Source organism: Sunxiuqinia indica (assembly GCF_009847015.1).
Classification (GTDB): domain Bacteria; phylum Bacteroidota; class Bacteroidia; order Bacteroidales; family Prolixibacteraceae; genus Sunxiuqinia; species Sunxiuqinia indica.
On the sequence record NZ_WVEM01000002.1, the window covers coordinates 230,686 to 288,356 of the forward strand.

Below are 57,671 nucleotides of genomic sequence, written 5' to 3' on the forward strand. Positions count from 1 at the left end.
CATTTCACCTTTAGCAAGGTGTTATGCTGGACTGCTCTCGATCGTGCTGTTAAGATTGCCTCGCTCTTGCAACGCGGATTGTATGCCAAGAAGTGGTCGGTGTTGAGGGATAAAATTCACAAAGACATTATGAAAAAGGCCTGGAACGAAGAACGGCAGGCCTTTACTCAAGCTTACGGATCCAAAGACTTGGATGCTTCTGTTTTGCTGATGGAATCGTATGGTTTTATTAATGCAACCGATCAGAAGTATGTGACCACTGTACTGGCTATTCAAGAGGATCTGGAACAGGATGGCCTGATGTACCGCTACCGCAATCAGGATGATTTTGGAACACCAAAATCGGCTTTTACTATTTGTTCTTTTTGGCTAACCAATGCTCTTTTTAAAATAGGAAGAAAGGAAGAAGCCATCAAGAAATTCCATCAACTGCTGGGGTATTCAAACCATTTGGGCTTGTTTAGTGAGGATCTGGATTTTAAAACCAAGCGGATGCTTGGAAATTTCCCACAGGCATATTCTCACTTAGCAATAATTGAAACAGCAATGACGGTTTCGGGGTCGCAGCTGACCGATGAAGAAATCATTAAAGAATATATTCATTAATTGCTATAAACCAAGTACGGATTTGTTTTCGATGACTTAGCGAAACCAATCAATCTCGTTAAAAATTATATCCAAAATGCAGTCCTGGTTCTCCAATAAAGAACTTTGACCACCTATCGTCAACTTGCTTAAATGAATCAGGCATTTTTGTGTGGTATGGTCGTTGAGTTATGGCAATTGATGGTTCTATGAAAAATCTGTCATTAAAAAGTTTGAAGTGGTAACCAACTCTGTACGTGTTGAAAATCTGAAAACCATTATCAACCTTGTTACCGTTGTCATCCACAAATGTTTGCCAAGCGTTCATTACGTGAACACCAGCGTAAAGTCCTTTCCATACAAATTTCTGATACGCAAGTGCAAAGCCATATTCACGAATATAACCCGGAAATTTTTCATCAGGTGATTCATATGATTTTCCGTAAGGAATGCCAAGAGGCCAACCATATTTCCAGGTTTTTAGTTCTATTGAAATTACATCACTTCCTGTAATTCGATAGCCTATGTTCAGTTGAATAAAATCAGGTCTGTTTTTAGGAGCTAAATTGCCCAACATAAATAGCGTACTACCAATAAAATATTTTTTATAGGTGCTATCTTGTTTTGTGCACTGAGCATTCACCTGAAAACTGCTCGTCAGAAATAGGACAAGTCCAATCGTTAAAATTTTCTTTTGCATATCTCTATTTGATTATTACACGATACTGCAAAATTAAATTCGTGGGGTGTTTGAATTCGTTCACTTAAGTTAAGAAATGAACTTAGCCCTTATTTTTCTTTAAAATCCTTGCTCTTAGCCTGCTTAATGACTGTGGTTTGATACCTAAATAACTTGCCAACTGATGTTGCGGAACACGTTGAATTAGGTCTGGTCTTTTTTGTAAGAGATTTAAATATCGCTGTTCAGGGGAAGATGTTTTATACTCATCAAAATTGATTTGTTGCTTTGCTAAAAGTTCTTCTGATAAAACTCTGCAAAGCGTTTCAAATTTTGGGAATTTCTTAAAAATATCTACTTCCATTTCAGGATCTGCAATGGTTAGTATCGAGTCTTCAACACAAGAGATGAAATATTCGGAAGGGGTTTTGTTGATGACGCAATGTGGTGTCAAGCCTTCCATTTCGGTATAGAAAGCGGTTGTTTTTTCTTCTCCGTCAATAACGTAGTAGGTGCGGATGCACCCTTTTAAAACAAAATAGCCATCATTTGACTTTTGTCCTTCTTTTAAAAGAGTCGTTCCTTTTTTTGCTGAGCGAAATATGTTTAGAGAAACGATTGCATTCTTTTCATCTTCTGTAAGAGTAACGTATTTTGATATAAAGCCAAATAGTAAGTCTTGCATTGTTTTGTTGTTGTTACTGTCGTTTTTTTAAACTTGCCACCAACGTTTTTGTGTGGGAAATTACGTGTTTGTTAGCTTTGATTTAGCGAAGCAATTTTTTATCTCGGTGTATGTCCCGTATGGGCATGTACACACTTTACTGAAAGCTCCGAAAAAATGTTTAAAATACAAATTTTTAGTGTTAAACAATAAAGTGATGCATGAAATTATTCCAGAGGCATCGCCGTCGGCAAGCCTTTGGCGGCCGATGGGTGTAAGTCCCTTATGCGCAGGAGTAACGTCTTGAAGCATTAGCAAGTGGCAAGCTGGTTTACCGTGAGGTATGCAGTGAGGGTTATTTGTGATTGATTAATGAGCAAATAAATTCAACCGGCCAACTCCGGTACTGACGAATAGTGAACGAATGTTGTTTTCGAAGAAAACCAATGATCCGGTGGATCATTGATGAGAGAAGAGCGAAGCGGTTGATATGAGGCTATGAGGTGGGATGAGCAAGCACATCATTGTGACGTCCGAAACATTCAGCAATGAATGAGTGCCAAAATAGTAGATCAGGCAGCGATTGGAGGAAGGAAGATGCTCTTACCTGGGGAGGTCTCATCGGTTTTAGGACTGATGAGAAGTCAGCAGAGGCCATAGTAGGCTTTGGAAACGAGCCGTCACAGAAAAGGCGGAGGACTCACAGAAAAGCTGAAGGGCTGAACGTTGGGCTGTCCAAAATTCGATATGGAAGCTTGAGTTTTCTCATCTAGTCATATCCTAAATTCGGGCATAGCTATCATGGTGAAAAGAGCTTGATATTGATGCTTAACGAACCGCCGTATATGTTCCCGAGCTATTGAGAAGGGAAGGAGCGGAGCTCGCGTACGCTGTGGTGGTGTCGTTAGTTTGTACTCAATGGAATTCAAAGGAAAAGTTAATTGATCTATACCTTTGAAAAAAAGCTCCATCTGCTGCGGTAACTTTGCGGTGGTGTTAGATAAAATCTAACTCTCATATTAAGGACTGCAGATATATTGAGTATAAGCCAGAGAGTATTTAGGGCAGAACCCATTATCACGATGTTCGCGAGTCAATGCGGAGCATAAATCAAAATGTTTATGCAAGTATATGGAATTGGATTATCGATGGAAAAGTTTGATGTAAACTTTATCGGACTCAATGGAAAGGCAAAGAACAAACAAGTGAATAACAGTTTGGGTGCAATTTCCAAATTCTTAATGGCTCTACCCGACGACTGTATTCTGTGTGAGCATACAGGCGTTGCAACTTCACTTAGGTCGAACTGACGTTAAAGATAAAAATGAGTGCAAGCGCAACTTTTATTGAATCAACCTGTCTTTAACTATAGAATACAATAATTAAAAAACGGAAAACATGAAAGTAGGATTTATAAGTCTAATGGCCGTGATGGCCTTAATCATTTCGATGGGCGCCAATGCCGAAACAGAATTTAGAAAGGTGGACTCATTCTCCGAAATAGCCATTCGGATTCCGGCAAAAGTGTATGTTGAGCAAGGGAGCGAGCAATCTATCGAAGTCGTTGCCAAATCGTCGACACTGGAGGAAATTATCACCGAAGTAAAAGGTCGTGAGTTGATCGTTCGGTTTGCAGCAAAAAACTATTTGTGGAAAAGTTTTACTCCCGGTAAAATTGAAATCTATATCACGGTTCCCGAAATTGATGCACTGTCGCTTTCCGGATCGGGTGATATTATAAATGACGGACCAATTGAAAGCCGTATTTTGGATTTGTCAGTTAGCGGGAGTGGTGATATTCTACTTGAAGACTTAAAAGCAGAACGTGTAAAAGCCACCATTTCAGGGAGTGGCGACATTACCCTTGAAGGTACTGAAATGGCTGATGACTTATCAGTTAATATTTCCGGGTCGGGTGATTTTAAAGGAATTGATTTTGAGGTGAAAGATGCTATTGTCAAGATCATTGGGTCGGGCGGTGCTTTTGTTAATGCCGAGAAACATTTAGAAGTACGTATTGCCGGTTCAGGAGATGTTACTTATAAAGGTAGTCCGCTGATTGATCAAGGAGTAGTTGGCTCGGGCAAGGTGAAAGAATACTAAACAGGCATCTGACAAAAAAAGTCACTCCAGCCGATGAGCTGGAGTGACTTTTTACATTTAAGGAATTAGACGTTCGCTATTTGATTGAGATCTTTTTAACCGATTTTGAGGTCATTTCCATCGATTTCATCACGGCGTTCATATCTTTGATGTCGATCGATTTTGTGGAGGCCCAGGCAGCTGGGAGCACTGCAATCCGGAAAGTCTGGTTTTGGGTCTCTTCAGGAAGCAAGTTACCAACAGTTTCTTCAATAAATACTCGAACGTCGTAAACGGTATGGTCAAAATTGTACTGAATGACACCGTCGTTTAAAACAACTGTTTGAGGTAATGCCCGCCAAACATCAACTGTTTCTCCTCCGTAGTCCACTTGTTCCCATAGGATGTAGACCATGACAATGTCGGTTGAATAAATCTCGAAGTTGCTGGGGAACGAGTATGATAAGCTAAATTCATTAGCGTTCGTGAAGTCGTCTGTAAATTCAAAAATATTTCCTTGAATATTTACACCGTCTTCTCCATCGATTCCATCATATCCGGGAGGCCCCATTGGTCCTTCACAGGATGTCATGACCGCTAAGGCAATTAATAAAATAATACTTGTAACTGTTTTCATGATTTTATCTTTTTATGTGAATTTTTAATTGTCAAAACAAGATTGATGCCAGAAGGTTAAGGACTCGTTGAAACACTCGTTTTTTGTGAGCTTAAGTCAAAATATCAACTAAGCGAATGTCGAAGGCCAATACGGCAAAAGGAGGTATTTTATTGTTTGTTCCTTTTCGTCCCCAGCCCAGATCCGAAGGAACCCAGAATTTGTAGCGACTGCCTTTGTTCATCATCAGAAGTCCTTCTTGCAATCCCTCAATCAGTTCCTCAATTTTTACATCGTCGGGTTTGTTTTGGCGGTAGGTATCTTCTAGTATTGTCCCGTTTAACAAGAGTGCCCGCTGGTGAATCAGCACGGTATCAAATTCCGATGGCTTTTGTCCGTCCACCTCTTCAATGATTTTATACTGAAGCCCACTGGCTGTTTTCAGCACGCCTTCTTTTTGTGCATTCTGAAGCAGAAAATCTTCACCTATTTTCTGGTTGTAACCCGCCGAACTTTTGCTTTTCCCTTTTTTCTCTCGTTTTGCCACTGCTTTTTTTCTTCAAAAATAGAAAAGAAAACCTCCTCCTGCGAAAGGAAAAGGTTTTTCTATGATTGTCTGTCTATTTCTTTTGGACTTAACTACCGCTAAAATCAACTCCTTTAAATAACATGGACGGTGTTTGCCAGGATGAAATCGGGTTCGGATCTGTTCCAACTTCTGCCAGGTTCATCCACAGCTCTTTCATATTTCCACTGATGTTCATTTCGGAAACCGGCTTGATGATTTCTCCATCTTCAACCAGAAAACCATCTATCCCATAGGAGAAATCTCCGGTTGATCCATTCGTGTTTCCACCGTTAAAACCAGTAACCAGAATCCCCTTTTTCATGCTTTTCACAAGTGCTTGAAGATCCTTGTCGCCGCTCTCAAAAATTAAATTCGAAGAGTCTCCGGTTGTCGGTTCCATCTCCAGTTTTTTCGCGTAGTAGGTGTCAATGTAGTATGTGCCGAGTACGCCATGTTCAAATACCTCGCGTTTTTTTAAAGCCAGCCCTTCGCTATCGAATAGTTGCGAGCCCAGCCCGCCCTGGATAAACGGATCGTCGGTTAATGTAAGTTTTTCAGACGCTACTTTTTCTCCGACTTTATCAATCAAAAAAGAGTTTTTCTGCTGAATATTGTAACCGTCCAACGCGCTTAGTAAGGGATGAAACAACCGGCCAACAGCCCTGTTTTCAACAAGCATGTCGTATTTCCCAGAGCTGATTTTCTGCTGTCCAATCTTTTTTAGCACGCGATCGAGGGCAACTGATCCAATATTTGATTTTTGCAGTTGATCGAACAAAATAGCCCGTTCGCGCCAGGCGTCACTTGGACGCGCATCTCCACCATCAACCGATACGGAGGCTCCCAGGCTAAATGAGCTGTTTTTTGTTTCGCCTTCAAAACCATTGCTGGTGACCATCAGTCGGCTGCTTGTTTTATCGGAGTAACTTGCCGATACCGAGATGATGCGTTCATCTTTGTTTAAAGCTTCTTTTTCAATTTGAAAAGCCAGGTCAACTTTGTTTTTTGGATCAATATTGTCGTAGGAAGCATCCTCAGTTCCAAGATCTTCTCCATCGCCTTGATAATATAAATTTGGATCGGGCAATGAGCGATATGGGTCGGGAGACAAATAGTTGGTGGCGGCAATTGCTTGTTCAATGAAGCGGGAAAGTTCTGTCTTCTCCAGCCGATTGGTTCGGTGCGACGAATATTTATTGTCAACGTACAACCGGATACTCAAATTGCTTTCAATCGCTTCTTTCAGCGTGTCTATTTTTTGTTCGCGAACATCAACATTGCTGCTTTTGCTTTGCGAAATAATAATGCTGACTTGGTCGGCTCCACTGTCCAATGCATGTTGCATGGCCCATTTTGCCAGGCTGTATTTTTCTTCTTGTGTCATTTTAATTCCTTTTTTCTGAATGATTGAACTTGATTTAGCTAACACCTCCCACGGTGAGTTTTTTCACCAAAACGGTAGGCAATCCGCAGGTTACCGGAACCGATTGGCCGGATTTTCCACAGGTCCAGGTGCCGTTGTCGATTTTGTAGTCGGTGGCACACATCGTAATATCGGCTAATGCTTGCGGTCCGTTACCAATAATGTTGATATCTTTAATCGGACGCGTTAGTTTCCCATTTTCGATCAGGTAGCCTGCTTTAACAAAGAAGGTGAAATCGCCGGCTCCGATCTTAACTTCGCCATTGCTGAAATTATCCACATAAATGCCTTGTTTCACATTGGTGATGATGTCATCTTTTGAGTGAGGTCCAACTTCCATATAAGTTGCTCGCATGCGCGGTAGGGGCATATGACGGAAAGATTCTCTCCTTCCATTTCCGGTTGGGTTTACCTGGTAATGTTTCGAGCTAATTCGGTCGTGCAGGTAGCTGTTAAGAACTCCGTCTTTAACCAGATAGGTTTTTTCGGTTGCATTTCCTTCGTCATCGGTATTCAACGATCCCCGGTTTTCAGGTAGTGTTCCATCATCTACAATGTTGACAAAATTTTCGGCTACCTTTTTGCCCATTTTGTCTGCAAAAATAGATGTTCCTTTTCTGTTGAAATCGGCTTCAAAAGTATGGCCAATGGCTTCGTGCAGCAAGATCCCAGAACCTCCCGCTCCCATGACAACAGGCATTTCGCCGGCTTTTGGTTTGGTGGCTTCAAATAGGAGCGATGTCCGGTCGACAACCTCGGTGGCCAGCAAGCTCACAAGTTCATCATTTAAAAACTCAAAGCCTTTTCGGAACGAACGAGATGAATAAGCATTCTCAATTTTACCATCTTTTTCCATTACGCAAAATGCTCCTAAACTTACCATCGGGCGGTAATCGTAGGTGAGAATCCCTTCGGAGCTATAAAAAAGGACGTAGGCGGATTGGTCGCTCAGGTAGGCATTCACTTTTGATACGCGTGTGTCTTTAGCAAATACCTGATCGTTCAAATTTTGGATGAACGGGATTTTCTCCTCTACCGTTGTCTCTTCCCACGATCGATCAATTTTATAGTAGTTTGAAGGAATAGCTTCTTTTATTTCTTGCGGCGATACCTTTACATTGCCCGTTGCAATATTGGCTGCCGTGTTCGCTGCTTTTATCAATGCTTCGGGCGTCACGGTTTCCGAATAGGCAAAGCCGGTTTGGTCTCCTTTTAAAACACGGATACCAACTCCAAAATCTACATTCGAATGCGCCCGGTTAACCTTGCCGTCTTCCAGCGATAGGCTGTTACTTAGTTTGTGTTCAAAAAACAGATCGGCATAATCGCCACCCTTGCTGAGCGATTTGGTAATGACTTTTTGAAGTAGCGTTATGTCGACGCCAAAATGATCAAGGTAAGCCTGAACTTCGGCAGAGGCTGAAGCACTCTGGCACGACTGGATAAAAGTGGGTAGGATCATGCTTCCTGCTACAGCCATACCCGATGATTTTAAAAATTCTCTTCGGTCGATGTTTTTCATTGTGAAAAATTTATAAAGTTGTAAGTTGTCTTTTTAATAGATGAAATTAGATCAAAATAAGTCTGCATTGAGTATTTAAAATTACGAATAAAACATAAAAATAGCTTATCGTTTTTGAACTAAAATCATATTTGAAATTCTGCAACTGCTGGAGCCTTCGAATAGATCGGGTGCCCGATGAAAATAGGGGTTCTTGATAGGGAAATACTATTAATTTGAAATTTCTATTCGTTTTTACAAATATGGCTGTGAAAAAAAAGAGATCTTTTTTATCTTTCGGGCTCGTTTTGAATAGGGTGGTGGACAAAAATATATTCTTATATGAATTTTGTATTAACTTTTTACAATTTGCTGTACTTTTATTTATAATTTTGTCAGTTGGTTCTATTTTTGACGTCAAATTATCGAAAAAATATATCATTAACTTATAATTTGTAACACGATGAAGACAAAATTAGAGTACATCTGGTTGGACGGATACACGCCAACACAAACTTTAAGGGCAAAGACAAGAATTGCAAAAGATTTTAGCGGAAAATTGGAAGATTGCCCGGTATGGTCATTTGATGGATCTTCAACTCGACAAGCTGAAGGAGGAGATTCTGACTGTCTATTGAAACCAGTTGCAATTTATCCTGATCCAACTCGTAAAAATGCTTACGTTGTAATGACGGAAGTATTAAATGCAGATGGGACTCCACACGCTTCTAACGGACGTGCTCACATCGAAGACGAAGATGAAGATTTCTGGTTTGGTTTTGAACAAGAGTATTTCTTGATGGATCCTCAAACAAACAAACCTCTGGGATTTCCAGCTGATGGTTACCCAGCTCCACAAGGACCTTACTATTGTGGTGTAGGTGCACAACACTCATTTGGACGTGAATTGGTTGAAGAGCATTTCGATGTTTGTTTAGAAGCTGGTCTGAACGTTGAAGGTATCAATGCCGAGGTAGCTGCAGGACAGTGGGAATACCAAATCTTTGCAAAAGGAGCTCACGATGCTGGTGACCAAATTTGGGTATCACGTTATTTCCTGGAAAAACTCGGTGAGAAATATGGTGTTGTTGTTGAATGGCATCCAAAACCACTTGGAAAAGAGTTGGACTGGAATGGTTCAGGTATGCACGCAAACTTCTCTAATGGTTTAATGAGAACTTGTGCTGACAAAAAAGTTTTTGTAGCAATTTGCGAAGAATTTGGAAACCATATTGACGAATGTATTAGTGTTTACGGAGCCTATAACGACCAACGTTTAACTGGTCTTCATGAAACAGCTGCTATCACTGATTTCTCTTATGGAGTTTCTGACCGCGGTTCTTCTATCCGTATTCCTATTGGAACTGTTGAAGATGGCTGGAAAGGTCGTTTAGAAGATCGTCGTCCATCATCAAATGGTGACCCATACAAGATTGCCGCTGTAATCATCAAAGTTACACATAAAGCAGTTGAGAAATTGTAATTAAAACATTACACAAGATATTGAAAGCTGTTCCTTTGGGAGCAGCTTTTTTTGTATCCGATACTTCTGTTGAATCTGGAGTTTCGCTATTTTTGCCACCTAACTTTTGAATTATGCGCACAGCAAAAATAAAAATCAATAAAGCCCTATTTGAAGAAACGTCTCATTCGCCGGCATTGGTCGATATTGTTGGAGAGAAAATGCTTGATCAGGTTATCGACTATTGTTTCATCGCCAATCCTTATTATCCAACCGATGAAATGATGGAGCAGCTGCAGTCGAAATTAGTCAGCATTATTAAAGCTTACCCATCCAGCAATCCACGTTTGGCGAGGGAAATGCTGGCCGACGTGTTAGGAATTAATTCGCAATATCTGATCTTAGGCAATGGCGCTACTGAGCTGATTACCATTATTGAAAGATATTTGATTGATCAAATCGCGATTCCGATTCCCACTTTTAGTGAGTACATTGAAAAATTGAAAAGTTCGGATGCAGCTAAATTATTTCACCTTAACCCCGAAAAAGACTATCAGTTAAATTTGGAGGAATATGCCAGTTGGATCGATCAGAATCAAATTGAGTCAGCGTTAATTATCAACCCCGGCAATCCAACAGGGCAATTGATGCGAGTTGATGAGATGAAGAGGTTTTTGAAGAAGATGACGCATTTGAAGATGATTTTGCTTGATGAGTCGTTTATCGATTTTGCTAACGAACAGGTACCGACTTTGCTTGGAGAATTAGCAGATTACAACAACTTAATTGTTGTTCGGAGCATGAGCAAGCATTGTGGTGTGCCCGGTTTGAGGCTGGGGTATTGCGCTACTTCAAACAAGATGTTTCAGACCGAAATTAAGGAAGCGTTGCCCGTTTGGAATATCAATTCCATTGCAGAGTATTTCTTGTTGCAACTTCAAAGGACGAATCAGGAATACCATAATTCGCGTATTCGGGTTATTGATGATGTAAAAGATTTATATCGAAAACTGGTCGAGATTCCCGGCTTCAAGGTTTATCCAACCGGAAGCAATTTCATTCTTGTTAAAATTGAATTTGGAATGAAAGCGGTTGATTTGCAAATGCAGCTACTTGAAAACTATGGCCTTTACGTGCGCGATTGTAGTAACAAAATTGGGCTGGATCAATACCACATTCGCGTTTCCTCGCAAGGAAAAGAGAACGATCGGTTTTTGATTGATGCATTACAAAGCATGGCAAAAACACATTCTGCGTAACCAATATTCGGGTAATTCTTTTTTCAGCTTGTTAAAAGCTAGCCACCGAATCGCATACATAAGTTGGAATAATTCCTGTTGAGCGAATTTTAGATTTGGCACTTTCCGCTAAGGTATTTCCCGAAAGGACAAGCACAGTATCCATCCCAAACTTGTTGCCACCAATGATGTCGGTAAAAAGCGTATCGCCTACCATCAGAATATCGTCGCGATTAAGAGCTTGTTTTAAGCACGCTTTTTCGTATGCAAACATAAACATCTGGGCATCGGGTTTTCCAAAACGGATAAAATGTCGATCCAGAATTTCTTCAACCATATCTGAAATTCCGCCAATGGCAATAGCAATGTCAACCCGGTTGACCGGGTAGTTAATATCTGTATTAGCAACAATCACCGACATGTTTTTTTTCCGAAGCAGATTGATTACTTTGTTAATGTCGTTGTTCCAATCGAAACCTTCATCATCAAGAAATGCAAGGCAGGTAATGTCATCAACATCGTTTAGGTCGAGCTTGCTGATGGGCATTGTTTTCAATCCGGCCGACTCAATGTAGTGAGCCGACTGCTCGGTACCCAGGTAGGCAACGCGGCCTGATTTTATTTTGAGTTTCAACCAGTCGTGTGCCAGCATGCCCGAAGAAATAACCTTGTCGGTTGTAATCGCGGGGATTCCATTGTTTTGATACATCCGTGCCAGCTGTTCCGGACTTCGGGACGCATCATTGGTTAATACGTAATAGTCAATTCCCTTTTCATCCAGAAAATCGAACGTATTTTCAACACCTGGAATAATTCCTTTGTGATTTTTTAATACCCCGAAAGCATCAAAAAAAACCGCTTTGTAGTTGGTTACTACACTTCTGAAATCTTGCGTCTTCATACTGTTTATATTTTTAATGCTCTCAATATTTTATCGACATCGTAATTTGTGTCAATGGCCGGAATGTATAAATTATAGGCTTCTTTTTGCAACTTACGGGCATATGATGGTAAAAAGAAGTGTGTTCCATCCTTTACCACGTAGTTTAAAATGAAAAAGCGATAGGCCTCTTTTATTAATCGTACTTCTGGTTCTGTCAGCGGAAAGATCCGGTGATATTCTTTTAGAAACATGATGAATCGATCTTCCATTAACGGGTCGATCATATAGCTGAAAACCGTTCGGTCGCCTACATCGGAAACCACTCGGCTAAAAAAGTAAAAATCCATGACACGTGACGACTCCCGAAACCAGTCATAATCCCATCTGGAATAGAGCTTCCCATCCCGAGTTACCGAAAAATTACCAATGTTCCAGTCTACAAATACCGGAATTGTTTCAATTTCAGTGGAGTAGTTCGCCTTGTCGGCATAAACGACAAATTTTTCGCATTGGCTCTTTAAAAGATCGCGTTGAGGCGCTGTTGCGCAAAATTTACCGGAGTCCAGATTTTTCATTAGCCGATGGATGTCGGTTGCCACTGTTTTCGACGCTTTCGGGAGCTGATTGCTTACGTTTGAGCAAGCTTTATGGAAGCGAGCTAGTTCGCGGCCAAGCTTTCGGATGTGCTTGTCCTCAAGTCTGCGAGGCATTTTGTGCTTCATCCTGATTGGGTTATAAAAAACAACCCAGGCGTTGCGTTTTTGATCGTAGTAGCGAAAGATGAACAGATCGTTTCGTTTAACCAGCGATTTGGCGAGGAAGTTGTCGTAGGGTGCTTCCAGGTTGTTGGCCAGATTGTTTATAATGATATGATCTTCCTTAAAGTGTTCAAAATTACCGTAATCCGATAATTTTGCAAAAACCGGTTGCCGGTCGTAAAAGGATATTTTGTAAACATGGTTGGTTGAAACATGGGCACTGACATCAAAAATTCCTTTAATTTCATGTCGTTCGTCAAATTCTTCCCAAGCTTGTCGGATTATCTGAAAATAATCAAGCGTTTGCATAGTTCTTCTTCTTTTTAGCTGTCGTCTGTAGTTCCCAAAAGTAATCAGAAATTGGTATTTCAGATAATTTCAAAATACCTTTTTGTTTCCCAGTCGGTTACTGCTTTGGCGAATTCGCGCCATTCCCATTCGCGTGTAGCTGCAAAATGGTTGACAAAGTCTTCTCCAAACAGGGTGTTGGGAATCTCCGAATCTTTCATCTTTCGGGTGGCATCCAGCAGGTTGAGCGGTAGTCGTTCGTGGTCTTTTTGGGCATATTCGTTGCCGGTTGTTTTTGGAATCGTTAGTTCTAACTCATTTTCGATTCCATATAAACCAGATGCCAAGGCAGCAGCCATTGCCAGATATGGATTGGAGTCGGAGCCGGGGACGCGCATTTCCAGTCGGGCCGATTTCTCCTGTCCGTTGATAACCCGAACCGCTGTTGTGCGATTATCGAGTCCCCAACTTGCAGTAACCGGAGCCCAAGCGCCTTCGCGCAGCCGTTTGTAACTGTTAATTGTGGGCGCGTACATAGGTAAAATGTGAGGTAAGCAATAAAGCTGTCCGGCCAGGTAGCTTTCCATTAGCTTGCTCATTGGTGATTGTTTGTCGCCCGAGAAAAAGAGGTTTCTTTTTTGACCGATATCCCACAAACTTTGATGAATGTGTCCGCTGCAGCCGGGAAGATTCTCATTCCATTTAGCCATAAAACTGGCAATTATTCCATGTCGATAGGCAATTTCTTTTACACTGTTTTTGAAAAGTGCTGCTTTGTCAGCAGCTTGCAGAATTTCATCGTAACGAATTGCTGCTTCATAAACACCGGGGCCGGTTTCGGTATGCAAGCCTTCGAGGCTTACCTGAAACTTTTCCAGCAAATCGAACAGGTCATTGAAATAGGTTTGGTATTGTGTTGGCCGAAGCATGGAGTAGCCAAACATTCCCGGCGAAATTGGTTTCAAATCAGAATAATTTTTCTCGGCTAGTTCGTTCGATGTTCCAATAAAATTGAACCACTCAAATTCTTGTGAGAATACTGCTTCGAAGCCCTTCTCGGTTGCACGTTGCCTGATTCGTTTCAGTAAACTACGCGGACAAGCAGGCAGATCTTTGCCCTGTTCAGAACTGAAGTCAGCCAGAAAGAACGGACGTTCGTTGTCCCACGGAATATTGCGGTAGGTCGAAAGGTCAATTCGGGCACGGGCATCCGGATAGGCTGTATGCCAGCCCGTAACTTTTACATTGTCGTAGCATTTGTCATTGGCATCCCATCCAAAAATTACATCACAAAAACCAATGTCGCCATCAACTACTTCCAGAAACTTATCTTTGTGAATCGTTTTGCCCCTCAATATGCCATCAATGTCAACTACAGCGAATTTAATTTTCGATTGAGCGCTTTCTTTTATTGTTTTTATCAGGTCCTTCTTATTTATCATGTCTTTGCTTTGCTCTTTTTTTAATGGTCAACAAATACCAAAATAATGATATTGCTTGAGTTTACACAAGGTATTCGAAAAATTAACAACTTAAAACACAACTCGCTGATTTTTCGCTTCAAAATTTACATCATAATAAAATGATGCTATTTGTACTTGTCAGTGAAATTATATCACTTCACCCCTTGTTTTTTACCCCATTTAGTTCTAAAATGACTGATTATTTTGAATGAACCTGCCGAGAAACAGGATAAACATTGATGAAAAATAAAAAGTTAGCTTCAAAATTCATTATTTTTGAGGTCTGTATTTGGCTGAAGAAATTTCAATGTTTTATAAATTTAATTGATTAAGATAATGGCAGACTTTAGATTTAAAGCTTTACAGGTGGTTATGGAAAGAGAACCGGTTGTAATTGAGCGGGAGCATAATCTAACCTCCGACTATTTTGGGATTAAGGTTTTTGACCGTCCTAAAATGAAAAAATACCTTTCCAAAGAGGCCTATAAAGCCGTTTGTGATGCCGTCGATAATTCGAGGGCCATAGATCGAAAAATGGCCGATCAGGTGGCGCAGGGAATGAAAGCCTGGGCTACCGAAAATGGTGCTACACACTATACGCACTGGTTTCATCCGTTGACCGATGGAACAGCCGAAAAGCATGATGCATTTATCGTTCATGGCGAAGATGGTGGTGTTGTGGAGGCATTCAGCGGGAAATTACTTTCGCAGCAGGAGCCCGATGCTTCTTCATTTCCGAGTGGTGGTATCCGCCAAACCTTTGAAGCACGTGGCTATACCGCTTGGGATGCTTCATCTCCGGCGTTTATTGTTGATGGAACACTGTGTATTCCAACGGTATTTATTTCATACACCGGCGAAGCATTGGATTACAAAACTCCGTTGTTGCGGTCACTGCAAGCTGTGGATAAAGCGGCAACCGCTGTTTGCCAGTTTTTCGATAAAAATGTAACAAAAGTAAATGCCAATCTGGGGTGGGAGCAAGAGTATTTTCTGATTGACGAAGCACTGTTTATGGCTCGCCCGGATCTGGTTTTGACGGGGCGGACTTTGATGGGGCATTCATCATCAAAAGATCAACAGCTGGATGATCATTACTTCAGCTCTATTCCAACTCGTGTTTATCGCTACATGGAGGATTTGGAAAATGAAGCTTATAAACTAGGAATTCCGTTGAAAACCCGTCACAATGAGGTTGCTCCAAATCAATTTGAAGTTGCTCCTATATACGAAGAGGCCAACCTGGGGAACGATCATAACCAATTGCTAATGGACATTATGAAAAAGATTGCTCGTCGTCATCATTTTAGGGTGCTTTTTCATGAAAAGCCATTTGCCGGAATTAATGGATCAGGCAAGCACAACAACTGGTCATTATCCACGAACACAGGCGTTAACCTCTATTCACCGGGTAAAAACCCAAAATCAAATTTGCAGTTTCTAACGTTTGTGGTGAATGCCATGAAAGCGGTGTATGATAATCAAGACTTAATGAGAGCTTGTATTCTAACTGCTTCAAACGCTCATCGCTTGGGAGCCAATGAAGCTCCGCCTTCAATCTTGTCTGTCTTTTTGGGAACCGAAGTCAGTAAAATGCTCGATATGATGGAAGAGGCAGTGGTTGACCGTAAAATGACACCGGACGAAAAAACAGCTTTGAAATTGAATATTGGTCGGATTCCGGAGATTATTCTGGATAGTACCGATCGTAATCGAACATCGCCATTTGCGTTTACCGGTAACCGTTTTGAGTTCCGCGCTGTCGGGTCATCGGCCAATTGTGCCCCTGCACTTATTGCCTTAAACACGGCTGTTGCTGCTCAGTTGTCACAATTCAGGAAAGAAGTTGATAGCCTGATTGATACCGGAGTGAAAAAAGACGAAGCTATTTTCCAGATATTGAAAAAGCTGATTATTGATTGCAAACCGATTCGATTTGATGGTGACGGATATAGTGATGATTGGATTGTTGAGGCTGAAAAGCGTGGCCTGACCAACATCAACAGTGTGCCTGATGCCTTACAGGGATATCTGTCGGAGAAGACAAAAAAGCTTTTTGCGGTACAAGAAGTGTTATCGGAAAAGGAGTTGGTTGGACGAACTGCTGTAGAGTATGAGAAATACATCATGAAGGTGCAAATTGAAGCACGTGTCTTGGGCGATTTGGCAATTAACCATATCGTTCCTACGGCTATTCAATATCAGACTACTTTATTAGAAAATGTTAAAAACCTGAAGGAAGTTTTTTCTGAGAAGGAATTTGAGGAGCTGGCTTTTGCCCGTAAGGAATTGATTAAGGAAATCAGCGGCCATATTTCAGCCATTAAGGCGAAGGTGAAAAAGATGGTTGAAGCCCGCAAAGTCGCCAATGTAATAGAAGACTCAATTGAAAAATCAAGAGTATACGAAAAAACGGTTTATCCTTACCTGGATGATATTCGCTATCATATTGATAAGTTAGAACTGACTGTTGATAATGAACTTTGGCCCCTGCCAAAATATAGAGAACTACTATTTGTAAGATAATGTATGATCGGTGATTGAAAATAGAAGGCCGCTCCAATTGGAGCGGCCTTCTATTTTTTATCGAATGTTTATGATGCGAATCTCTGAAAAAGTCGGATCTATTTCTTTTTACAAATTGCTGCCCAGCCCCCTCCTGATGCCATCGGAAGTGTAATTTTGGTGTTTTTGTTAGCCGTTTTCGTGATATAAGTATAGTCAATTGCCGCTTTATCTGCATTGATGCCATCCTGCATGATTTCGAGTTCGTAGTCTCCTTCATCCAAAAATGACAAATCAATTTCGAGTGTTCGGGAGTCTGCATCTGTCATGGCGCCAATATACCAGTCATTGCCACTTTTTCGGGCGGTAACAATGTAGTCGCCAACTTTGGCGTCCAGTATTTTAGTGTCGTCCCAAACGGTTTTCATTTTACTTAAAAAACGAATAGTCTCTTCTTCCCTGTAATAATTCGATGGATTATCTGAAAGCATTTGAAGGGGAGCATCATACACAACATACATCGCTAGTTGGTGGCATCTTGTTCCAATACTCATCGGGTTGCTGTGACTGATTTTAAAATCTTTATGGTGAGCATTGCGCATGGCACCCGGAGTGTAGTCCATTGGCCCGGCCAGCATTCGCGTAAAAGGTAGGGTTACATTATGCTCTGGTGTAATTACATCAGACCATTTGCAATTTTCCAGCCCTTTTACACCTTCGTAATTGATTACATTCGGATATGCCCTGCGCAAACCCGCGGGTTTGTATGCCCCATGGAAATCCACAAGTAGTTCCCGGTCGGCACAGGCTTGGGCTGTACGCTCGTAAAAGTTGACCATTTCCTGACCCGCCTGAGCCATAAAATCAACCTTGAGCCCTTTTACACCCCACTTAGCAAACTGATCCAGAATGTTGTCCATGTGTTTATCCAAAGGCCCCCAAAGCGACCATAAAATAAGCTCGACATTTTTCTCTTTACCATATTGAACCAGTTTATCAATATCGATGTTCGGATTTGGTTCCAACACGTTGGTTGTCGCTTTCGACCAGCCTTCATCTAAAATGATGTAAGGAATTCCGTATTCAGAGGCAAAATCAATGTAATACTTATAGGTTTGGTTATCGAGTCCTGATTTAAAATCAACACCGTAAATATTGTTGTCATTCCACCAATCCCAGGCGACCAATCCCGGTTTGATCCAGGACGTGTTCTCGATTTTGCAGTCTCTTGAAAGTAAATACACGAGTTGGTTTTCAACCAGGTGTTTGTCTTCCTCACTAATCATGAATACTCGCCAGGGAAAAGTTCTGGAGCCGTCGGTTTCGGCGATATAGTCAGCTTGTTTAATAATCTCAATGTTACGATCTCCTTTAGGTTTTGATTCGAGAATTACGTTCGGAAATTTGCTTTTCAAGCTTGCACTGCCAGTTGCCTCAAGAAATAAGCCCGGATAATCGAACAGGTCGGCTTCGGTTATCCCAATTTTGATATTGTTGGTTGCTTTTACTAAGGTTGGAAGTGAGCAAAATTGACCGGCATCCAGAGCGGATAGTTTTTCATCGATGTATAGTCGCTCGTAGTGCGAAAGCAGCGATTGTTCTTCGGGAAATAAAAGTGGATAGTTCTCAGAAAAGTTTAAATCGACCGTTTCGTTATTGACAATAACGTCGCCCTTTTTTGAAGTTTCAAATCGATAGGCAATTCCGTTATCAAAAACACGAAATACCACTGAAAAATCATTTTTAAAATGAATGCTCAGTTGGTTGTATTCGTCTTTTATTGTTGTTGATTTAACCGGGACAATGACTTCAACGTGCTCAGAAGTAGAACTTTTTTTCGTTTTTCTGACTTTAGCTGATTTACCCAAAACCTCTCCATCAATTGTGAGACTCATTTTGCTATTCTCGAAAATTGGCTGCCCGTTAACACTCGCCGACCAATGAATTCCGTCGTCCGTATTTACGGTGGTTAAAATTTTTCCGTTTGGCGAGCTAACGGAGTAATCTTTTGCCGCTAAATTGATGGTAAGCAACGAAAAAAGTACGAAAAGTAGTAACGATGAAGTGTACTTTTTGATCAACATAGATTTGAATTTTGTTAGGTTTATTGAAGTAGTAGAATGAAATTTACTTGCTTGCGTGTTTTATCAGAAACAGACTACATGATCTGAAAAATTAGGAATACCCGCTTCTCTGTTTTGTTTAAGTTATTCTGTAAATATATCAAAAATTGCAGTTGGGAAATACTTTATCTTTTCGTTTTTCGTTTTTCCATAACGTTTTTAAAATCTTGTATTGGGCTGAAAAAGTGATAGATACATGATAAAAATAACTCTCGGTAGAAAACAGGTAGATTTTTTAATTTTTTTTCACCCCTCCCGATTTGTTGCAATTTATTGCCGTACTGTAGCGGATCGCCTCACTGTTATCTGGTGAAATGCTCGACCAGGCAAAGGCTGCATTGTGTAAATTGATTGTGTCTGATCCTGCGGGATAGCCTGATCCGGGATGCACCTTGCAGCGGATCGCCTCACTGGTATCTGGTGAAATGCTCGACGAGGCAACGGCTGCATTGTGTAAATTGATTGTGCCTGATCCTGCGGGATAGCCTGATCCGGGATGCGCCTTGCAGCGGATCGCCTCACTGTTATCTGGTGAAATGCTCGACGAGGCAACGGCTGCATTGTGTAAATTGATTGTGCCTGATCCTGCGGGATAGCCTGATCCGGGATGCGCCTTGCAGCGGATCGCCTCACTGTTATCTGGTGGAATGCTCAACCATGTAAAGGCTGCATTGTGTAAATTGATTGTGTCTGATCCTGCGGGATAGCCTGATCCGGGATGCACCTTGCAGCGGATCGCCTCACTGGTATCTGGTGTAAAGGAATAGCGAAAACAAAAAGAGACGAATAATTACTTTAGATGATTAAATGTAACTGACTGTCAGTCAGTGACAAATAAAAAGAGCCGATTAAATCGGCTCTAGTACGGGTTAATAAAACGCTTTCGCTGGTGATCCAGCCTCCTTTGTCCCCATCGCCCGCGAGGTGTTGACCCAGAATTAGCCCGAAAGCGTTCAACTTCAATGTAAAGTTATAAAACTATTTTTTTAAGAAACAACAGATGATACTGCCGTTAAAAAAGTAGGTCAGAAATTTCGACCTGTTGATTTTTCGCTAATATAGTGCCGGCTCCTGTATGTTTAAATTATCTAAATCTGATCTTAAAAAGCGCGCTTTCTATCCGTTTTTGATACTCATTTTCTACCCGATCACCTAACATGTTGAATATCACATGCCTTTGTTAGTTTACGATGAACTAAAACTAATTATTTTCGTGTTTCAATTTGTCCCGGTCTGCTTTAAATTCTTTAATTCGTTGAGTGTTGGTTTTTGGTGTTGGTTTGTAGCCTTGCAAGGTTAAAACCCCGTTTTTCAAATCTGCCAGTACATCTTCAATCAGGATGTTTAAGAATCCGTTTATTATTTCCTGCCCGTCTCTGGTTCCAATCCCGTAATTTTTGGCGGCCTTTGCCTTGCTGCATGTAGTTTCCTCAATGTAGCCTTTGAATAGTGCAATATGTTTGGCTTTTTGGTGTAGTACATAAAACCCCCTTGCTATAATGATCCCCTGCAAATAGAACTTTGTTTTAAATATATCCTTTATCTTAAAACGCTTAGGAACTTCAAAATAGCATCTGATTGCGGTCATTAAGTCGGCATTGTTCACATTGTTTGAAACATCCGGGGCTAAAATCCGCTTGTATTTTAGGTTGTCGAGGGTTAAATTCTTGTTGTTACCGTCAATGTATTGTATTTGTCTGCGGTTGTACGGTTCGCCCTTAAACGCCTCTAAAATGAGCTTGGGGACGTTTAGCCGCTTTCCATCTATCAAAACTCTATTCTTAGTGTCATTTTTCAGCGTTTTTCCGGCGGTGAGGCTGTAAACCGTTCCTTTTTCAGTTATGTACAAGTTCTGGCGATTTTTCACCATTCTAAAGCCTGCTTGCTTTAGTTGGTTGATTGTTGATGTTCTTAGGTTCCGATCCATGATTATTGTTTTGATTGTTTTTATTCCTTATTCAATGCTTTCTCTGGCCTCTTTTAAGTATCTCCAAACAGTTGCGCGGCTTATCTTAAGCATGTCGGCAATGTCATTGTAACTTTTTCCCGCCTCGTGTAGCTCCAAAGCTTTTACCTTGTTAGCTTCGCCGTGATTTATTTTCGTCCATTCGTCAGCCTTTTGCCACTTCTCTAGAGTTCTTACAGGGCACTGCATTAAAATGCTTATTTCGGATAAACTCAGCCCCATTAGGTAATATTTCCGGGCTTTCTCATGATGTTCAAGAGTGTATTTGTTTCGGGTTGAAGCCTTTTTTTTGGGTTTTGGGTTAACTGCTTTTTTCATTTTAAGGGTATGTTTGAAGTTGTAGTGTAAAATATTGAACTTGGATTAAATCAAAATGAAACTTTTCAAGGGTATTTTCCCCGGTGTTAAAAGGGTATTTTTTGAAACTATTTTAAACCATGACCCCCGAAGAAGAAATATAACCTTATAGAGCCTCTGGGTCTTCATTATTAAAGTATTTCTCGTTGGTTTCTTCATGTTCTTGGTTTTTTTTAATCTTCAAATACCCTTAGCTCCTTGAAAATCCGTGTTTAAGGGTATTTTTTGAAACTCTAGGTTTAAAAAGATCAATTTCAATGCAAAAACCCACTTTCCCCCTGCTCTTGTTTTTCATCTTCAGTGCTATCTTGTTATTGATAAATTGCAGTTTCAAAAAGTTTCAACTTTTACCCTTAGTATCATTTTCCAGCTCCCGAAGCTCTCTTTTTGCATTTCGAGCCAGATAATTGTTGTATGTTGGCAAACTAATATAGAACTGATCCCGGATCAAATTTTCATAAATCCACTTTTGACTTACCCCACGTTGCTTTTCCCGGATCGTTATTTCTTGAACTTTAACAATTCTTTTCAATAGATATACTGATTTCTGTTTCATATTGAGTTATTAAAAATGAACTCCACAGATTGGCCACAAATCATAAATTGAACAGATACACTTTTTCCTATTCTTCCAGAAATTCGGGTCTTTCCAGTGTTCATAAACGCATACTACTTTTTGATTTTCTATTTTGATTATACGCATAGTGTCCATGTAACTGAATCCATATCCATCGATAAATGTTTTCCCTATTTGTGCCAGTCCACCAATTTCCGGCACCCACTCAGGAAATATAAAAGACCAGGGGTATTCAATGTTTTCCCTTTTCTTTTTCTCGAAGTCAAATGTTAGTTGAATCTCTGTCATTGTTTTATTTTTGTCGTCTCTGTGGCCTCGCTTCGCTCGGCCTTCCCTCCGGGATGTATAGAACAAGTATCCCAAATGTCAGGGAGCGTTAATAGGTCTCCCAAAAAGCGACTTTAATTTTATCACTGTTTATCATTTTATATCAATAAATTACTAATGAACTGATATTCAGATGTTTGTGTTTTGAGAAAAACATGCCCTTTTTGTCTTGCTTAAAGAGCAGATAATCAATCCCTTACTATTTTTATAGCTTCGTTTATCTTTTCTCTGAACTCCATTTCCTCCGGGGCTTTCTCTACTTGTATAGTATTTTTAAATATATCCCACTCATTCCCAATAAATTCGCGCATGTTTCTAAATCGCTTTTCTGTCAGTTTACCTGCTGCAAAGTCTTCTTTTGCCATTTTCAAGACTTCCTCTTTTCCGTATAAAATTATTTTTTGACACAGACTTATTTTTCTCTGATGCGTGCCTTTTTTGGCCTCAATTACCGGGTCAAATTGAACCGTTCGCCAATCCTTTAGAAATTGGTCTGTCAATTTTTTTATCGTCTTGGGGTTCATTAGGTCAGCGACTGTCAACTTCTCAACCCTGCGTTGGGTGGTTTCAATCCTCAATATGTTTGGGGTGGCCTCCGGGATATCGTCTCGCTGTTTGTCTTTCATTTCGTGCACCTTGTCGTAAACCTTGTATACTTTTTTAATATGCCTGTGAAAAACGGTCGTTTTCACCCGCTCGCCTTTGTATCTCGGATTAACGAAAAACCGCCGCTTGTTGTCCAGAACTCCAATTGTCTGCATTTGGTCAATGTAGGTGCGGCAGTCCTTCCCCATGTAGAGATTAAGCCCTATTTCGTAATAGTTCACATTGAGGTTTTCCGGCTCTATTCCGGTCTTTTCTTTCAATAGTTCGAGGCTCTGCCTTGCATTGGTGATACTGAACAGGTCGAAATTTGCTTGTTTTCCCGTTCGGATATAGTTGAAAAATTTATGCAGGCTGCATTCTAGTTTCAGCCTCTTAGCATTGCTTGTTTCAATTCGTAAATAAAAGCCTTGAATAAACTTTTGATTCTGATTGTCAAAAAAGAATACTCCGGCCTTACTGTTGGTTTGCAGGTTGTTACCATCTGCAATGCTAAAAATATCGTTATCTGTAAGCCCGGTTTTACTCATTTTTATTAGATCGATCATTCCCAAAATTCATGTTAGTAATTCGTATCTCCTAAATATTTGGCGTTGCCGAAACAAAGCTTTACGATTTTGTATTTGTCCCGATCTTTCGGGTTAATTCTTCTTAGAACTCTGTTTCTTAAATAGCGGTCTTGTAGGTTGTTGTGTTCCTTGAATACAATCCGGTTTACTATTGCCTTTTCATGGGTAACCGTGTTTTTTATTTCCGCATCGCCAAAGAATATTTTTTGTGTCATATTGTTCTACTTTTCGGTTAAATGGAAAACTTTCGGTACTTTTACACCCGAAGATTTTTAGAACTTGTACCATGAGTTCTTGAATTTTTAAGGTCAAAGGAAAGCCCCAGCAATGGGGCTTTCCTGATTTTATACCACTCCATTTTTAAGAAGCTCGTCCAGATGCGAACGTTTCACATAGCGATTAGCCCCTTTTTTTTGGCTTATTTTAATCACTTCAATAAGCCCATCGTTTACATACCTGTTAAAAGTCGCAAACCCAATTTTTAGACGTTCGCAGACTTCCTTCGGGGTTAATAACTCTTTTTGTTCCTGATCTGACAAAACGTTGACTTTCTCTCGAATGTCCTTTAACATCGCCTTGTGTTCGTTCCACTCGTCAAGAGAAACTGTAATCACTGCTATTTGTTGGGATTCCATACTTTCAGGTGTTTAAACGTTATTTAAATGATGTTTAAATTCAGGGGATGGGGTCAATATTTAATCAATCTCTCAATCAATTCAACCGCTAAGAATTTTGTATCTCTTTCGAGTCTGCCACTGTTTTTTAGGAGGTCAAAAAGTGCCTCTCTTATTTCCACTAAATTCTCATGAGATTTGATTCCAGAACCATGCGGGTCAACTTCAAGAAATAGTGTTTTTTCCTTGCTCTCTGGGTCGTCTTTTATCAGTTTGAGCAAATTACCAGCCCAGTACATTATGCTTTTTGCACCGTGCCCCAAATTTTCGTAGTCATAGTTTTGGATTAAATCAACAATAGCCGCCTCGATTTGTGGCAACCAAGAGTTATCAAGACCTAAATCAATTCTTTCAACTTTCATTTCGTTTTTTACTTGTACCATGAGTTCTAAAATTTTTAAGGTTTATGAATTATTTTGCTTGTTGTACCTCTGCCAAACAAGGGGCTTAAGGTCAAGCCCCTGCCCGGATAGAGGCGGTTTTTTATAGTCCGTCTTTTAGTGTTTTATGCATTCCTATCATTTCGTCTTTTATTTCCACTAAGTGTTTATTGTACTTGGTATTATCAGCAATCTGCTTGAGGTAGCTAATGCGCTGCACGGTGTCCTCCTGTCCGGCGGCTATTTGCGCCACAATGGCTCGTACATCAAACCGCAAGCCCGTTAAGTGCCCGGCAATCAGTCCGGCGGTTTCTTCGGTAATACCTTTTATTGCCCCGGTTAATCCCTTGCTATTTGTAGCACTTCCAAAATCGAAACCATATTCTGAAAAAGAATCAATCATTGCCTGAAAGGCGGGCTGCGCAGAGTCGTAAATCTCTTGAACTGACTCTCTGAAATTAGCAGCCTCTTCAGGTGTTAATCCAATATTTATTTCTTCAGACGAACCTCCTCTTCCTGTTCTTTCGCCGTCAGTACTATCTTTTATGAGTTGTTTAACAGCGTCTTGTATTGGCAAGGTGAGCAGGTCGGCAGTGAGCTGCTTCACTATTACATTTTTAATCACCTCATCAACCTTTTCGCCCCAGGCAACAGCCGCATCTTCGCCTGACAGAAAAACGTCGGCCAGCGAGTCAGCCAAGTTCTGCACGGTTGTTCCGGTTACCTCTTGTGTTATGGTATCTATTTGAGCCATTAACGCATTGTAGCTCGATAAAACAGCTTCAATCGCTTCACGCTGGTCGTTTGATACATTCCCGCCAATCAGTCGTTCGCTTAAGGCTTGTATTTCATCGGTAAGCGAGGTTGCCTCGTTCACCAAATCGCCGTAAAAACTAACATAGCTGGGAGAACGTCGGCGACTGTATGACGCTCCACCAAGTTCATCGTTTAGCCGTTTGGCTTCATCGGCTAAATCGGACATGCGGCGTTGGATGGAAAACAACGATTGAGACACCGCACTGCTACCCATATTAGAAAGCGACTGGGTGGCAATGTCAATAGAGGAAAGCATGTCGTCGATTTGTTCCTGTATTGCCTTGAAATGATCGCTTAACTTTTCAGGAGCTTGTACAAATAGGCTTAAGGCTGATTCTATTATCTTAGCAGCTCCCTGAACAATGTTGCCGCTTGCAATGTCTGCGACACCATTGGATAGCTTAAAAATATCATCCAAAAGCTTTACCTGATCTTTTGACAACCCGAGCTGCTCGGCGTATTTATGAGTTAGATTTTCAACGGCATCTGATATCTCGATGACTGTAGTTAATGTATCTCCCTTTAATTTATTGTTTATATCAGAAATACTTTTGTCTGCCACACTTATTGCCGCGCTTAGTCTGCTTATTTCATCTTTATTTTCTTTCCCTCCGAGTGCCGACAGTACTTTTATGCGAGCTGCCGCGTATTTTTTTAATAATTCAAGCTTCTGTATAAACAATCGCTGCTCATTGCGATAACCTCTCTGCCCGATTTCTAGCTTTTTGGTTTCTATCTCCTCTTCGAGGTCTATTTTTTTAATCGCTTCATTTGCATTGGCCTGATCAATTTCCTTACCTCTTTGTTTTTCCAGAAAAGGCACGGATTCGACTTTACCAAGTTCTTTTGCTTTTTTGATAAGTTCATCGTACTTGTTATTAATTGATCGAACATCGCGCTCGTTTTGACTTATAAATGCCTCAGTTGCTTGCTCCCATATTTTCTCTACCTCCCTAGCTGTATCTCTACTTATTTTTTCTATCTCTGTATTCTTTTCTTTCTCTGCATTCAGGCGAAGCTTGTCAAACTGCTCCTGCACGTCCTGCGGCAACTCGGTTATATAATCCTTGTCAGTGAGCTTTAAACCTTTTGACTCGTTCAGCTTGCCGAGGTAGTCCTGTTCTTGTCTCTGAATCTTGGTTAGTTCTGCCTGATAGGCAACCTCAGCTTCTCGTTTCCTCTTTTCAGCCCCTTCTTTCATGTAAGCTACCTTCGAAGCTTCTACATTTTGCGTCAATTCAAGATCTTCCTTGGCTAGTGCTTTCATGGCTTTTAAGCGTTGCTCCTCTGCCTTGATTTGCTTATCGGCTTCCTTTTGCTTCACCCCGGTAAGCGTAGCCAGCCTATCGGTCAGAGCTTTAATGAGCTTTTCCTGATCTTCAATTTCCGTGGATGTGGCCTGCGAGCTGTCGGCACGTAGCTCAACCAACTTGGCCTGCGCTTCTGCCAATGCGGTTGTAGTTTCGGCTATTTGTTTTTTAACAGTAGGTAGTCCGAGCTGTGTGTCAATCGCCTGTATCTGATCTTTAATGCGCTGGTCGGCATTAATGCCAAGCCCGGCATCCAGCAAGTCCACCAAATCGGCTTTAACCTGCAAGGCTTGTTCGCGGCTGTAGTCGCTGGCCTGTTGAAATAGATTTTTATAAGGGCTTAGAATTTCGTCTGCATCGGCGGCATTCAACGCTATTAATTTTGTGCGACCTTTCTGCACTGTCCCCTGTAGATCTTTTATGCTAACATCAAGCTTTTTTACTTCGTTTCGTTTCTTTTTGATTTCTTCGGGGCTCAATCCGATAACTTCATTTTCAATATAGCCCGGAGAACCTCCCTTCGTAGTTACAAAGGTTCTTTTTGTTGTTTGACCTGCATTGGCTTCGCCGAGTAGTGTTTTTTGTTGCTCTTGTAATATTCTTATTTTGCGCTCATTATCTTCTATTTCGGCGGTCGTTGTTATAATTAGATTGTCGCGGAACTCTTTATTTAAATCACGAAGCTTTTCGGCGACCAGGTCGACCGCTTTACCATACTCGTCGGTTTTCCCTATCGCATCCGGGAAAATAGTTCCAAGCTCCTGAATGGTGCTGTTTAATGTTTTTTGTTCATCGGCTGTTCGGTTAGCCTTGCCGCTCAGTGTTTCATATTGCTTGATCAGCTGATCTACTTCCTCCTGCTTGCCAATCTGGTCAATACTGTTGTTCAGTTCCGAAACATAATCCTCTACCTTTTTGGTTTCTTTTCCAAACACGGTAAGCAGGGTAACAAGCCCGGCGATAGCGGTTGCGGCTAAAATATAAGGGTTTGCAAGCATTGAGGCCTTTAGTGCAGCTGAGGATTTAGCGGCAAGCCACTGCGCTGCTGTGAGCTGCCTGGTTACCTGTACCATTTTAATACCATTGCTCACCATTTGGGTTACCGTTGACGTGGCTCTGAAATTTTCGGCCACTGCAACCGCAATAGTTGCGGCTTTGTAAGCGCCGTAAGTGGTTACCAGCACCTTTAGAACATCAAGGATTTCCTCGTAATGATTCACAAGAGTTGTAGCCCCGCTGATGGCTGCCGCAATGGTTTCTTCGTTGTTTTTGCCAATGCCATTCAATGCGCGGGTAACCGCATCTTGGTAGTTTGCCGCAAGGGTTGGTATCTTTTCACTAATTGCATCAACAAGCCCCTCGAATTTTCCTCCTTCTCCTGTCATCGATTTAAACGCCGTTTCAACGTCTTTAAACCCAACCTTCCCCGCTTCAACCATTCCCTGTATTTCAGACTTGGCAACTCCGAACTGGCTTGCTAATTCTTCTATAATAGGAATACCACGGCTTGTAAACTGAAGAATGTCTCGGGTGTAGGCGCGACCTTGTGTATTTAGAGTTCCATACAAATAAATAAGATCGCCAATGGGCACGGAAAGCCCGGCAGACACATCGCCTAGTGTTTTAAAGGTGTTGATTACGTCGCCAGCTGCAAACCCATAAGCTAAAAGCTGCTTTGTTCCCTTCGCTACATCTTGCAATTCAAAAGGAGTTGTAGCGGCATAGTTAACAACTTGCTGCATAAGCCTGTCGGCTGCAGATTTGTCCCGCAAAATCGTTTGAAGTGAAACCTCCAATTGTTGGAACTCGCCCCGAACCTGTGCAATGGAGGTAATAAAGTCTTTTAAAAAACGGGCTGAAAAGTACACACCAATGCCCGCAGCCATTTGTTTATAGATGCCCTGAATCTTATCGGCTTCCTGCTGGGCGGTAGTGGTAACACCCTGAATACCTTTTTTCATCTTTCCGGCCTCTTCCTGAAAATTCATGTTTTTCAGGACAAATTCTATATCTACTGGTATTGTGTTTGACATTTTGGTAATGTTTATGAATGAAGATTTTTAAAAATAACGGGGGAGGCAGTCAACCCCGTTTTTGTGATAAACCCCATAATCAACGGATGTTATTTCCTCTGCCTATTACTTCTCAATTCAAAACCTTAAAAACGTTTTATGAAATTGGGTTCTATTTCCCATCTTCTATTTCTGAATATTAGACCGCGTACATCGCCGTAAGCCCCAGCCGATGAACATACCAATTGATAGTTGTTTAGTCGTTCGCAAAGATCAATCATGGTTTTTGCCACTTCAAGCTGCTTTTCTCCTTCTGCGTAAACTGTATGCCAGTCAGCAATGATCTTTGGTGCTTCTTTTGATAGTTCAACTTTATTGGTTTCCTTATTCAGGTCAATCAATTCCATAAAACGGATCGCATGTCTTTCTATCATTGTAAATGCCTCAGCAATGCGTTCTAATTCCTCTGGATTAACCTCGATCATGTCTTTTAGCTTGTCTTTATTCAAGTTGAATCCTAAGACTTTCGCACTATCCTTGCTGTTTGCTACGAGTAAGTTTTTCAGAAACTCCTCTGCTTTTTGATACTCGTCAAATTCGTCCCGGTAATGGCTGCCAAGTACTTTTCTTGTAATATCTTCAACATGTTGGTAGGTTGGGTTGTGGCCTCCTTCATCAAGAATCGAGTATAGTTTTTGTAAACTTTCTCTTGTTTGCTCCGCGTGCTCCAAATCTGCTTGGATAGCGTTTTTGTCTTCGTTAATCTTTAGTTTTTCCATGATTTAATTGATTGATAAGTAGTTTATTAAGATTTGATCATTTCGTCCACATCCTTTAGCAATGAATCTCTTGCTTCGCCAAAATTCCAAGAATTTTTCTCTAAGTATGATTTTAGCTTTTCCTCTATTTGCTCCGGGCTTAAACTTGGCATTTGAATTGATGCCATTTTCAAGAATAGCTCTTTGTAAAGGCCTTTTATTTTTTCTTTCCGTTCATGGGTTAACCTGTCTTTATCTGAAAGATTAAAAGGTCGGGGTATTGAATCCCAGTATAATTTCATAGTAGGTTCTTGTTTAGTTCATGTAAAAAACATCCCATATCCGGGCAGTACCAAATCTTAAATAGGGCTTATTTTCTTGCAGGATTAGCCAAAGCTTATATTTTGCCATATCAACATTTGAAGCCAAGACAATACCAATTCGAATTGAAAAGCCGTATTGATACATGATTGCGTATTTGTTACACAGTCCGGTACTAGAGTAGTGGGCTTGATCCTTCGCCATATTTTTCTTGTTGATGGTTAAGCCGGGCGGTTAATTCGTCCTGAGTTTCTTCGTTCAATACCTGATTCAATTCGTCAAAGGCTTCGCGCTCTTTGTGCTTGAACTCTTTTAATACTTCGGCAGTGGCCTTTATTATCTCCGGGAGTTTGGGGCTTCGTGTGTCGCCCATTAATGCACGGCTTACCGTTGGTGCAAGCACGCCTGCCCGCTCTGCAATCTGAACAATTGCCCCGTGTGGTAATTGTTTGCGAATAGCTTTTAAGTCTCGAACATTCTCTAGCATATCAAATAAATTAAAAGTTATCTTATTTCAATCGCGCATATTTTAATTCTATGCACGGTCAAATATAATAAAAAAACCGTGCAGTAGATATATTTATGCACGGTTTTTTAAAAATAATTTATTTTGATATTTTTAATTCTCTAAAATTGAGCTAATTAAATTATTCATATAAGCTTTCAAATCCCCTATATTTCCACTCAGATAGCGATCATATTCCATTCCAAAACCACCATTTTTAATTAAATTGTCGATCAAAAAATCTGTAGTATCATACTCAACTAACTCATATTCTATTTTTACTACGTCTCCAATCTTCAAGTCTGATTTATTGTTTCTTTTTATTTCAAATATCTCAATTTTGCACTTTTCACCTAATTTCTTTTTAAGTGATTCTTTTACAACTGTATCGCCTAGCTGACCAAAAAACAATTCATTAGTTATTGAATGTTCAGATACGTCTACAAACTTTTTCAATTCAATTAAAACTTTTTCGAACTCATCTAAATTTGACTGTTCATAAATGCTTGGGTCACCAAGATATTTACTTTCATACTTCCATTTGATAAATTTTTGAAATTTTTCAATGATCGGATAAGACGCCAAACTTAAAAAGTCATTAAACGTTTTGATATCAAACTGTAGGCTCGCTCTTTCTATTGATTTTACAATATTTTCAACAAACCTAATTTCATTATCTATCCTCTTTTTAATGCTGCTGTTTGCATCAGAAATTACCTTCAAATATTCTTTTTCTGTCAATTCCTCGTTTAAAAGACTTTTAATCTTAGTATTCCTGTTTTGGTATCTAAACAGATAATAAATCCTGTAATACTTTTCATTGTCAATGATGTAAGGTTTAAGGTTTTTATTTAAATAGTGTTTTACTGTAATTTTGCCCATGGTCAAACTTTTAAGGTCAGAAAATCAGTTCTTTTATTTTCCCGGATCGTTCAAATATACGTCGATTAGCGGGAATATGAAACGTTTTTCAAATCGTTGACAAGGGTCATGTCCATTACTTTGCCGTAAATCTGGGTAGTTTCAATCCGGCGGTGGCCTAGCAACTTTTGTACAGTGGTAATGTTCACCCCCTTGTAAAGTAAAAATGTGGCGGTTGTGTGCCTGGCAGTGTGAAAAGTGATTTTCTTTTTAATCCCGGCGTGTTCAATTACCTTTTTCAAGTCTGCGTTCAACAAGTGGTTGTGCTGAAATGGAAATACAGTAATTCCAGAACCAACATAGTTGTAAAAAATATCCAGCGCTCGCCCCTCAAAAAGTAGATGAATGGGAATTCGAACAGGTTCAGCGGTCTTCTTTGTGCTTAGTACTAACCATTCTTTCCCGTCTTCCAAAACTAGGCTTTGTGGTTTCAGCTCTGAAATGTCGCTAAACCGTAATCCGGTGTAAAGTGAAAACAGGTATTTGTCCAGAGCCAGTTGATAAGCTGCCATTTCCTTTGGTAGTCGCAACTTTTCCAAAATCTCAATTTCCTCCGGGGTCAAATAGTGCCGCTCCGTTTTTACTTTTTTGAGTTTGAATGTTCTAAAAGGATTCTTGTTCAGGTCTATCAAATCTCTGTTGATTGCCTGATTGACGTACTTTTTAACAATCCCTAAATTTTTGGCGACTGTGTTTGTGTGCAGTTTCTTTTCCCGTAGAAATTGTTCAAAGCCAACCAAGTACTTGTAATCTATTTCCTCAATCAGTGCGCCCGCCCTGAACTTTTTAAGATAGTTGAACAGGGTTTCGTGATCCCTTTGTGTTGTCGGCTTTAGATTGCTGTTTTTAAGTTCCTGTCGGCAGAAGTCCAGAAAAACACTAGTCAAAGAACCTTTAACAAATTCCCCCAAATACGCGAGGGGAACTTGTTTCCCCTTTTGCCGTTGTTGCATTTCTGCATCTTCCAGCCTCGAAACAAAATCCCGGATTTCTTTATTCAGCCTAATCTGGTTGGGGTGGTCTTTAATAGTCCGGTGTCGTTTGTCCCATTGCTCCGGGCTAATGTAAATTTTTGTCGAGAAGTACTTTTTTTTACCATTCAAATAAGCCTCGACTTGGAGTAAAGCTTTCCCATTGGGTAAAAGCTTTTTCTTACGGTTAAAAACCGTTCTGTACAAAACTTTTTCCATGATTCTAAAATTTAAAAGGTCGCTACAAAGCTAGAACAAAATTGATTATGAAAAAAGCACCGGGTAGAAACTGGGTAGAAAACAGGTGGTAACAAAATATAATGCCAACTTATGCGTTTAACCTTTTAAATTGCTGTTTTACTGCGTTTTGGGAGCTATTTCAAAATTTTTTGTTTATCATTGAATATCATGATTTTAGTTTTTCCATAACGAACAAATTTGGTTACTTTTACCGCCTTAATCTGCGAGAATACATGAAGCGTACGTATTTTGCTGTTATTAGCCTTTCGTTAGCCCTGCTTATTTTAGGATCTTGTTCCTCGAAAAAGAATTTTCGATTGGGTGAATTGTCTTATGAAATAGGTGAATATTATCGGGCAACTGAAAAATACCGGAAAGCCTACCGAAAGGATGATAACATGCAGCACAAAATGGAAATGGCTTATAATATGGCTGAAGCCTATCGCGAAATTGGCGATTACGGAAAGGCTGCCATTTGGTACAAAAATGCAATTCGCCGGCAGCACCCCGATTTTAAAGCTGTACTTTATTATGCCGATTGTTTACGCGCTACGCAGAAATTCGAAGAGGCAATTGAAGCTTATCAACAATACCTTGATTCAATACCACAAGACATTCAGGCAATAAACGGATTGGATGCTTGCCGCTATATTCAGGAGTGGGTTGATAATCCGACCCGTTATGTGGTGAGTACTGTTCGTGAGCTAAACTCCAAATATGCCGATTACACCCCTGTTTTTGTGGGGGGACGCGATAATGAAATTCTATTGACTTCAACACGTGAAAATACAGTTGGCAATAAAGAAAACAGTATAACAGGCGAGCAGTTTGCCGACATCTTTCGTTCAGAATACCAGGTTCAGCGGCAAAAATGGGGCCCTCCCAAACTGATTGATGAATCTGGAATGATCAATTCTCCGGACGAAGAAGGAGCGATTACCTTGTCGGAAAATGGCGATGAAATGATTTTTACGCGTGCCCGTTACGATAAAAAAGAGGATCTTGGCACCGAACTATACCGGGTCAAAATGTCACGAGGCGACTGGTCGGAGCCTATTAAAATGGAATTGCTCGGTGATAGCCTCGTTGCTGCTCATCCTTCGTTGTCGATTAATGGTGACACTTTATACTTTGTTTCTGACAAACCCGGAGGTTATGGCGGGAAAGATATTTGGATGGTAACCGATAATGGTGGTACTTTTTCGAATCCACAAAATATGGGACCAAAAATTAATACGGCGGGCGATGAAGTTTTCCCAACGATCCGATCAAATGGCGAGTTGTATTTTTCATCGGATTACCACATGGGAATGGGTGGACTGGATATTTTTAAGGCTACCCGCACTGAAAAAGGGGAGTGGCGCATTCAGAATATGAAAGCACCAATCAACTCTTCGGGTGATGATTTTGGGATGTCGTTTGTTGAAGGCGAAGAAACACGCGGAATGTTTGCCTCGAACCGAAAAGGATCACGTAGCGATGATATTTATTCCTTTTATTTACCTCCTAAAATCTATCGTGTTTCGGGCGAAATTTACGATAAAGAAACCAGCCAACGGCTGGATGGTGCCCGTATTCGGATCATTGGAACTGATGGTACAAACCTGAAAATGCGTGCCGACGATGGTAAGTTCCAGCTGAAATTGAACCCCGAAACAGAGTATGTTTTTGCTGCGTTTAAAGATGGCTATCTAAATGATAAAGGGCGCGAATCCACTATCGGACTAGATGATAGCGAGGATTTTAGGGTTGACTTGTACCTCACACCAACCGATGCGCCAATCAAAGTAGATAATATTAATTACGAGTTTGGAAGTTGGGAATTATTACCCGAGTCGGTTCATGCCTTAGATAGTTTGGTGGGTATTTTAGAACTAAATCCAACCATTACCATTGAGCTGATGGCACACACCGACTTTGTGGGCTCGGAACAGTACAACTTCGAACTTTCACAGAAACGGGCACAGGCGGTTGTCGATTACCTGATTCAACAAGGCATTAACCCTGGCCGATTAGTCGCCAAAGGGTATGGAGAAACCTGGCCAAAAGCCGTTACACGTAAGTTGGCTAAGCAGTACGACTTCCTGAAACGGAATGATGAACTGACCGAAGAGTTTATCCTTGGACTTACTCCTGAACAGCAAGAAATAGCCAAGGCTATTAATCGTCGTACCGAATTCCGGGTGCTTTCTACCGATTTTCATGAGCGTTTTGCTCCCGAAGTTGAGGAATAAGGTCTTGTTATTTCTTCCTAATCGTCTTAATAGCTAAGCATAATCATTTCTCAATGCTAAAAACACCTTATTTTTGCGCTCTTGTTCGTAGATGGTGAACCGAATGATAGGCGAAATGTTGCTCTCTAATAATAAAAGACAAAAATGACAAAATCATACTTTCCAAGTTTGCAGGATATTAACCGGGCAAAATTGACTCTGAACGAAATCTTAACTTCTACTCCGCTGACTGAAAATTTAAACCTTTCGGAGCAGTTTGGCGCTAATATTTTTTTAAAGCGGGAAGACCTGCAAATTGTACGGTCCTATAAAATACGCGGTGCTTACAATAAAATAAAGAGCCTGAGCAAAGAGCAGCTGAAGAATGGCGTCGTTTGTGCCAGTGCGGGTAATCATGCCCAGGGAGTGGCCTATTCGTGTCAGAAGTTGGGAATTAATGGAAAAATTTACATGCCCACAACAACTCCCAAACAAAAGATCAAACAGGTAAAAATGTTTGGGAAAGAGTTTGTCGAAATCGTATTGATTGGAGATACTTATGATGATGCCAGTAGCGAGGCCTGGAAAGATTGCCACGAAAATCAGAAGGCCTATATTCATCCGTTTGACGATCCGTTGATTATTGAAGGACAGGCAACAACGGCTATGGAGATTTTACAGGATTCAACCCTCCAGATTGATTATGTGTTTGTTCCCATTGGCGGTGGCGGATTAATTGCCGGAGTGGGAAGCTACTTTAAACAAATGCATCCGAGCACCAAAATTATTGGCGTTGAACCGGCTGGTGCTCCTTCTATGAAAGAATCATTGAAAAAGGGAGAAGTGGTCACTCTGGAGAAAATTGACAAGTTTGTTGACGGTGCGGCTGTTCAGCGTGTTGGAGATCTGCCATTCGAAATTTGCAAACAGGTGGTTGATGATATTGTGTTGGTTCCGGAAGGATGTATTTGCACTAAAATATTGGAATTGTATAACCGCGATGCCATTGTGGTTGAGCCGGCCGGAGCACTTTCTATTGCCGCGTTGGATGATTATGCTGATCAGATCAAAGGGAAAAATGTGGTTTGCATTGTTTCAGGAAGTAATAACGACATCACGCGGACCGAAGAAATTAAGGAGCGTTCGCTGTTATTTGAAGGGCTGAAGCATTATTTTATCATCCGTTTTCCGCAGCGTTCAGGTGCATTGCGCGACTTTGTTGAATATGTTATTGGTCCAAATGACGACATCACTCATTTCGAATACACCAAAAAGAATAGCCGCGAGCGCGGACCTGCTTTTGTTGGAATTGAACTAAGCAACAAAAATGATTTTGATGGTCTGGTGCAACGAATGGCGGAAAATGGGTTTGTCTACGAATACGTAAATGAAAAACCTGATCTGTTCCAATATCTAATTTGAAACTGATTTTCAACCTTACCGACTATGAATAATAAGTTACCCAATACTGTTGATGAAGTTATTGACACACTGGAGCATATTATTCAGGAATGCATACAAAATAATGACCCTTCCGGATATTTTGCAGCACTCTACCAAAAAGTAACGATTAAGGTAAAAGAAGGAATTGAGAACAATTATTTTGATGATGGCGAACGCATGGAGCAACTCGATGTGCTGTTTGCCAATCGGTATATTGAAGCGTGGATGGCTTATAAAAGCAAGAGCCCAATGACACTTTCCTGGCAAAAGGCGTTCGACTTGTCAACGAATTACTGGCCTATTGTGTTGCAACATTTATTGATGGGGATGAATGCACATATCAATCTTGATTTGGGGATTGCCGCTGCGGAGGTTTCAAGAGAAAAAAAGATCGCAGATCTTCAAGATGATTTTAACCGGATTAATGAGATTCTATCATCCTTAGTTCATGATGTGCAGGATGATTTGTCGGCAGTTTGGCCGGCTTTGAAATTTATACTGAAATGGACCGGAAAGGTGGATGACTACCTGGTTGATTTTAGCATGAAATTGGCTCGCGATGGAGCCTGGAAGTTTGGCAACAAATTTTTCAGTACCACTAATTCTGATGTTGCTGCCTGCCTGAAAGATCGTGATCTGCGGGTAGCCGAAAAAACAAGTGTAATCCTTCAGCCCGGATTGATTGCCAGTGCCGTTTTAGCCATTGTTCGGTTAACTGAGCGAGGAACCGTTTCGGAAAAAATAGGGAAACTCAAAAGAACGAGTGAATAATCTCAGCCGATATTCAGTTCAATTATAGTTTTCTCGAAACTTAACAGTTCGCGACACAGTCGTTTAAAAACTTTTGTATCTTCAATCCCTTCAAAATACGAATAGAATTATCCAACTCATTCAATTCATCACAGAACATGGGCAATCTAAAAAATCTCTTTTATCTGATCTCTTTTTTGTTTTTTGCAGTCAACACTAGTTGTACGACCCAACAGGCTGATCTGAAACTAAACTATTCGAACCCGCAAATTTGGTATGAAGGGCGAATAGATACAAGCAATGCGGAGGGAGCTAAATTATATTGGTCGGGCACCTCGGTTAAAATCAATTTTGAGGGGGAATCGATCTCGGCCCTGATGAGTGATGAAAATGGCACCAACGATTTCAATATTCAACTGGATCAGGATAGCACGGTTTTGCTGCGAATGGATACCGTGAAAAGATATTACACGCTGGCTTCGGGGCTGGCTCCGGGGGAACATACCCTGGAATTGTTCAAACGGACAGAATGGGACCGTGGTACAACCACTTTTTATGGTTTCAAAATAGAAGGCAATGCTCAAGTGCTGCCCAAGTCGCCAGCTAAAAAACGAAAAATCGAATTTTATGGCAACTCCATCACAGCCGGGTATGCCGTGGAAGATACCACGGGGAAAGACCGTCCAAGCGGAACCTTTACAAACAACTATCTGAGTTATGCGGCAATCACGGCCCGACATTTCGATGCCCGATACCACTGTATTTGTAAGAGCGGAATAGGTATCATGATTAGCTGGTTTCCCTTAATCATGTCCGATATTTATGATCGTCTTAATCCAGCTGATTCTACCAGTCAATGGGATTTCTCCAGTTATACGCCCGACTTGGTCGTGATTAATCTTTTTCAGAATGATTCCTGGTTGGTCAACCGTCCGGAGCGTGATGAATTTAAAGCCAATTTTGGGAACAAAGCACCGGACGATGAATACATCATTCAGGCGTATCAGAGCTTTGTGGCCGGCATTCGTGATCAGTATCCGCAAGCCAGTATTATTTGCATGCTGGGTAATATGGATGCCACAAAAGAAGACTCGCAATGGCCGGGTTACATTGAGCAGGCAGTTTCCAGGTTAGACGATCCCGAAATTTACTCGTTTTTTATGCCGTTTAAGGAAACGTCCGGGCATCCCAGCATCCAGGAACAGCAGACCATGGGCAATAGTCTTATTCGCTTTATCGATGAACATATTGAATGGTAGTTTGTCGGGTTACATTACCAAATCGCTAATCTTTTCAGAGAACGTAATCCTTTGTCGTGTAGGTTAACGGTCGATTCAATTTATTGACTAGTTTTGCGCCAAAATCAAAAAAAAATAACAACTAAATTCACTTGGCAATGAACAACATTAAATTAGGAAATCCTGCGGTGGTAGGATTAGCGGGGTTTGGCATGACGACTCTTTTACTTCAATTCCACAACCTCGGATGGAGTGGATTAGGTCCTATTATTTCCATGGGATTTATTTTTGGTGGGTTAGCCCAACTGATTGCCGGAATTATGGAGCAAAAAACAGGTAACAACTTTGGATTTGCTGCCTTTACCAGCTACGGATCATTCTGGATCGGGCTTGGACTCATCTGGCTTTTAAACCACTTTGAAGTGTACCAATCGTCGCATTCCGACGTTGGGTTTTTTCTTGTTGGCTGGACCCTGTTGACAGCCATTTTTTGGGTGGGTTCCATGTTTATTCATCGGGCCATGTTCATCACATTCAGCACGCTACTGGCCGGCTTTATCCTGCTGGATCTGGGACACTTTGGTTTCCCGGTCATGAACATCGTTGCTGCCGTTGTGCTCATTGCCTGTGCGTTCTCGGCCTGGTACATGATGGCTGCTATTATTTTAAATGATCTTGCAGGAAGAGAAATTCTACGAGTGGGCAATCCGCTGATTAAAGCAAAATAAAACGCATTGAAAACATTCTGTAAAAGCACCGGGAGATAGCCTCGGTGCTTTTTTTATATCCGAGAACAGCGTTCAATTCTTTTCTGAAGACATACAAAAGGCTCATTGTGGGCGGGTCGGATTTGCAAATCCTGACCAGCCAAGTTTGACAAGTCAGATCTCATTCCATCACCGTTGAACGCACTGCTGAAAGAGACAACCCTATTTCATTCTAAATTTCAAATTCAACAATCGATTCAATTTACTGTTTATAATACATCCATTTTAAACAAGGGCCAAGCGACGCAAACAATGATTGAAAACCTGGACAGGAAAAGGAACTGAATTAGTGAATAAAAAACATACCGGAATAGAAGCATACACTCATTAAAACAAGAATGGATCAATTTTAAATAGAAACCTAAAACTAATTACATATGAATGCTTTATCGACTTTTGATTTATACCTATGGAATTTGTACGTGCCAATATTAAACGAAAAGAGTTTTAAAAATCGGCTTCTTTGCATTATTGCATTGTGTTACATTTCTATTTATAGATTACCACGAAAATTTCTTATCAATTACTTCAGAGGCAATGGTAAAGAAATGGTCATTGATTCAGACAAGTTGATTATGCGTAATAATGTCGTTTTAAATAAACTAACTGAAGCGATAACCATTTTCAAAAATAATGGATTGACAGAAGGAGAATTTAATATTTGTCAGACCGATGTACATGACCCCAATTATAAATATTCCGTTGGTTCGTTTAGAGTTAACTATTCGATACACAATGAATCTATCGATATAAGGATTGACTCAGATTATCATTTTCAGCATAATCCTGACAGGCTAACGAAGCACCTGCATAATTGGCTATATTCAAAGACTTTAAAAGGATGCGCCAGAAGCTTTACTGTTCAAAGTTCACCTTTAACAAAGACTTTTTCGGAGTTGATTTATGCCAAAACAAATAATAAACAAAGGAAACTTCCAAAGCATGTCTATTTAGTTTGATCGACTGAGACCACGCTCCCTCAACTGAGCGCTATGGAATTGCAACATGATCCACCCCTTAAACTTTTTTGTCCCTGCAGTCCTTCTACAGGTATGGAATCTATCGAAACGCATACCATTCAATGTCCGTATTGCTGGCAAAATATTCCTGTAACTATTGACCGTTCGCAGGGGGAGTCGGAGCTCACCGAAGATTGCCCGGTTTGCTGCAACCCCGTTTTAATAAAAATTCAGATCGGTCCGGGAGGTGAGATTGATGTTCAGGCGCAGCCTGAAAACCCCGGATAGGGCGATGGAACAAAACACTTGAGCCGCTACGGCTTGAACCCGCTTGCTTGGTGTGCCACAATACAATCGCACGGCAGCACGGGGGAAACAACATCTGCATTATTTCGCCCGACATTTTTCCCTGCTCGTCTGCAAATCCTGACCAGCCAAGACTTTTTTTATACCCATCGCTTCCTGTTACTTCCCATACGCGTTTTCCAAATTCAAAATCGTTGGCTTATCCCGAACAGTTCAACTCCCTGTTATCGACAAAATAATTATTTAAACCGGATCTAAATTAGCTCCTTTTCAACCGCGCCAAAAAAATTTCATGAGCTGCACGTTTTTCTGGATGAACCCCCTCAATAATTTTACGAAGGGCACTTTTTGCCATTTACGGGCACTGCTGTTTAACAAAAATTAACGGTCACCTTTCCATGTTTAGTAGGATAACTCAATGCCTATTCTATAGTTTTGGTCAAAAGAAAACCCGGCTAACTATTTTCAACAGCAAGCCGACTTGAACTAATTAAACGACATTCATTAAAACAACAGCGAAATGTTAACACAACTGGTTCGAATTAACCTTCTTTTTTTTAGTGTAATGATCATGCTCTCCTGCGAACAAGTGGTGGATTTTGATTACCAGGCGGAAAGGAAAATTTGCCTGAATTGTATTCTCAATCCCGATTCGACTGTTCGTGTGGATTTGTATTACACCCGCACGCTGGACGAAACCGGCGAGTTTGAACCGGTGACCAATGCCACCCTTGAGTTTTTTGAAAATGGCGAGCCCTGGGGAACGGCCAATCCTGTTTCGGAAGGGAATTACCAACTCGATAAAAAACCGCTGGAGGGAAAAACCTATGCAGTAAAATGTACGGCACCCGGCAACCTGCCATTAACTGCCGAGACCACCGTACAAGAAAAACCTGATGTAACGTATGTTGTCAGGTCAAAAGAGAAATCAAAAGGTTGGCAAGCAGGCCAGACGGGCGAGAGTACTCATTTTTACAACCTACTTGTCGATTACCGGCTAAACGACCAGCCCGGGAATGATTTTTACTGGAATTATGAGATTTTTTGGTACACGCCCTATCAGAAATACAATTTCGTACACCATGTGAGTTACATTTCCCCCTACATTGACGATTTTAACCGGGTGGTGGAGCCCGAATCTAAGAATGGATTTTATTATTACTACTATGCCCGGTTAACCGATGTCGGCGTAAATGAATCGCAACTTGAATTTTCAAAAGACACGGACACAAGAGTTATTGATATCTTCTTTAATGCCGATGAACATTACGACCGATATATGAAATCATCGGTTCAATCGTGGCTGATTGAGGAATGGGACGACCTGCCGTTTAAAGAACCGGTGCAAATTTATTCGAACATTGAAAACGGGACGGGCATTTTTGGTTCGGCCTCATTTAATTACCTGAGTTTTAGAAATGAATAAACAATTGATTACCATCTATACATTGATTAAAATGAAAGTTTGCTTTACAGTACTTTGCAGTGTTGTTCTGCTCTCCTGCGAACAAGTGGTGGGTTTTGATTACCAGGCGGAAAGGAAAATTTGCCTAAACTGTATTCTCAATCCCGATTCGATTGTTCGTGTGGATTTGTATTACACCCGCACACTGGACGAAACCGGCGAGTTTGAACCGGTGACCAATGCCACCCTTGAGTTCTTTGAAAATGGCGAGCCCTGGGGAACGGCCAATCCTGTTTCGGAAGGGAATTATCAACTCAATAAAAAACCGCTGGAGGGAAAAACCTACGCAGTAAAATGTACGGCACCCGGCAACCTGCCATTAACTGCCGAGACCACCGTACAAGAAAAGCCTGACGTAGCGTATGTCGTTCAATCCAGGAAAAAATATGAAAGGTGGCAAGAGGGTAGTGAAAGTTCTCATTTTTATTGGTTGCTTGTTGATTATCAACTAAAAGACCAAAATGGGAAAGACTTCTATTGGAATTATACACTCGGTTGGTATTCACCTTATAAAAAATATAACTACGGAGAGCGTGTTAGTTACATTTCCCCTTATATTGATGATTTTAACCGGGTGGTGGACCCCGAATCGAAGAATGGGTTTTATTACAAACTCTATGCCCGGTTAACCGATGCGGGAGTTGATGGAGAGCAACTTACTTTTACCAAAGATATGACAACAAAAAAAATTGATGTCTTTTTCAATGCCGATGAGCATTACGACAGGTATATGAAATCATCGGTTCAATTGTGGCTGATTGAGGAATGGGAGGAATTGCCGTTTAAAGAGCCGGTACAAATTTATTCGAACATTGAAAACGGGACGGGCATTTTTGGTTCGGCCTCATTTATTTACCTGAGTTTTAGAAATGAATAAGCTTTTATATTTACTAATTGTCTTCCCGCTTTTGGGCTATGGCCAGTCGACCAAGCGGCTTACAGGCTATGTACAGGATGCCCAAACCGGTGAACGCCTGATTGGCGCCACCCTGTTTCATCCGGAAAGTGGAAAAGGAACCACCTCCAATGCTTACGGCTTTTTTAGCTTGTCGTTACCCAGGGGCAAACAACTGGTTGAAGCACGATTCGTGGGTTATCAACGAACAACCCTCGAACTTAACCTTCAGCAGGACACGCTAATTGTTGTCCGGTTAACCCCGGGACTTGACCTGGAGGAGGTCACCGTAAAAGGGAGACACAATACCAGCTCCCACCCGGAGCTATCCAATTTAAGTTTTAACCGGATCAATATGGAAACCATCGACCGCATACCGGTAATCCTTGGTGAGCGCGATCTGTTGAAGTCGCTTCAGTATTTGCCCGGCGTAAAGGGCGGGCGCGAAAACACCACTACCTACAATGTGCGTGGCGGAAGCGATGACCAAAACCTGATCCTGCTCGATGGCGTACCGGTTTACAACGTATCGCATGTTTTTGGCTTTTTCTCCACCTTTAACAACGACGCCATTAAAAGTGCTTCGTTTTACAAAGGAGGGATTCCGGCCCGCTTTGGCGGTCGATTGTCATCGGTGTTGGATATCAGCATGAAAGAAGGAAACATGAGGAAAGCCAGCGGCACATTTTCCATCAGCCCCATATCCGGGCGTTTTACTTACGAGGCGCCAATCAAACGAGATACGGCATCGTACCTCATTTCCTTTCGCCGTTCGTTTATTGATCTGCCCATGGTATTGATGCAAAAAATCTACGACTCCGCTCAAACCTATGGGTTTAAGTTTTACGATTTCAATGGGAAAACCAATTGGATGGTGAATGAGAAAAACCGGCTCTATCTCAGTATCTATGCTGGCCGCGACAAGCAGTTTCACCGGTCGGAGTATGCAGGGGTTAGTACCAGGAACCACTACCAATGGGGCAACTTAACCGGTGTTTTGCGTTGGAACAAGCTCTTTTCGCCGAAGTTGTTCGCCAACTTTTCAGCTTACTTTAGCCAGTATCAATATGAGCAGGAAGCGAAAAGTAACTCGGACGAAACATTCACGGAGTTTTACACTTCTTCCAAACTTTGGGACCATAGCGCTAAGTTTGATTTTGAATATTACCCGGCCACCAACTATACTTTACGGTTTGGCGGTAAATACAGTCATTTGGTTTTCAAACCCAATATCCTCCAGGTAAAAGGAAACGAATACAATCAGAAGTTCAACGATCAATACACCAACCAGTCGGACCTAGCGGAGCTTTATTTCGAAAATGATGTCCAATGGGGTGATTTCAACATCAATGGAGGAGGCCGCTTATCGAACTACTTTGCCGATGGCGAGTACTACCTGCATATTCAACCGCGATTGGCCGCGGGAGTTAAGCTTGGACAGGGTTATTCGCTTACAGCGTCGTATATGTTGATGACCCAACACCTGCATTTACTGACCAATTCGTCATTGGGGCTGCCCACAGACCTTTGGGTGGCATCGACCGGTAAAGTAAAGCCCGAAACGGGCTACCAGTTTGCGTTGGGTATGGAAAAGGACTTTAACCAAACTTACCGGGCAGGCGTTGAAGCCTACTACAAGCAGATGGACCATGTGATTCGTTTTGAGGAAGGGGAAACCTTTGTTAATGCCAATGAGAACAACTGGGAGGAGAGTGTTCTTGTGGGGCAGGGAAGGGCTTACGGCAGTGAGCTTTTTGTTGAAAAGCGAAAGGGGCGCTTGACCGGTATGTTATCCTACACCCTGGCCTGGTCCGAACGGCAGTTTGACGAGGTAAACAACAGAAACTGGTTCCCGTTTAAATACGATCGCCGCCACGACATTTCGCTAATGGCGGAATATGAACTACAAACCAATTCGAGTTACAAGAAAAGCCTGTCTTTCGGCTTTACCCTCCAATCCGGAAACCACCTGAGTGTATCCGATGCCGAAATGCCGGGTATCATGCCGCCAGGAATGCAGGAATCTGTCTGGTCAGACCTACCGGAGTGGTTCTCCACCAGGAAGACCTTTTACGAGCCCAATAATTTCAGGATGCCTTCTTTCCATCATCTGGATATCGGGTATTCCTCCAAACGGAAACGATCTAACGGGAAAATCTACACGTGGACTTTCTCCATTTACAATGTTTATAACCGCATGAATCCGTGGTATTATTATAAAAAAGATAATGAGGTCAGATCGGTTAGCGTTTTCCCAATTATACCATCAGTTTCATTTACCTATAAGTGGTAGTCATTCTTGCGAAGCGCATCCTTGTAATTCTATCATAGATTAATCGCGTTTTCTATAGTTGTTTTATTATTACAAATAGAAAAAATGGAAGACACAGAGAAGAAAGGATGGGAGAATAGTCTCAATTTTAAGTTTGTGGAGACTTTCAGGGATGAAACCTATGACTTAGCTGACAACATCAGAACGTAAGGAGGAAAAGATAGTTATTATTAATAAGTATAGTGATTTCTTTAGAATGAGTGAGGGGATGGATATTCGTTGTAAATTTTATGCAATCTTTTGGTCTAGTGGGATCGGCGATTCAAATAAAGTGACAATTTCAATTAATTATACAAAACAATGCTGGTTATGTACAATAAAACTATAACCAGTATTGTTTTCTTTATCACAGCAGATACGTTATAAAAAAACTTATGCGTACTAATCTTAACGACACTAGATGAGGGAAGTATTGAGTATTCTAGCCTTAGTGATGGTATGTATTTACTCGCATGGACAAAATGTTCAGGTTGGTGGTACTGTCGTAGACATAGAGACTGGAGAAACATTAATTCATGCACATGTTTACAACCTGCACACAGGTACAGGTGTAATTAGCAATGACTATGGTTTTTTTAGTCTTCCTGTTGTTAAAAATGATTCCATTGCGCTGGAAGTATCTTATGTCGGTTACGAAAAGAAGATTGTCCGCAAAAAAGCTGAATCGGACTTAAGGATCACGATAGCTCTCAAAACCAATAATGAATTGCACTCAATTGTTGTCAGGAGTAGATTGGACAACAGCAATAGTCAGAACAGATTGGATCGAATTATGCTTACAGGCAATCAGTTAGAGAAAATTCCGGGATTGTTGGGTGAACGAGATCTTGTAAAAAGTTTACAACTTTTGCCCGGAATTCAGATGGGCAAGGAGGGGAGTTCTGGTTTATACGTTCGGGGAGGAGATGCCAGCCAAAACCTAATCCTGCTTGATGGAGTTCCTGTTTACAATATCAATCACTTGTTCGGTTTTTTTTCTGTTTTCACTCCCGAAGCTGTAAAAAGTGTCGATGTTTATAAAGGTGGTTTCCCTGCTCGTTACGAAGGGCGGCTGTCTTCGGTCATCGATGTACGCTTGAAAGAAGGTAATTTATACAAAAAGAACTTGGACATTTCTGTGGGAACAATTTCTTCTAAAGTAGTTTTTGAAAGTCCGATAAAAAAGGGGAGATCTTCGTTTTTGGTTGCTGCGAGAAGAACTTATGCCGATTTGTTTTACACGCCTCTCACATCGTTTAAGCAGGAAAGAGTAGGGGGTGGATCTCTGAGGACGAATTTAGGATATGGTTTTTATGATCTGAATGTAAAATCTAATTTCATACTTAATGAAAATAACCGTTTGTATTTAAGCTTGTACACGGGCAGGGATCGACTTCATATCAACGAACGCGAAAAGAGTAGCAGCCAAATGTTCGATACTTCAGAGTTGGCCGGCAATATGGAAAAAAAGACCACCATGGAAAATTTATGGGGCAACATTACGGCAACTGCAAGATGGAACAAGATATTTGGCCCAAAGTTATTTGCAAATACAACATTGATTTTTTCCCGGTATCAATATCAAACAACATTTAAAAATCATTCCATCGAAGAACTCTTAAGTGATACGCTGAATGAGTCAATTAACTATTTGAATGCCTCGAGTATTCGTGATTTAGGACTAAAGATCGACTTTGATTATGCCATGTCTGCTGCTTGGAACACGAAGTTTGGAGGGAAAGTGGTTACCCATCATTTTGTACCCGGTAACTTAATTATGCAGTATCGATCAGTATCAGATCCGGATGATAATTTTCAATATGAAACGGAAAAGTCGGATGATCATGTTGTTGAGTTAGATGGGTATTTCGAAAATCACATCAACCCAACCGAGTGGCTTCATTTAAATGCTGGCATGAATGTCTTGTTATTTTCAAGAAAGAACAATCCCTACTACTCGTTTCAGCCCCGCTTTTCATGTGATTTCAGAATTAACACTAAATCTTCTGTAAAAGCATCGGTTTCATGGATGGCTCAACCCATTCATCTTTTGATCAATAATGGGACTTCATTTCCTGTTGATATTTGGGTGCCGGCATTAAGGGAAATTGAACCTGCTTCTGCTTTAACCTTCGATATCGGAGCTCATTATCGTTTAAGTCCATCGGTTTTACTGTCAATGGCCTTGTACTATAAGAAAATGGAGGGGGTCATAAATTATAAAAACGGGGAGTCGTTTTTCACATTGGATAACGATTGGACAAGCAAAGTAATTACTGGCGATGGCGAAAGTTATGGCGCGGAATGGCTACTACGAAAAAACGAAGGTAAAACCACGGGGTGGGTTGGGTACACGCTCTCGTGGGCAAATCGTAGGTTTCCCGAGTTGAATAATGGGCACACATTTCCTTTTCGGTATGATAGCAGGAACAGAATCAATGTTGTAGCAGTGCATAAATTGAACAAACACATTGAGCTATCATTGACCTGGACTTATAGCACCGGTGTTCCTGTGACGATCTCCTCAACATTATACAAAGGGCAGGAGATTTATGAACGCTCTCCTGTTTCCGGAGCTTTGGAAGAGTTCGGTTTTTCCAGCAATCAAGTTTATTCACCACAATCGATTACTTACTACAGTGGAATTAATCAGGCAAGGCTTCCCGATTATCATCGGCTGGATTTGGGGATCAATTTAATTAAGCAGAAAAAAAGAGGAGAGAGAATCTGGAATTTTTCCATTTATAATGCCTACGGTAGAAATAACCCGTTTGTAATTTATACCAAAAAAGAAGAAGGAAAATTAAAGTTTAAAAATTTTTCCATATTCCGTTTTATGCCCTCCGTAAGTTACCGGTTCAAATTTAAAAGCTTTTAACATGAAAAAACGAGTCCCATTTTTTGTCTTGTTCATAGTTGTGCTGTCGGCCTGCGTTCAGGATATTGACTTGAGTTTTCCGTCGAATGAAAATAAAGTTGCCATAACTTGTTTCTTCAACCCCGATTCTATTTGGAGGGTTAATGTTTATAATACATTTTCAATTAATGAAAAAGATAACCAGACTGGAATTGATAATGCTCAGGTAGAAATTAGAGGGGAAGATGGCACAAGTACATCCCTGATAAATAACGGGAACGGAAGGTATTGGTCACAAGTAAAACCTAAAGCCAAGGTTGTTTATCACTTGAATGTTTCTTTGCCAGGGCATGATACAATACGTGCCACCAGCAGTATCCCCGCTCAGTCACAATTAAACGGAATTGTATCAGGAACGCTCCCCGAGGATGTTGTTCTGCAAAACAACATTTGGAGCGAAATGTACCCCACAAGTTTTACCATTGTTCCATCGTCTGCACAGGAACAGTACTGCAGGATACGGGTTATGGTATTCGATACGGTGAAAGGATACAATACCTACTATTTTGATGAGAACTCATTTCAACGGATGCAACAGCTGGGTGTTGATCAAACGGCTATTGATAAATTAACACCGTTGTCTGGTCAAACCCTTTATGGGGATATTTGCCCCACATTGGGGAATTTCCTGAGCCCAAAGGAGCAATCCAATTATTGTTATGAGATTGGCCAGGCCACTTTTCATGAAAGAACAAATCAGCGATATTCCAGCGGCTACAGTTTAATTGATTGCATTTCGAATATTGGATTGTTTTATCAAACTACTTATGAAACATACACCCTGTTGGGGGAATTTTCGAAGGAAGTGCCTGTGAAAGTATACACGAATAATTTTTATCGGGGAGAATATTGGTTGGAGTACTTGGATCTAAGTAAAGAGTATTATCGGTTTCAGAAAGATTATTTGCTACAGCTTTCAAACCGGGGCAACTTGAATGCAGCGCCCGTTATTGTTTATTCCAACATCGGGAATGGAACAGGGATATTCGCAGGATACCAAAAACAAATGATTCAAATTAGGAGGGAATAATATGAAAAGGGGCATATTTTTTCTTCTCGTATACCTAATATTGTTTTTAGCTTGCCAAAAGATCGTTGAAATTGACTTGACGCAACAAGAGCAAAAGCCGGTTGTCAATTGTCTTTTTACTCCCGGTGAACCAATTGAATTGTCTGTTAGTCAAACAACAAACATCCAACTTGACACAATGGAATACATCAATGGGCTGAATGTCGCCTTGTATGAAAATGATTCCTTGAAGTGGACAGGAAACAACTCAACGAATGGCAACTACAAAATTTCCTGTTGCCCGAAATCAGGCGTGTTTATCGTGTCGTTGTGCAGAAATAGGATGGGCAAACATTGTCGGCTATTGATACTGTACCAGCCAATATAAAAATTGAGCAAGCGACGAATAAATATCCGGTTTATACTGATCAATACCACGTCCAATTTGGGAAAATCACGGTTTCGTTTAATGATGATCCTGACAGAAAAAATTACCATGAACTCGTCATCTTGGATGAAAACAATCGTCTCGTAAATACCTTTCATATCAGCAGCCCGGTCATCACGGTTGATAATGAAAATGATCCCAACCCGCCAGGTTCACTGCTTTTTACCGATGAATTATTTAGCGGACAAACATTGACTCTTGATATCTTTTCTGAGTCATCAAATCCAACCATCGTTTTGAAAAACGTGAGTCGTAATTACTACGAATACCGGAAAAGCATCATCAGTCATTTATATAATCAAAACGTCGAACGGGATGATGTTTACAACCTCTTCAAAGGCGATCCGGTTGAACTGTATTCGAATGTACAAAACGGGTTGGGAATTTATGCAGCATATACACAGGACATCAAGGTTTGCACCAATATAGCTCAATAACATGAAAGCAAACCGCATCATTATAACCTTTCTGTTAGTGCTACCAATTGTATTCCCTACTCATTTGTTTGCTCAAAACCATACCCTCCAAGGTTTTGTCAGGGACGCAACAACCGATGAGCCATTGATCGGGGCAACCGTCTTTCAACCTGCAAGCCAAAAAGGAACCTCGACTGGCAACAATGGCTATTTCAGATTAACCACTTCTGCAAAAGCAACTCTCTAAATTTCATTCATTGGCTACCAGAAATTGTTATTTGCCAACCCTGCACAAAATGACTCGTTGGTCAATCTTTATCTGGCTCCGGGTCTTTCAATTGGAGAAGTCAAAATAGAAGCGAAAGGTACAGAAGAACGGGTTACCGGATTAGTGGAGATTCCAATCGACCTTTAAAAAAGCTACCGACCATGACCGGTGAACCCGATCTAATGAAAAGTTTTCAATTAATACCCGGCGTGAAAATGGGAGACGAGGGAACATCAGTTTTTTATGTTCGTGGTGGAACGCCTGATCAAAATCTCATTTTAATGGACGATGTTCCACTTTATTACGTCAATCATATCGTTGCCAAACGAAACTGCAATTAAAGTATCATACTCCAAAAATCACCAGTACATCCACCTTTTGGCGAACAATTCTGCCGGATTGCCTAACGACTTGTGGGTTCCATCTACCTCTTCAATTCAACCAGAAAAGTCCGATCAAATTGCCCTCGCCTTTAGCCGGAATATTAAAGGAGTCGATTTTTCGATTGAGACCTACTACAAAAAATGCGTAACCTGATCGATTACAAACCTGGCTTTACCGTTTTTAATACGCTAAACTGGCAAGATGCAATCGAAAAAGCGGGAAAAGGAACATCAAAAGGTTTCTTTTTCTGTCAACTGGATTTTTGCCTCAGGCAACTACATTACGCTCGCCACTCAGGCTTTCCCGGCAATCGATTTCGACTATTTTCGTGACAACTATTTTGATAAGATGTTTTTGGGCGCACACAATTATGGTAGTATCAATAACTATAAAACCGCCAGCTATCATCGGTTGGATATTGGGCTAAACTTCAAAAAGCAATTGAAAAAGGGTGAACGAAATTTCTACTTCGGGATTTACAACCTTTATAACCGGATGAACCCTTATTACTATTATTTCAAATCAAGTGGGGACAGTCGGAAACTCTACCAATTTTCATTATTCCCAATTATGCCATCGGTTTCATATACTTATCAATGGTAGTCATTCGTAATAAATATTAATCACCTTAACACGACACATTCTCCAAATGCCACATTGCCACCACCGAAGATGATGCCCACTTTTTTTATTCGTAATATCCACTTTGGTTTTTGTGATTTTTGTTGCCTGTAACGTTTTGACAGAAAACGGTATTAAATTTTGATCTTGTTGGCTGTTTCGATCATTAGTGCTTTTAAGTCTGCTATTGTCTCATAACGGGAGGTTAGTCCGCATCACGACTTTTCTGTTTTCGAATAGGTGTAACAACCTGCCGAATCACAGTTTTTGTTATTAGACTTTTTCACTCGTTTGCCGAGAAAGTATTTATATTATATTAATTTTGGGAGTTCAATATGTTGTCATTCGGTAAGGATAGAAAGTCTGTTCAATTAATGAATTCGTGTTCTGAACAGGAAGAGATTGCGAAATAGCCAGCTTCTTATGTCTTTTTGTAGTTGTGTTGAGTGGGGGCGAAAAACAACTAGTTATCAGCCGTTAATCACACAATATGAACTGTTGTTTTGCCAGCCTCTATTGTGGATTTTACGATAAATGACCGCTATATGTGCCTGTTTTTGTGTGCATTAGATAATTCCATAAGTGTAGTACTTATAAATGATAAGCTGAATGAATAGGCTGTCTCAGATATTAAATGACCGAAAAAAGAGTATAAATGATGAGGAGTTCGAAGCCTTCTATGTGGAATATTATGACTCTCTCGTACTATTTGGTCAAAAATTTATTCATGATCAAACGGTAGTTGAAGATATTGTACAGGAGACATTTATCAAATTTTGGTTGAGGAAAAATAATTTTGACAATGAGTATGCGATACGAGCATTTTTATATAAAGCTGTTCGAAACTCTTGCGTCAATTATTTGGATCATCTTCGGGTGCGTCAAAAATTTAGTCAGGAAGTAGCACCTTTTGTCTATAGTGAGGAGTATTTCTCGCAACATGTTATCGAAGAAGAAGTGCACCGTATTATTAATGAAGCGGTACAGCAACTTCCGGAATCAGCTCGGGAGATTTATTTAATGAGTTTGAATGGCGTTAAGAACAATGAAATAGCGGAAGACTTGAATATTTCAATCAATACCGTAAAAACTCAGAAGATGAGAGCCAAAAAAATTCTACGAGAGAAATTGAAAAAAATAAATCTCATTTTGCTTTGTTTATGAATGGATTAGAGCTTTGTCGAGTGAAGGCAAATAAAAAATAATTGAATTCTTTGTCACCCACTTTTAAGGGTTGCCTGTTTCTGACTTATATACATGATAAGTTGACAATGGATGACAAAATGAATCTAGAGTTCTATATTTCTGATCTAATTGCAAAAAAAATAAAGGGCGGTTTATCAGATGAGGAAGAGCGGTTTTTAGCAGAGTGGGAATCTGATAAAAAGGAAAACTCTGATTTGCTGAGAAGATTACTTCAGTCGCCTCGCGAAGAATACTTGCGTAAGGAGGAGATCCGACAAACCATCAATAAGGATAAAGGCTGGCAGCATATAAAAGCTGAAATTAGGGGAAGAAGCCGACGTAGAACGATTATAAAATATCTACAATCTGCCGCAGCTGTTTTCGCAGTGTTTGTGGTAAGCGTGTACCTGATTTCTACTTATAAGAATTCCACTCATACATTAGAACATGGTGTTGCTAATTACAAACAAGCCATGCTTGTTACCGGAGATGGCGAAGTATATCCATTGGACATCACTAAAGAAACCTTCGTAGATCCATCAAATCTTAAAAATAATATCAGCCATCTGGTTCACAATAAAAAACAACGGTTTAGTTCGTTTTTTCGATCAGCCGTTTCCGATACAATCATTGTTCCCCGGGGCGCGAAATATAAGTTTACCCTGATGGATGGAACAAAAGTTTGGTTGAATTCCAATTCCAAACTAGTGTTTCCTACCCGATTTGAAAAAAATATTAGACAGATTTCACTTAAAGGAGAAGGTTTTTTTGAGGTTGCTCCCGACAAGGCAGTTCCCTTTGTTATTGATGTTAATGACGTAGAAGTAAAAGTAGTTGGCACGGCATTCAATATAAATGCTTATGATGAAAAATATGAAATGGTGACAACTGTTGTTGAGGGGAAGGTTATTGTAGATGATGACCATTGGGGAAAGAAGGAGCTACTGATGGCCAACGAGCAGTTGTGTGTGAACACATTAACGGGAGTCGTGCAAAGGAAAGAGATAGATGCCGGTGTGTTTACAGCCTGGACGCGTGGGCGTTTGGTTTTTGAAAATGAAAGTTTGGACAGTTTAATGAAAAGGCTTGAACGATTGTACGACGTAAATATTACAATCTCCGATGGTGTTGATAGGTCACTTAAATTCACGGGTGATATTAAACGATATGACGATTTGAGTACGGTTTTGGATATGTTGGCAACAACGCAAAATGTCAAATTTAGCGTGGACGGACATGATGTAGTCGTTAGTAAGTAATCAATCATTAAGAAGCATAATAGAATAACAGAACGAGATGTTTGGAGGCAGGGATTAGTGTTTTTAATTCTCTAATAGCTGGTACTTATAACATCGTTCACAAAACGAGGTATTAACTTAATCACATTCAAAGTATGAAGAAAAAATGTGAAGATTTTTCTTTACAATGGGCAAGACGCCTTCGTATAAGAAAACTTGCGCTTTTGGTCTTGATCGTAAGCTTTACCTGTTTGCAGGTTTCAGCAAGATCAGGAGAGAGACTCATTGAGCTAAAAATGAATAAATGCTCTTTGGTCGATGTTTTAAATGAACTTAAAAAGAAAACCGATTACACCTTTCTTTTTAATGTTGATGAAGTCGAAAAGCTAGAGGAGGTTGAGCTTAGCTCTAGTCCCAAGACAGTAGAGAACATATTGGATGAATGCCTGTCTGGTTCCGGACTCTCATACGAGATAAAGGATCAAGTGGTCATCATTAAATCGAATCCCGACTCCGAGCAGCAGAGCACACCGAATGTACAACCTCAGAAGGTTGAAGAGGTTAGCGGTGTTGTTACTGACGAAACCGGAGCTCCAATGCCCGGAGTTTCCGTAGTTGTTAAAGGAACAACACTTGGAGCAGCAACCGACTTCGATGGTCGTTACCGGTTAAAAATTCCTGACAAAGCAGATCAAACACTTGTTTTTTCGTTTATCGGTATGAAACCGAAGGAAGTAAAAATCGATGGACAGTCTCAGTTGGATGTGACTTTAGAGTCGTTTTCAGAGAATCTAAACGAAGTTGTGGTCACTGGTATGGTAACAACCGATAAACGATTGTTTACCGGAGCAAGCCAGCGATTAGATGCGGAAGATGTTAAGCTTGCTGGTATTGCAGATGTTAGTCGTGGTCTGGAAGGACGTGCCGCCGGGGTTTCTGTGCAAAACGTTTCAGGTACTTTTGGTACTGCACCAAAAATACGTGTGAGGGGGGCAACTTCAATTTATGGAAGTTCGAAACCTCTTTGGGTTGTTGATGGAGTGATTATGGAAGATGTGGTTGAAATGAGCTCTGATGATCTTTCATCAGGAGATGCAATAACGCTGATTAGCTCAGCTATTGCAGGTTTAAATGCTGATGATATTGCAAGTTTTGAGATTTTAAAAGACGGTTCGGCAACATCAATTTATGGTGCACGGGCAATGGCTGGTGTAATTGTAATTACTACAAAAAGAGGTAAAGCCGGCGTAAGCCGAATTAATTATACCGGCGAATATACATACCGCTTAACTCCATCTTACAGCGATTTTAACATCATGAACTCTCAGGAACAAATGTCGGTTTATGAAGAAATGCGCGAAGGAGGATGGTTGAATTATGCCGATATTGCGAATGCCCGTGAAAGCGGCGTGTACGGACGCATGTATAGTCAACTGAATCAGCTTGACGGATCAGGTAATTATGTATTACCCAATACGCCGGAGGCCATGGCCGGATTTTTACGTCAGGCTGAATACCGGAACACCGACTGGTTTGATGAGCTATTCAATACCAATATCATGCAGAATCATTCCGTAAGCATGTCTTCAGGAACTGAAAAATCAAGCTACTACGCGTCAATTAGTGCTTTGGTTGATCCGGGCTGGACGCTCGACAGTAAGGTGAATCGCTATACCGCGAATTTTAATACGAATTATAAGATTCGTGATAATCTATCGTTAAATACAATTAGTAGTGCCTCATACCGGAAGCAAAAAGCTCCCGGAACTTTAGCTCAGGATGTAGATGTGGTTACCGGAAAGGTTAAACGCGATTTTGATATTAACCCATATTCTTTTGCACTAAACTCTTCAAGAGCTTTAGATCCGGATAACTACTACACGCGTAATTACGCCCCCTTCAATATCAAAAAGGAATTGAGTGAAAATAATATTGATTTGAATGTGGTTAATGTTAAGTTCCAATCGCAGCTGAAATGGAAAGTGGTGCCAAAAGTAGAGTTGAGTGCTTTGGGAGCATTGAAATATCAAGCAACTTCGCAAGAGCATAATATTACTGAGTTTTCGAACCAGGCTCAAGCCTATCGGGCAATGGGCAATGTAACCATTCGAGATGACAACCCATTTTTGTATACTGATCCTGACGATCCTTATGCTTTACCTGTTAGTGTATTGCCTCAAGGAGGTATTTATACACGAACGAATTATTCCATGCTTGGATATGACTTGCGGACAACGGCATCGTACAAAGATGTCTTCAACGAAACCCACATTGTGAATTTTTATGGTGGCATGGAGATTAACTCATCCGACCGGAAGCAAACAAGCAATACCGGATGGGGAATGCAATACTCCATGGGGGAAATACCATTCTACACCTATGAGTTATTCAAAAAGGGAATAGAGGAGAATAATTTATATTATAGTATTCAGAATACCCGCTACCGGAATGTTGCCTTTTTTGGTAATGCGACCTATTCATATAAAGCGAAGTATACTTTAAATGGTACATTGCGTTATGAAGGATCGAACAAGTTAGGTCGTTCTCAAAGTGCCCGTTGGCTTCCTACCTGGAATATTTCAGGTGCATGGAACGCACACGAAGAAGGCTTTTTTAAGGACTTAGAGCCAGCAATTTCACATCTTTCGCTAAAGGCATCTTATAGTTTAACGGCCGACAGAGGCCCGTACAATGTGACAAACTCGTTAGTTGATATTCGAAGTGAAACACCATGGCGCCCAAGTGCCGGAGTAAAGGAAAGTGCGCTTTATATCAACTCGCTTGAAAATAGCGACCTGACCTACGAGAAAAAACATGAATTCAACTTTGGAGCTGAAATTGGGTTTCTTAACAACAGACTTAATACCACTTTTGATGTGTATCGACGAGACAACTTCGATCTGATTGGCATTGTTAATACACAGGGGTTAGGAGGAGAGGTTTCTAAATTCGGTAACGTTGCATCTATGAAATCTGATGGTTATGAATTTTCATTGTCGTCAACCAATATTAGAACGAATAATTTCTCTTGGGTTACCACCTTCGTGTATTCAAAAGTAAAGAATGAAGTGACCGACTTGGAGACAAGATCTCAGGTAATTGATTTGGTTAGGGGAACTGGATTTGCCCGCGAAGGCTATCCTGTACGTTCCATTTTTTCAATCCCGTTTGAGGGACTGAATAGTGAAGGTCTGCCAACATTCCTAAACGACAAAAATGAAACAACGGTGTTCGATGTTTATTTTCAGGAACGTGAAAACCTTGATTTCCTGGAGTATTCAGGCTCGGCCGACCCGACAGACATGGGTAGTTTAAACAATACTTTTTCGTATAAAGGATTTCGATTTAATGTCTTCATTACCTATTCATTTGGAAATGTGGTACGTCTCGATCCTGTATTCGATAGTTCCTATTCGGACCTGACCGCCTTACCCCGCGAATTTAAAAATCGTTGGGTAAATCCCGGTGACGAAGCGCATACCGATGTTCCTGTTATTGCCACAACAAGACAAGAAGATAATATTGGGAGTGCTGATTTAGCAACCGCGTATAACGCTTATAATTATTCTACTGCAAGAATTGCAAAAGGTGATTTTATTAGAATGAAGGATGTTTCTTTATCCTATGATTTTAATAAGCAAGTAACAAAAGCACTTGGGGTGAATAATTTATCTCTTAAAGTTCAGGCAACAAACCTCTTTTTAATTTACTCTGATGATAAATTGAATGGACAGGATCCTGAATTCTTTAATACAGGAGGGGTTGCCGCTCCGGTTCCTAAGCAGTTTACATTTACCTTAAAGCTTGGTTTATAAAAAAGATATAGATATGAAAAGAATGAAAATACTATATTTCATCATGATGGCCTTATTGGCCTTCTCATGTGATGATTTTCTTGATGAAGCTCCGGATAACAGAGCCGAAGTCGATAGTCAGGTTAAGATCAGGAAACTTCTCGTTTCTGCATATTCTGACGGGAACTATGCTTTGGCTTGCGAACTCTCATCCGACAATATTGATGATACAGGTGAATTAAATCCAAATTCAACCAGGATATATGAGCAAATGGCAAACTGGGAGGAGATTACCGAAGTTGATAATGATGATTTGAAAAATGTTTGGGAAGGAGCTTATCTTGCTATTGCTAACTCCAACCAGGCACTGGCTGCTATTGAAGAAATCGGTGAAGAAAACCTACTGGCCGAAAAAGGCGAAGCACTAATAACACGTGCCTATTCACACTTTATTTTAGTGAATGTTTTTTGTAAACATTATAACTCGGCAACAAGTGATACTGATTTAGGGATTCCTTATATGGAAGCACCCGAGACCACGTTGAATCCGAAGTATGAGCGAGGCACAGTTAAAGAAGTGTATGAGAAAATTGATGCAGATATTGAAGCTGCACTACCTTTAATTAGCGATGATATGTACGAAGTAGCTGCGTACCACTTTAACCAAAAGGCTGCTTATGCATTTGCTGCCCGTTTTAACTTGTTTTATGAGAATTGGGAAAAGGCAATTAGTTATGCTACCGAAGTATTAACAACGAATCCATCATCGCGATTGCGCGACTGGACGGCCATGGGGGAGCTTCCCAGATCCCGCGAGGCTGTAACCAATGCTTACATAAACGATCCTGCCGATTTGTTGGCTGTGCCAACTGGATCTAGTCTGGGGCTTTACTTTGGGG

Annotated in this window: 53 protein-coding genes (2 of these 53 only partly in view); 27 read left to right on the forward strand and 26 right to left on the reverse strand. The window is 40.8% G+C overall.

Annotated features, from left to right (window positions below; all coding sequences use genetic code 11):
• A protein-coding gene (locus GR929_RS04265) for a glycoside hydrolase family 15 protein (RefSeq protein WP_159517691.1) crosses the window boundary here: on the forward strand, nucleotides 1-606 show its 3' portion. 1,230 nt of this gene lie to the left of the window's left edge; 606 of the gene's 1,836 nt are visible here — the last part of the coding sequence; the start codon falls outside the window, past its left edge; its stop codon occupies nucleotides 604-606.
• Nucleotides 607-664: 58 nt separating this feature from the next.
• Here the strand turns inward: GR929_RS04265 and GR929_RS04270 are convergent, their stop codons facing one another.
• Together GR929_RS04270 and GR929_RS04275 are read right to left on the reverse strand one after the other, a co-directional pair.
• Nucleotides 665-1,285, reverse strand: coding sequence for a hypothetical protein (locus GR929_RS04270; RefSeq protein ID WP_159517692.1), 621 nt, complete (start codon nucleotides 1,283-1,285; stop codon nucleotides 665-667).
• Nucleotides 1,286-1,367: 82 nt separating this feature from the next.
• Nucleotides 1,368-1,949 (reverse strand): Crp/Fnr family transcriptional regulator, encoded by a 582-nt coding sequence (locus tag GR929_RS04275; protein WP_159517693.1) that lies wholly within the window; start codon nucleotides 1,947-1,949, stop codon nucleotides 1,368-1,370.
• 1,100 nt (nucleotides 1,950-3,049) lie between these two features.
• Here GR929_RS04275 and GR929_RS04280 point away from each other — a divergent pair.
• Nucleotides 3,050-3,238: a hypothetical protein gene (locus tag GR929_RS04280; RefSeq protein WP_159517694.1), complete on the forward strand. Its 189-nt coding sequence runs from the start codon at nucleotides 3,050-3,052 to the stop codon at nucleotides 3,236-3,238.
• Between the two features lie 88 nt (nucleotides 3,239-3,326).
• Nucleotides 3,327-4,031: a head GIN domain-containing protein gene (locus GR929_RS04285; protein WP_159517695.1), complete on the forward strand. Its 705-nt coding sequence runs from the start codon at nucleotides 3,327-3,329 to the stop codon at nucleotides 4,029-4,031.
• A 76-nt stretch (nucleotides 4,032-4,107) separates the two neighbouring features.
• On the opposite strand, the gene GR929_RS04290 is transcribed toward GR929_RS04285, so the two are convergent.
• The 4 genes from GR929_RS04290 to GR929_RS04305 form a co-directional block, all read right to left on the reverse strand.
• Nucleotides 4,108-4,647 carry a collagen-like protein gene (locus tag GR929_RS04290; RefSeq protein ID WP_159517696.1) on the reverse strand — a complete coding sequence of 180 codons (540 nt, stop codon included), beginning with the start codon at nucleotides 4,645-4,647 and terminating at the stop codon, nucleotides 4,108-4,110.
• A 91-nt stretch (nucleotides 4,648-4,738) separates the two neighbouring features.
• Nucleotides 4,739-5,173, reverse strand: coding sequence for an FKBP-type peptidyl-prolyl cis-trans isomerase (locus GR929_RS04295; protein WP_159517697.1), 435 nt, complete (start codon nucleotides 5,171-5,173; stop codon nucleotides 4,739-4,741).
• Nucleotides 5,174-5,261: 88 nt separating this feature from the next.
• Nucleotides 5,262-6,578 carry a TldD/PmbA family protein gene (locus GR929_RS04300; RefSeq protein WP_201300901.1) on the reverse strand — a complete coding sequence of 439 codons (1,317 nt, stop codon included), beginning with the start codon at nucleotides 6,576-6,578 and terminating at the stop codon, nucleotides 5,262-5,264.
• 34 nt (nucleotides 6,579-6,612) lie between these two features.
• Nucleotides 6,613-8,139: a TldD/PmbA family protein gene (locus tag GR929_RS04305; RefSeq protein ID WP_201300902.1), complete on the reverse strand. Its 1,527-nt coding sequence runs from the start codon at nucleotides 8,137-8,139 to the stop codon at nucleotides 6,613-6,615.
• A gap of 442 nt (nucleotides 8,140-8,581) precedes the next feature.
• Between GR929_RS04305 and GR929_RS04310 the strand changes: the two genes are divergently transcribed.
• Together GR929_RS04310 and GR929_RS04315 are read left to right on the forward strand one after the other, a co-directional pair.
• On the forward strand, nucleotides 8,582-9,601 hold the full coding sequence (locus GR929_RS04310; protein WP_159517698.1) for a glutamine synthetase beta-grasp domain-containing protein: 1,020 nt from the start codon (nucleotides 8,582-8,584) through the stop codon (nucleotides 9,599-9,601).
• A gap of 113 nt (nucleotides 9,602-9,714) precedes the next feature.
• The gene (locus tag GR929_RS04315) at nucleotides 9,715-10,839 is read left to right on the forward strand and encodes a pyridoxal phosphate-dependent aminotransferase (protein ID WP_159517699.1); all 1,125 of its coding nucleotides are present in this window, start codon (nucleotides 9,715-9,717) and stop codon (nucleotides 10,837-10,839) included.
• A gap of 31 nt (nucleotides 10,840-10,870) precedes the next feature.
• On the opposite strand, the gene GR929_RS04320 is transcribed toward GR929_RS04315, so the two are convergent.
• From GR929_RS04320 to GR929_RS04330, 3 genes are read right to left on the reverse strand one after another with little or no spacing between them, the layout of a single operon-like run.
• Nucleotides 10,871-11,719 carry an HAD-IIA family hydrolase gene (locus GR929_RS04320; protein ID WP_159517700.1) on the reverse strand — a complete coding sequence of 283 codons (849 nt, stop codon included), beginning with the start codon at nucleotides 11,717-11,719 and terminating at the stop codon, nucleotides 10,871-10,873.
• 5 nt (nucleotides 11,720-11,724) lie between these two features.
• Nucleotides 11,725-12,768, reverse strand: coding sequence for an aminoglycoside phosphotransferase/kinase family protein (locus GR929_RS04325; RefSeq protein ID WP_159517701.1), 1,044 nt, complete (start codon nucleotides 12,766-12,768; stop codon nucleotides 11,725-11,727).
• A 59-nt stretch (nucleotides 12,769-12,827) separates the two neighbouring features.
• On the reverse strand, nucleotides 12,828-14,189 hold the full coding sequence (locus GR929_RS04330) for a glutamine synthetase family protein (RefSeq protein WP_201300903.1): 1,362 nt from the start codon (nucleotides 14,187-14,189) through the stop codon (nucleotides 12,828-12,830).
• A gap of 357 nt (nucleotides 14,190-14,546) precedes the next feature.
• Between GR929_RS04330 and GR929_RS04335 the strand changes: the two genes are divergently transcribed.
• Entirely contained in the window at nucleotides 14,547-16,736 is a 2,190-nt protein-coding gene (locus GR929_RS04335) for a glutamine synthetase III family protein (RefSeq protein ID WP_159517702.1), read from the forward strand.
• Between the two features lie 98 nt (nucleotides 16,737-16,834).
• Here the strand turns inward: GR929_RS04335 and GR929_RS04340 are convergent, their stop codons facing one another.
• The 17 genes from GR929_RS04340 to GR929_RS04420 all read right to left on the reverse strand — a co-directional run bounded on the left by GR929_RS04340 (nucleotide 16,835) and on the right by GR929_RS04420 (nucleotide 32,124).
• Nucleotides 16,835-18,799: a glycoside hydrolase family 97 protein gene (locus tag GR929_RS04340; RefSeq protein ID WP_159517703.1), complete on the reverse strand. Its 1,965-nt coding sequence runs from the start codon at nucleotides 18,797-18,799 to the stop codon at nucleotides 16,835-16,837.
• 274 nt (nucleotides 18,800-19,073) lie between these two features.
• Nucleotides 19,074-19,493, reverse strand: coding sequence for a hypothetical protein (locus GR929_RS04345; protein ID WP_159517704.1), 420 nt, complete (start codon nucleotides 19,491-19,493; stop codon nucleotides 19,074-19,076).
• Between the two features lie 546 nt (nucleotides 19,494-20,039).
• On the reverse strand, nucleotides 20,040-20,765 hold the full coding sequence (locus GR929_RS04350; protein WP_159517705.1) for a hypothetical protein: 726 nt from the start codon (nucleotides 20,763-20,765) through the stop codon (nucleotides 20,040-20,042).
• Nucleotides 20,766-20,792: 27 nt separating this feature from the next.
• A complete protein-coding gene (locus GR929_RS04355; RefSeq protein WP_159517706.1) occupies nucleotides 20,793-21,122 on the reverse strand; it encodes a helix-turn-helix domain-containing protein in 330 nt (109 codons plus the stop codon).
• Between the two features lie 379 nt (nucleotides 21,123-21,501).
• Complete coding sequence (locus GR929_RS04360) at nucleotides 21,502-21,717, reverse strand: hypothetical protein (RefSeq protein ID WP_159517707.1); 216 nt, start codon at nucleotides 21,715-21,717, stop codon at nucleotides 21,502-21,504.
• A 9-nt stretch (nucleotides 21,718-21,726) separates the two neighbouring features.
• The gene (locus GR929_RS04365) at nucleotides 21,727-22,026 is read right to left on the reverse strand and encodes a hypothetical protein (RefSeq protein ID WP_159517708.1); all 300 of its coding nucleotides are present in this window, start codon (nucleotides 22,024-22,026) and stop codon (nucleotides 21,727-21,729) included.
• A gap of 227 nt (nucleotides 22,027-22,253) precedes the next feature.
• A complete protein-coding gene (locus tag GR929_RS04370) occupies nucleotides 22,254-23,216 on the reverse strand; it encodes a hypothetical protein (RefSeq protein WP_159517709.1) in 963 nt (320 codons plus the stop codon).
• 14 nt (nucleotides 23,217-23,230) lie between these two features.
• Nucleotides 23,231-23,452, reverse strand: coding sequence for a hypothetical protein (locus GR929_RS04375; protein WP_159517710.1), 222 nt, complete (start codon nucleotides 23,450-23,452; stop codon nucleotides 23,231-23,233).
• Nucleotides 23,453-23,581: 129 nt separating this feature from the next.
• Nucleotides 23,582-23,872 (reverse strand): helix-turn-helix domain-containing protein, encoded by a 291-nt coding sequence (locus tag GR929_RS04380; RefSeq protein ID WP_159517711.1) that lies wholly within the window; start codon nucleotides 23,870-23,872, stop codon nucleotides 23,582-23,584.
• Nucleotides 23,873-23,925: 53 nt separating this feature from the next.
• Complete coding sequence (locus tag GR929_RS04385) at nucleotides 23,926-24,294, reverse strand: hypothetical protein (RefSeq protein ID WP_159517712.1); 369 nt, start codon at nucleotides 24,292-24,294, stop codon at nucleotides 23,926-23,928.
• Between the two features lie 100 nt (nucleotides 24,295-24,394).
• Nucleotides 24,395-28,450, reverse strand: coding sequence for a tape measure protein (locus tag GR929_RS04390; protein WP_159517713.1), 4,056 nt, complete (start codon nucleotides 28,448-28,450; stop codon nucleotides 24,395-24,397).
• Between the two features lie 125 nt (nucleotides 28,451-28,575).
• Nucleotides 28,576-29,208 carry a hypothetical protein gene (locus GR929_RS04395; protein ID WP_159517714.1) on the reverse strand — a complete coding sequence of 211 codons (633 nt, stop codon included), beginning with the start codon at nucleotides 29,206-29,208 and terminating at the stop codon, nucleotides 28,576-28,578.
• A 26-nt stretch (nucleotides 29,209-29,234) separates the two neighbouring features.
• A complete protein-coding gene (locus GR929_RS04400) occupies nucleotides 29,235-29,489 on the reverse strand; it encodes a hypothetical protein (RefSeq protein WP_159517715.1) in 255 nt (84 codons plus the stop codon).
• A 13-nt stretch (nucleotides 29,490-29,502) separates the two neighbouring features.
• Nucleotides 29,503-29,712 carry a hypothetical protein gene (locus GR929_RS04405; protein WP_159517716.1) on the reverse strand — a complete coding sequence of 70 codons (210 nt, stop codon included), beginning with the start codon at nucleotides 29,710-29,712 and terminating at the stop codon, nucleotides 29,503-29,505.
• The gene (locus GR929_RS04410) at nucleotides 29,684-29,995 is read right to left on the reverse strand and encodes a helix-turn-helix domain-containing protein (protein ID WP_159517717.1); all 312 of its coding nucleotides are present in this window, start codon (nucleotides 29,993-29,995) and stop codon (nucleotides 29,684-29,686) included. The genes GR929_RS04405 and GR929_RS04410 overlap by 29 nt, the downstream gene beginning before the upstream one ends.
• 132 nt (nucleotides 29,996-30,127) lie before the next feature.
• Nucleotides 30,128-30,895 (reverse strand): hypothetical protein, encoded by a 768-nt coding sequence (locus GR929_RS04415; protein ID WP_159517718.1) that lies wholly within the window; start codon nucleotides 30,893-30,895, stop codon nucleotides 30,128-30,130.
• 65 nt (nucleotides 30,896-30,960) lie between these two features.
• Nucleotides 30,961-32,124 carry a site-specific integrase gene (locus GR929_RS04420; protein ID WP_159517719.1) on the reverse strand — a complete coding sequence of 388 codons (1,164 nt, stop codon included), beginning with the start codon at nucleotides 32,122-32,124 and terminating at the stop codon, nucleotides 30,961-30,963.
• A 254-nt stretch (nucleotides 32,125-32,378) separates the two neighbouring features.
• Here GR929_RS04420 and porE point away from each other — a divergent pair, with 254 nt between their 5' ends.
• The 21 genes from porE to GR929_RS04530 all read left to right on the forward strand — a co-directional run.
• Nucleotides 32,379-34,379, forward strand: coding sequence for a PorE family type IX secretion system protein (gene porE / locus GR929_RS04425; protein WP_159517720.1), 2,001 nt, complete (start codon nucleotides 32,379-32,381; stop codon nucleotides 34,377-34,379).
• A gap of 144 nt (nucleotides 34,380-34,523) precedes the next feature.
• A complete protein-coding gene (gene ilvA, locus GR929_RS04430; protein WP_159517721.1) occupies nucleotides 34,524-35,780 on the forward strand; it encodes a threonine ammonia-lyase in 1,257 nt (418 codons plus the stop codon).
• Nucleotides 35,781-35,804: 24 nt separating this feature from the next.
• Nucleotides 35,805-36,572: a DUF5995 family protein gene (locus GR929_RS04435; protein ID WP_159517722.1), complete on the forward strand. Its 768-nt coding sequence runs from the start codon at nucleotides 35,805-35,807 to the stop codon at nucleotides 36,570-36,572.
• 137 nt (nucleotides 36,573-36,709) lie between these two features.
• Entirely contained in the window at nucleotides 36,710-37,810 is a 1,101-nt protein-coding gene (locus tag GR929_RS04440; protein WP_159517723.1) for an SGNH/GDSL hydrolase family protein, read from the forward strand.
• Between the two features lie 137 nt (nucleotides 37,811-37,947).
• Entirely contained in the window at nucleotides 37,948-38,517 is a 570-nt protein-coding gene (locus GR929_RS04445; protein ID WP_159517724.1) for an acetate uptake transporter, read from the forward strand.
• A gap of 416 nt (nucleotides 38,518-38,933) precedes the next feature.
• Entirely contained in the window at nucleotides 38,934-39,515 is a 582-nt protein-coding gene (locus GR929_RS04450) for a hypothetical protein (RefSeq protein WP_159517725.1), read from the forward strand.
• Between the two features lie 93 nt (nucleotides 39,516-39,608).
• Nucleotides 39,609-39,803: a CPXCG motif-containing cysteine-rich protein gene (locus GR929_RS04455; RefSeq protein WP_159517726.1), complete on the forward strand. Its 195-nt coding sequence runs from the start codon at nucleotides 39,609-39,611 to the stop codon at nucleotides 39,801-39,803.
• Between the two features lie 538 nt (nucleotides 39,804-40,341).
• Entirely contained in the window at nucleotides 40,342-41,247 is a 906-nt protein-coding gene (locus tag GR929_RS04460; protein WP_159517727.1) for a DUF4249 domain-containing protein, read from the forward strand.
• A complete protein-coding gene (locus GR929_RS04465) occupies nucleotides 41,240-42,163 on the forward strand; it encodes a DUF4249 domain-containing protein (RefSeq protein WP_159517728.1) in 924 nt (307 codons plus the stop codon). Before GR929_RS04460 ends, GR929_RS04465 begins: the two co-directional genes overlap by 8 nt.
• A complete protein-coding gene (locus GR929_RS04470) occupies nucleotides 42,156-44,474 on the forward strand; it encodes a TonB-dependent receptor (protein WP_159517729.1) in 2,319 nt (772 codons plus the stop codon). The genes GR929_RS04465 and GR929_RS04470 overlap by 8 nt, the downstream gene beginning before the upstream one ends.
• 439 nt (nucleotides 44,475-44,913) lie before the next feature.
• Entirely contained in the window at nucleotides 44,914-47,370 is a 2,457-nt protein-coding gene (locus GR929_RS04475; protein WP_159517730.1) for a TonB-dependent receptor, read from the forward strand.
• A 1-nt stretch (nucleotide 47,371) separates the two neighbouring features.
• Nucleotides 47,372-48,439, forward strand: a complete 1,068-nt coding sequence (locus tag GR929_RS04480; RefSeq protein WP_159517731.1) for a DUF4249 family protein — start codon at nucleotides 47,372-47,374, stop codon at nucleotides 48,437-48,439.
• A gap of 333 nt (nucleotides 48,440-48,772) precedes the next feature.
• A complete protein-coding gene (locus GR929_RS22115) occupies nucleotides 48,773-49,303 on the forward strand; it encodes a DUF4249 family protein (protein WP_159517733.1) in 531 nt (176 codons plus the stop codon).
• Between the two features lies 1 nt (nucleotide 49,304).
• Entirely contained in the window at nucleotides 49,305-49,529 is a 225-nt protein-coding gene (locus tag GR929_RS04495; RefSeq protein WP_159517734.1) for a carboxypeptidase-like regulatory domain-containing protein, read from the forward strand.
• Between the two features lie 24 nt (nucleotides 49,530-49,553).
• Complete coding sequence (locus GR929_RS04500; RefSeq protein WP_159517735.1) at nucleotides 49,554-49,697, forward strand: hypothetical protein; 144 nt, start codon at nucleotides 49,554-49,556, stop codon at nucleotides 49,695-49,697.
• Between the two features lie 14 nt (nucleotides 49,698-49,711).
• Nucleotides 49,712-49,891: a TonB-dependent receptor plug domain-containing protein gene (locus GR929_RS04505; protein WP_159517736.1), complete on the forward strand. Its 180-nt coding sequence runs from the start codon at nucleotides 49,712-49,714 to the stop codon at nucleotides 49,889-49,891.
• Between the two features lie 244 nt (nucleotides 49,892-50,135).
• Nucleotides 50,136-50,537, forward strand: coding sequence for a hypothetical protein (locus GR929_RS04510; protein ID WP_159517737.1), 402 nt, complete (start codon nucleotides 50,136-50,138; stop codon nucleotides 50,535-50,537).
• A gap of 627 nt (nucleotides 50,538-51,164) precedes the next feature.
• Nucleotides 51,165-51,719: an RNA polymerase sigma-70 factor gene (locus GR929_RS04515; RefSeq protein ID WP_159517738.1), complete on the forward strand. Its 555-nt coding sequence runs from the start codon at nucleotides 51,165-51,167 to the stop codon at nucleotides 51,717-51,719.
• Between the two features lie 107 nt (nucleotides 51,720-51,826).
• Nucleotides 51,827-52,999 (forward strand): FecR family protein, encoded by a 1,173-nt coding sequence (locus GR929_RS04520; protein WP_159517739.1) that lies wholly within the window; start codon nucleotides 51,827-51,829, stop codon nucleotides 52,997-52,999.
• 134 nt (nucleotides 53,000-53,133) lie between these two features.
• Nucleotides 53,134-56,793 carry a SusC/RagA family TonB-linked outer membrane protein gene (locus tag GR929_RS04525; protein WP_159517740.1) on the forward strand — a complete coding sequence of 1,220 codons (3,660 nt, stop codon included), beginning with the start codon at nucleotides 53,134-53,136 and terminating at the stop codon, nucleotides 56,791-56,793.
• A gap of 13 nt (nucleotides 56,794-56,806) precedes the next feature.
• On the forward strand, nucleotides 56,807-57,671 hold the 5' portion of the coding sequence (locus GR929_RS04530) for a RagB/SusD family nutrient uptake outer membrane protein (protein ID WP_159517741.1). 692 nt of this gene lie beyond the right edge of the window; only the first 865 of its 1,557 coding nucleotides appear in the window; it begins with the start codon at nucleotides 56,807-56,809; its stop codon lies off the right edge, out of view.

Coding starts and splice junctions, on each gene's coding strand:
- GR929_RS04305 (WP_201300902.1), bottom strand. CDS start 8,139: ATGAAAAACATCGACCGAAGAGAATTTTTAAAATCATCGGGTATGGCT.
- GR929_RS04415 (WP_159517718.1), bottom strand. CDS start 30,895: ATGGGCAAAATTACAGTAAAACACTATTTAAATAAAAACCTTAAACCT.
- GR929_RS04335 (WP_159517702.1), top strand. CDS start 14,547: ATGGCAGACTTTAGATTTAAAGCTTTACAGGTGGTTATGGAAAGAGAA.
- GR929_RS04505 (WP_159517736.1), top strand. CDS start 49,712: ATGACCGGTGAACCCGATCTAATGAAAAGTTTTCAATTAATACCCGGC.
- GR929_RS04270 (WP_159517692.1), bottom strand. CDS start 1,285: ATGCAAAAGAAAATTTTAACGATTGGACTTGTCCTATTTCTGACGAGC.
- GR929_RS04330 (WP_201300903.1), bottom strand. CDS start 14,189: ATGATAAATAAGAAGGACCTGATAAAAACAATAAAAGAAAGCGCTCAA.
- GR929_RS04475 (WP_159517730.1), top strand. CDS start 44,914: ATGAGGGAAGTATTGAGTATTCTAGCCTTAGTGATGGTATGTATTTAC.
- GR929_RS04390 (WP_159517713.1), bottom strand. CDS start 28,450: ATGTCAAACACAATACCAGTAGATATAGAATTTGTCCTGAAAAACATG.
- GR929_RS04300 (WP_201300901.1), bottom strand. CDS start 6,578: ATGACACAAGAAGAAAAATACAGCCTGGCAAAATGGGCCATGCAACAT.
- GR929_RS04495 (WP_159517734.1), top strand. CDS start 49,305: ATGAAAGCAAACCGCATCATTATAACCTTTCTGTTAGTGCTACCAATT.
- GR929_RS04440 (WP_159517723.1), top strand. CDS start 36,710: ATGGGCAATCTAAAAAATCTCTTTTATCTGATCTCTTTTTTGTTTTTT.
- GR929_RS04315 (WP_159517699.1), top strand. CDS start 9,715: ATGCGCACAGCAAAAATAAAAATCAATAAAGCCCTATTTGAAGAAACG.
- GR929_RS04405 (WP_159517716.1), bottom strand. CDS start 29,712: ATGGCGAAGGATCAAGCCCACTACTCTAGTACCGGACTGTGTAACAAA.
- GR929_RS04355 (WP_159517706.1), bottom strand. CDS start 21,122: ATGAAAAAAGCAGTTAACCCAAAACCCAAAAAAAAGGCTTCAACCCGA.
- GR929_RS04435 (WP_159517722.1), top strand. CDS start 35,805: ATGAATAATAAGTTACCCAATACTGTTGATGAAGTTATTGACACACTG.
- GR929_RS04470 (WP_159517729.1), top strand. CDS start 42,156: ATGAATAAGCTTTTATATTTACTAATTGTCTTCCCGCTTTTGGGCTAT.
- GR929_RS04420 (WP_159517719.1), bottom strand. CDS start 32,124: ATGGAAAAAGTTTTGTACAGAACGGTTTTTAACCGTAAGAAAAAGCTT.
- GR929_RS04510 (WP_159517737.1), top strand. CDS start 50,136: ATGCAATCGAAAAAGCGGGAAAAGGAACATCAAAAGGTTTCTTTTTCT.
- GR929_RS04385 (WP_159517712.1), bottom strand. CDS start 24,294: ATGGTACAAGTAAAAAACGAAATGAAAGTTGAAAGAATTGATTTAGGT.
- GR929_RS04290 (WP_159517696.1), bottom strand. CDS start 4,647: ATGAAAACAGTTACAAGTATTATTTTATTAATTGCCTTAGCGGTCATG.
- GR929_RS04285 (WP_159517695.1), top strand. CDS start 3,327: ATGAAAGTAGGATTTATAAGTCTAATGGCCGTGATGGCCTTAATCATT.
- GR929_RS04275 (WP_159517693.1), bottom strand. CDS start 1,949: ATGCAAGACTTACTATTTGGCTTTATATCAAAATACGTTACTCTTACA.
- GR929_RS04480 (WP_159517731.1), top strand. CDS start 47,372: ATGAAAAAACGAGTCCCATTTTTTGTCTTGTTCATAGTTGTGCTGTCG.
- GR929_RS04460 (WP_159517727.1), top strand. CDS start 40,342: ATGTTAACACAACTGGTTCGAATTAACCTTCTTTTTTTTAGTGTAATG.
- ilvA (WP_159517721.1), top strand. CDS start 34,524: ATGACAAAATCATACTTTCCAAGTTTGCAGGATATTAACCGGGCAAAA.
- GR929_RS04350 (WP_159517705.1), bottom strand. CDS start 20,765: ATGGATCGGAACCTAAGAACATCAACAATCAACCAACTAAAGCAAGCA.
- GR929_RS04410 (WP_159517717.1), bottom strand. CDS start 29,995: ATGCTAGAGAATGTTCGAGACTTAAAAGCTATTCGCAAACAATTACCA.
- porE (WP_159517720.1), top strand. CDS start 32,379: ATGAAGCGTACGTATTTTGCTGTTATTAGCCTTTCGTTAGCCCTGCTT.
- GR929_RS04395 (WP_159517714.1), bottom strand. CDS start 29,208: ATGGAAAAACTAAAGATTAACGAAGACAAAAACGCTATCCAAGCAGAT.
- GR929_RS04340 (WP_159517703.1), bottom strand. CDS start 18,799: ATGTTGATCAAAAAGTACACTTCATCGTTACTACTTTTCGTACTTTTT.
- GR929_RS04520 (WP_159517739.1), top strand. CDS start 51,827: ATGGATGACAAAATGAATCTAGAGTTCTATATTTCTGATCTAATTGCA.
- GR929_RS04380 (WP_159517711.1), bottom strand. CDS start 23,872: ATGGAATCCCAACAAATAGCAGTGATTACAGTTTCTCTTGACGAGTGG.
- GR929_RS04465 (WP_159517728.1), top strand. CDS start 41,240: ATGAATAAACAATTGATTACCATCTATACATTGATTAAAATGAAAGTT.
- GR929_RS04445 (WP_159517724.1), top strand. CDS start 37,948: ATGAACAACATTAAATTAGGAAATCCTGCGGTGGTAGGATTAGCGGGG.
- GR929_RS04365 (WP_159517708.1), bottom strand. CDS start 22,026: ATGACAGAGATTCAACTAACATTTGACTTCGAGAAAAAGAAAAGGGAA.
- GR929_RS04515 (WP_159517738.1), top strand. CDS start 51,165: ATGAATAGGCTGTCTCAGATATTAAATGACCGAAAAAAGAGTATAAAT.
- GR929_RS04455 (WP_159517726.1), top strand. CDS start 39,609: ATGGAATCTATCGAAACGCATACCATTCAATGTCCGTATTGCTGGCAA.
- GR929_RS04310 (WP_159517698.1), top strand. CDS start 8,582: ATGAAGACAAAATTAGAGTACATCTGGTTGGACGGATACACGCCAACA.
- GR929_RS04320 (WP_159517700.1), bottom strand. CDS start 11,719: ATGAAGACGCAAGATTTCAGAAGTGTAGTAACCAACTACAAAGCGGTT.
- GR929_RS04525 (WP_159517740.1), top strand. CDS start 53,134: ATGAAGAAAAAATGTGAAGATTTTTCTTTACAATGGGCAAGACGCCTT.
- GR929_RS04280 (WP_159517694.1), top strand. CDS start 3,050: ATGCAAGTATATGGAATTGGATTATCGATGGAAAAGTTTGATGTAAAC.
- GR929_RS04375 (WP_159517710.1), bottom strand. CDS start 23,452: ATGACACAAAAAATATTCTTTGGCGATGCGGAAATAAAAAACACGGTT.
- GR929_RS04370 (WP_159517709.1), bottom strand. CDS start 23,216: ATGATCGATCTAATAAAAATGAGTAAAACCGGGCTTACAGATAACGAT.
- GR929_RS04400 (WP_159517715.1), bottom strand. CDS start 29,489: ATGAAATTATACTGGGATTCAATACCCCGACCTTTTAATCTTTCAGAT.
- GR929_RS04450 (WP_159517725.1), top strand. CDS start 38,934: ATGAATGCTTTATCGACTTTTGATTTATACCTATGGAATTTGTACGTG.
- GR929_RS04360 (WP_159517707.1), bottom strand. CDS start 21,717: ATGAAACAGAAATCAGTATATCTATTGAAAAGAATTGTTAAAGTTCAA.
- GR929_RS04325 (WP_159517701.1), bottom strand. CDS start 12,768: ATGCAAACGCTTGATTATTTTCAGATAATCCGACAAGCTTGGGAAGAA.